At 35.6% G+C, this 57,671-nt stretch carries 57 protein-coding genes and 2 riboswitches (2 of these 59 cut by a window edge); of the genes, 7 read left to right on the top strand and 50 right to left on the bottom strand.

Annotated features, from left to right (window positions below; all coding sequences use genetic code 11):
- Positions 1-391, top strand: the 3' portion of a protein-coding gene (locus BR77_RS12770; protein ID WP_010053551.1) for a nucleoside deaminase. 59 nt of this gene lie to the left of the window's left edge; only the last 391 of its 450 coding nucleotides appear in the window; its start codon lies beyond the left edge, outside the window; the stop codon is at positions 389-391.
- 109 nt (positions 392-500) lie between these two features.
- Here the strand turns inward: BR77_RS12770 and BR77_RS12765 are convergent, their stop codons facing one another.
- From BR77_RS12765 to menB, 8 genes are all read right to left on the bottom strand, one after another.
- Complete coding sequence (locus BR77_RS12765) at positions 501-758, bottom strand: Veg family protein (RefSeq protein ID WP_010053550.1); 258 nt, start codon at positions 756-758, stop codon at positions 501-503.
- Between the two features lie 735 nt (positions 759-1,493).
- Entirely contained in the window at positions 1,494-2,387 is an 894-nt protein-coding gene (rsmA, locus tag BR77_RS12760; RefSeq protein WP_010053547.1) for a 16S rRNA (adenine(1518)-N(6)/adenine(1519)-N(6))-dimethyltransferase RsmA, read from the bottom strand.
- Positions 2,374-2,940 (bottom strand): ribonuclease M5, encoded by a 567-nt coding sequence (gene rnmV, locus BR77_RS12755; RefSeq protein WP_010053544.1) that lies wholly within the window; start codon positions 2,938-2,940, stop codon positions 2,374-2,376. The genes rsmA and rnmV overlap by 14 nt, the downstream gene beginning before the upstream one ends.
- Positions 2,940-3,707: a TatD family hydrolase gene (locus BR77_RS12750; RefSeq protein ID WP_010053542.1), complete on the bottom strand. Its 768-nt coding sequence runs from the start codon at positions 3,705-3,707 to the stop codon at positions 2,940-2,942. The genes rnmV and BR77_RS12750 overlap by 1 nt, the downstream gene beginning before the upstream one ends.
- 102 nt (positions 3,708-3,809) lie before the next feature.
- A complete protein-coding gene (metG, locus tag BR77_RS12745) occupies positions 3,810-5,825 on the bottom strand; it encodes a methionine--tRNA ligase (protein ID WP_035065276.1) in 2,016 nt (671 codons plus the stop codon).
- Positions 5,826-5,974: 149 nt separating this feature from the next.
- Positions 5,975-7,402, bottom strand: a complete 1,428-nt coding sequence (locus tag BR77_RS12740; protein ID WP_035065273.1) for a cryptochrome/photolyase family protein — start codon at positions 7,400-7,402, stop codon at positions 5,975-5,977.
- A 73-nt stretch (positions 7,403-7,475) separates the two neighbouring features.
- Entirely contained in the window at positions 7,476-8,918 is a 1,443-nt protein-coding gene (locus BR77_RS12735; protein ID WP_035065270.1) for an o-succinylbenzoate--CoA ligase, read from the bottom strand.
- 81 nt (positions 8,919-8,999) lie between these two features.
- Positions 9,000-9,818: a 1,4-dihydroxy-2-naphthoyl-CoA synthase gene (gene menB / locus BR77_RS12730; protein WP_010053538.1), complete on the bottom strand. Its 819-nt coding sequence runs from the start codon at positions 9,816-9,818 to the stop codon at positions 9,000-9,002.
- A gap of 144 nt (positions 9,819-9,962) precedes the next feature.
- On the opposite strand from menB, the gene BR77_RS12725 reads away from it, so the two are divergent.
- The gene (locus BR77_RS12725; protein WP_010053536.1) at positions 9,963-10,331 is read left to right on the top strand and encodes a PaaI family thioesterase; all 369 of its coding nucleotides are present in this window, start codon (positions 9,963-9,965) and stop codon (positions 10,329-10,331) included.
- A gap of 81 nt (positions 10,332-10,412) precedes the next feature.
- On the opposite strand, the gene BR77_RS12720 is transcribed toward BR77_RS12725, so the two are convergent.
- The 9 genes from BR77_RS12720 to BR77_RS12685 all read right to left on the bottom strand — a co-directional run bounded on the left by BR77_RS12720 (position 10,413) and on the right by BR77_RS12685 (position 19,564).
- On the bottom strand, positions 10,413-10,943 hold the full coding sequence (locus tag BR77_RS12720; protein WP_257613326.1) for a universal stress protein: 531 nt from the start codon (positions 10,941-10,943) through the stop codon (positions 10,413-10,415).
- Between the two features lie 144 nt (positions 10,944-11,087).
- On the bottom strand, positions 11,088-11,249 hold the full coding sequence (locus tag BR77_RS19145; RefSeq protein ID WP_307781485.1) for an RNHCP domain-containing protein: 162 nt from the start codon (positions 11,247-11,249) through the stop codon (positions 11,088-11,090).
- Between the two features lie 66 nt (positions 11,250-11,315).
- On the bottom strand, positions 11,316-11,843 hold the full coding sequence (locus BR77_RS12715) for a hypothetical protein (protein ID WP_035065269.1): 528 nt from the start codon (positions 11,841-11,843) through the stop codon (positions 11,316-11,318).
- Entirely contained in the window at positions 11,830-13,320 is a 1,491-nt protein-coding gene (locus BR77_RS12710) for an AcpB/EbpR/MafR family transcriptional regulator (RefSeq protein ID WP_015077630.1), read from the bottom strand. The genes BR77_RS12715 and BR77_RS12710 overlap by 14 nt, the downstream gene beginning before the upstream one ends.
- Positions 13,321-13,365: 45 nt before the next feature.
- Complete coding sequence (locus BR77_RS12705; protein ID WP_035065267.1) at positions 13,366-14,457, bottom strand: WxLIP family cell surface protein; 1,092 nt, start codon at positions 14,455-14,457, stop codon at positions 13,366-13,368.
- 93 nt (positions 14,458-14,550) lie between these two features.
- The gene (locus BR77_RS12700; protein WP_015077632.1) at positions 14,551-15,300 is read right to left on the bottom strand and encodes a WxL domain-containing protein; all 750 of its coding nucleotides are present in this window, start codon (positions 15,298-15,300) and stop codon (positions 14,551-14,553) included.
- Between the two features lie 177 nt (positions 15,301-15,477).
- Entirely contained in the window at positions 15,478-16,239 is a 762-nt protein-coding gene (locus BR77_RS12695; RefSeq protein ID WP_015077633.1) for a WxL domain-containing protein, read from the bottom strand.
- A gap of 42 nt (positions 16,240-16,281) precedes the next feature.
- Positions 16,282-16,623, bottom strand: coding sequence for an LPXTG cell wall anchor domain-containing protein (locus BR77_RS12690; protein WP_015077634.1), 342 nt, complete (start codon positions 16,621-16,623; stop codon positions 16,282-16,284).
- Positions 16,624-16,633: 10 nt separating this feature from the next.
- The gene (locus tag BR77_RS12685) at positions 16,634-19,564 is read right to left on the bottom strand and encodes a pectate lyase-like adhesive domain-containing protein (protein ID WP_015077635.1); all 2,931 of its coding nucleotides are present in this window, start codon (positions 19,562-19,564) and stop codon (positions 16,634-16,636) included.
- 394 nt (positions 19,565-19,958) lie between these two features.
- Between BR77_RS12685 and BR77_RS12680 the strand changes: the two genes are divergently transcribed.
- Positions 19,959-20,504, top strand: a complete 546-nt coding sequence (locus tag BR77_RS12680) for a biotin transporter BioY (RefSeq protein ID WP_015077636.1) — start codon at positions 19,959-19,961, stop codon at positions 20,502-20,504.
- A gap of 272 nt (positions 20,505-20,776) precedes the next feature.
- On the opposite strand, the gene BR77_RS12675 is transcribed toward BR77_RS12680, so the two are convergent.
- A complete protein-coding gene (locus BR77_RS12675; RefSeq protein WP_236700890.1) occupies positions 20,777-22,357 on the bottom strand; it encodes an AcpB/EbpR/MafR family transcriptional regulator in 1,581 nt (526 codons plus the stop codon).
- A 425-nt stretch (positions 22,358-22,782) separates the two neighbouring features.
- Positions 22,783-22,956: riboswitch (M-box (ykoK) riboswitch) on the top strand.
- Positions 22,957-23,177: 221 nt separating this feature from the next.
- Here BR77_RS12675 and BR77_RS12670 point away from each other — a divergent pair.
- On the top strand, positions 23,178-23,375 hold the full coding sequence (locus tag BR77_RS12670; protein ID WP_010053518.1) for a hypothetical protein: 198 nt from the start codon (positions 23,178-23,180) through the stop codon (positions 23,373-23,375).
- Positions 23,376-23,509: 134 nt separating this feature from the next.
- Positions 23,510-23,684: riboswitch (M-box (ykoK) riboswitch) on the top strand.
- A gap of 270 nt (positions 23,685-23,954) precedes the next feature.
- Positions 23,955-26,627, top strand: a complete 2,673-nt coding sequence (mgtA, locus tag BR77_RS12665) for a magnesium-translocating P-type ATPase (RefSeq protein ID WP_035065260.1) — start codon at positions 23,955-23,957, stop codon at positions 26,625-26,627.
- Between the two features lie 44 nt (positions 26,628-26,671).
- On the opposite strand, the gene BR77_RS12660 is transcribed toward mgtA, so the two are convergent.
- The 3 genes from BR77_RS12660 to BR77_RS12650 form a co-directional block, all read right to left on the bottom strand.
- Positions 26,672-27,505 (bottom strand): histidinol-phosphatase HisJ family protein, encoded by an 834-nt coding sequence (locus BR77_RS12660; protein WP_016356657.1) that lies wholly within the window; start codon positions 27,503-27,505, stop codon positions 26,672-26,674.
- 124 nt (positions 27,506-27,629) lie between these two features.
- Positions 27,630-28,925, bottom strand: coding sequence for a C40 family peptidase (locus BR77_RS12655; protein WP_035065257.1), 1,296 nt, complete (start codon positions 28,923-28,925; stop codon positions 27,630-27,632).
- Positions 28,926-29,108: 183 nt separating this feature from the next.
- Positions 29,109-29,306, bottom strand: a complete 198-nt coding sequence (locus tag BR77_RS12650; RefSeq protein WP_010053512.1) for a hypothetical protein — start codon at positions 29,304-29,306, stop codon at positions 29,109-29,111.
- Between the two features lie 116 nt (positions 29,307-29,422).
- Here BR77_RS12650 and BR77_RS12645 point away from each other — a divergent pair, with 116 nt between their 5' ends.
- Positions 29,423-30,241, top strand: a complete 819-nt coding sequence (locus tag BR77_RS12645; protein WP_015077642.1) for a Cof-type HAD-IIB family hydrolase — start codon at positions 29,423-29,425, stop codon at positions 30,239-30,241.
- A gap of 199 nt (positions 30,242-30,440) precedes the next feature.
- Here the strand turns inward: BR77_RS12645 and BR77_RS12640 are convergent, their stop codons facing one another.
- Both BR77_RS12640 and BR77_RS12635 read right to left on the bottom strand, forming a co-directional pair.
- Positions 30,441-32,141 carry an oleate hydratase gene (locus BR77_RS12640; protein ID WP_010053510.1) on the bottom strand — a complete coding sequence of 567 codons (1,701 nt, stop codon included), beginning with the start codon at positions 32,139-32,141 and terminating at the stop codon, positions 30,441-30,443.
- A gap of 136 nt (positions 32,142-32,277) precedes the next feature.
- Entirely contained in the window at positions 32,278-32,838 is a 561-nt protein-coding gene (locus BR77_RS12635; RefSeq protein ID WP_015077644.1) for a TetR/AcrR family transcriptional regulator, read from the bottom strand.
- Positions 32,839-33,044: 206 nt separating this feature from the next.
- On the opposite strand from BR77_RS12635, the gene BR77_RS12630 reads away from it, so the two are divergent.
- On the top strand, positions 33,045-33,764 hold the full coding sequence (locus BR77_RS12630; protein WP_010053508.1) for a YebC/PmpR family DNA-binding transcriptional regulator: 720 nt from the start codon (positions 33,045-33,047) through the stop codon (positions 33,762-33,764).
- 49 nt (positions 33,765-33,813) lie between these two features.
- On the opposite strand, the gene BR77_RS12625 is transcribed toward BR77_RS12630, so the two are convergent.
- The 27 genes from BR77_RS12625 to BR77_RS12505 form a co-directional block, all read right to left on the bottom strand.
- Positions 33,814-34,203, bottom strand: coding sequence for a DoxX family protein (locus BR77_RS12625; RefSeq protein WP_015077645.1), 390 nt, complete (start codon positions 34,201-34,203; stop codon positions 33,814-33,816).
- Between the two features lie 25 nt (positions 34,204-34,228).
- Positions 34,229-35,179 (bottom strand): MBL fold hydrolase, encoded by a 951-nt coding sequence (locus BR77_RS12620; RefSeq protein ID WP_015077646.1) that lies wholly within the window; start codon positions 35,177-35,179, stop codon positions 34,229-34,231.
- 213 nt (positions 35,180-35,392) lie between these two features.
- Positions 35,393-36,028: an NAD(P)-dependent oxidoreductase gene (locus BR77_RS12615; RefSeq protein ID WP_015077647.1), complete on the bottom strand. Its 636-nt coding sequence runs from the start codon at positions 36,026-36,028 to the stop codon at positions 35,393-35,395.
- A gap of 96 nt (positions 36,029-36,124) precedes the next feature.
- Positions 36,125-36,556 (bottom strand): Rrf2 family transcriptional regulator, encoded by a 432-nt coding sequence (locus BR77_RS12610; RefSeq protein ID WP_015077648.1) that lies wholly within the window; start codon positions 36,554-36,556, stop codon positions 36,125-36,127.
- Positions 36,557-36,667: 111 nt separating this feature from the next.
- Positions 36,668-37,102 (bottom strand): site-2 protease family protein, encoded by a 435-nt coding sequence (locus BR77_RS12605; protein ID WP_015077649.1) that lies wholly within the window; start codon positions 37,100-37,102, stop codon positions 36,668-36,670.
- A 176-nt stretch (positions 37,103-37,278) separates the two neighbouring features.
- Positions 37,279-39,213, bottom strand: coding sequence for a BglG family transcription antiterminator (locus tag BR77_RS12600; RefSeq protein ID WP_015077650.1), 1,935 nt, complete (start codon positions 39,211-39,213; stop codon positions 37,279-37,281).
- 66 nt (positions 39,214-39,279) lie between these two features.
- A complete protein-coding gene (locus BR77_RS12595; RefSeq protein WP_016356658.1) occupies positions 39,280-40,713 on the bottom strand; it encodes a glycoside hydrolase family 1 protein in 1,434 nt (477 codons plus the stop codon).
- Positions 40,714-40,732: 19 nt separating this feature from the next.
- A complete protein-coding gene (locus tag BR77_RS12590; protein WP_035065252.1) occupies positions 40,733-41,068 on the bottom strand; it encodes a PTS lactose/cellobiose transporter subunit IIA in 336 nt (111 codons plus the stop codon).
- Positions 41,068-42,324: a PTS sugar transporter subunit IIC gene (locus tag BR77_RS12585; RefSeq protein ID WP_015077652.1), complete on the bottom strand. Its 1,257-nt coding sequence runs from the start codon at positions 42,322-42,324 to the stop codon at positions 41,068-41,070. Before BR77_RS12585 ends, BR77_RS12590 begins: the two co-directional genes overlap by 1 nt.
- Positions 42,325-42,579: 255 nt before the next feature.
- A complete protein-coding gene (locus BR77_RS12580) occupies positions 42,580-42,885 on the bottom strand; it encodes a PTS sugar transporter subunit IIB (protein WP_010053491.1) in 306 nt (101 codons plus the stop codon).
- 581 nt (positions 42,886-43,466) lie between these two features.
- Positions 43,467-43,664 (bottom strand): hypothetical protein, encoded by a 198-nt coding sequence (locus BR77_RS12575; RefSeq protein WP_015077653.1) that lies wholly within the window; start codon positions 43,662-43,664, stop codon positions 43,467-43,469.
- 332 nt (positions 43,665-43,996) lie between these two features.
- On the bottom strand, positions 43,997-45,046 hold the full coding sequence (locus BR77_RS18345) for a peptidoglycan recognition protein family protein (RefSeq protein ID WP_051926734.1): 1,050 nt from the start codon (positions 45,044-45,046) through the stop codon (positions 43,997-43,999).
- 54 nt (positions 45,047-45,100) lie between these two features.
- Positions 45,101-45,352 (bottom strand): phage holin, encoded by a 252-nt coding sequence (locus BR77_RS12565; RefSeq protein WP_035065249.1) that lies wholly within the window; start codon positions 45,350-45,352, stop codon positions 45,101-45,103.
- Positions 45,339-45,650: a hypothetical protein gene (locus BR77_RS12560; protein WP_201784003.1), complete on the bottom strand. Its 312-nt coding sequence runs from the start codon at positions 45,648-45,650 to the stop codon at positions 45,339-45,341. The genes BR77_RS12565 and BR77_RS12560 overlap by 14 nt, the downstream gene beginning before the upstream one ends.
- A 36-nt stretch (positions 45,651-45,686) precedes the next feature.
- Positions 45,687-45,845, bottom strand: a complete 159-nt coding sequence (locus tag BR77_RS18760) for an XkdX family protein (protein WP_080732555.1) — start codon at positions 45,843-45,845, stop codon at positions 45,687-45,689.
- A 1-nt stretch (position 45,846) separates the two neighbouring features.
- Positions 45,847-46,200, bottom strand: a complete 354-nt coding sequence (locus tag BR77_RS18340; protein WP_051926732.1) for a hypothetical protein — start codon at positions 46,198-46,200, stop codon at positions 45,847-45,849.
- 21 nt (positions 46,201-46,221) lie between these two features.
- Positions 46,222-46,878: a hypothetical protein gene (locus BR77_RS12550; protein WP_035065247.1), complete on the bottom strand. Its 657-nt coding sequence runs from the start codon at positions 46,876-46,878 to the stop codon at positions 46,222-46,224.
- A 3-nt stretch (positions 46,879-46,881) separates the two neighbouring features.
- Positions 46,882-47,376 carry a hypothetical protein gene (locus BR77_RS12545; RefSeq protein ID WP_035065244.1) on the bottom strand — a complete coding sequence of 165 codons (495 nt, stop codon included), beginning with the start codon at positions 47,374-47,376 and terminating at the stop codon, positions 46,882-46,884.
- A gap of 10 nt (positions 47,377-47,386) precedes the next feature.
- Positions 47,387-47,773 carry a collagen-like triple helix repeat-containing protein gene (locus tag BR77_RS19665; RefSeq protein WP_035065241.1) on the bottom strand — a complete coding sequence of 129 codons (387 nt, stop codon included), beginning with the start codon at positions 47,771-47,773 and terminating at the stop codon, positions 47,387-47,389.
- Positions 47,766-48,938: a prophage endopeptidase tail family protein gene (locus BR77_RS12535; protein ID WP_035065239.1), complete on the bottom strand. Its 1,173-nt coding sequence runs from the start codon at positions 48,936-48,938 to the stop codon at positions 47,766-47,768. The genes BR77_RS19665 and BR77_RS12535 overlap by 8 nt, the downstream gene beginning before the upstream one ends.
- Positions 48,939-48,947: 9 nt before the next feature.
- Positions 48,948-49,769 carry a phage tail domain-containing protein gene (locus BR77_RS12530; protein WP_035065237.1) on the bottom strand — a complete coding sequence of 274 codons (822 nt, stop codon included), beginning with the start codon at positions 49,767-49,769 and terminating at the stop codon, positions 48,948-48,950.
- Between the two features lie 3 nt (positions 49,770-49,772).
- On the bottom strand, positions 49,773-55,694 hold the full coding sequence (locus BR77_RS18335; protein WP_051926730.1) for a phage tail tape measure protein: 5,922 nt from the start codon (positions 55,692-55,694) through the stop codon (positions 49,773-49,775).
- Between the two features lie 55 nt (positions 55,695-55,749).
- Entirely contained in the window at positions 55,750-55,896 is a 147-nt protein-coding gene (locus tag BR77_RS19140) for a hypothetical protein (RefSeq protein WP_185751414.1), read from the bottom strand.
- 44 nt (positions 55,897-55,940) lie between these two features.
- Positions 55,941-56,270 (bottom strand): phage tail assembly chaperone G, encoded by a 330-nt coding sequence (gene gpG, locus BR77_RS12520; RefSeq protein ID WP_035065234.1) that lies wholly within the window; start codon positions 56,268-56,270, stop codon positions 55,941-55,943.
- A gap of 107 nt (positions 56,271-56,377) precedes the next feature.
- Positions 56,378-56,968: a major tail protein gene (locus BR77_RS12515; protein WP_035065232.1), complete on the bottom strand. Its 591-nt coding sequence runs from the start codon at positions 56,966-56,968 to the stop codon at positions 56,378-56,380.
- 57 nt (positions 56,969-57,025) lie between these two features.
- On the bottom strand, positions 57,026-57,415 hold the full coding sequence (locus BR77_RS12510) for a hypothetical protein (RefSeq protein ID WP_035065230.1): 390 nt from the start codon (positions 57,413-57,415) through the stop codon (positions 57,026-57,028).
- Positions 57,412-57,671 carry the 3' portion of an HK97-gp10 family putative phage morphogenesis protein gene (locus BR77_RS12505; RefSeq protein ID WP_035065228.1) on the bottom strand. The gene runs 175 nt beyond the window's last position, so 260 of the gene's 435 nt are visible here — the last part of the coding sequence; its start codon lies off the right edge, out of view — the gene reads right to left on this strand; the stop codon is at positions 57,412-57,414. The genes BR77_RS12510 and BR77_RS12505 overlap by 4 nt, the downstream gene beginning before the upstream one ends.

Raw genomic sequence — 57,671 nt, 5'->3', positions numbered from 1 at the left:
ATCTGGAAATGAACCATTTGGAGCTATTTTGGTAAAAGATGGAAAAATAGTCTTTGAGACACAAAATTCTATCCACAAGTCTAGCGATCCAACAGCCCATGCTGAAATGAGCTTGATTAGAGAATTTTGTCATACCAACCAAATTAGCGATTTATCCGATTATACTTTATATACTAGTTGTGAACCTTGTTGTATGTGTTCAGGCGCCATGGTTTGGTCTAAATTAGGTAAATTAGTTTATTCTGCTAGCCATAGTCAATTACAAGAAATTGCTGGATTTAATATCATGATAAGTAGCGAAGAAGTTTTTGAAAAAAGCCCTTTTAGACCAACCACACATGGTTTGATTTTAAATAACGAAGGGACCAAAATTTTAGCGGATTATTTTTGATATGCTAAACAAACAGAGAATCTATTATTGTTAGAGTAATTCCTAACAATAATAGATTCTCTGTTTTTATGTAAAAAAAAACGAGCTTCATCAGCTCGTGGTCTTACTATTAAGCATATTGGCGACTGTTTTCGTCAAAAAATTGAATTTCAACGGATTGAGTCAAAACATCTGTATAACTATAAGAAACACGTTCAAATGCATTTTCATCTTGATCTAAATCTACAACGAAAACAGACGGGTAAGTTTCTCTCAAAACGCCCTTTCGTTCGGTCTTTCTTTTGCGACCCGTTTGCGCGGTCAACATAATCTTTCTACCTAACTGACAATCCAAGTTCTTTTTGATACTTGCTAATGTATTTGGCATTAGATTCACCTCACTGAGGTAAAGTATACCATATTCTGACAAATTTAACAAGTATACCACATGAAATAGCTAGATGCAACTACTTATTCTTTAAATTAGAAAAAATTAAAAAAACTAAGATTTTTTCGCAAAAGACTGCTATATATGGCTTAAAACCACTTAAAAAAACAATTTTTTGGTATATCATTATGACCCATAAGATAATAATATGAAAAATAAATCTACTAATACTAAGTACTAATTTATATCTTCACAGTTATTATTTTGGTCATTAAACTAAAATTGAACAAACTAGTAGTCTCTAAAAAAATAGGTAACTAAATCAAATTATTTTTCCCTAGTTACCTCTATATCCTTTTCAATTTCGCTGATTTATTAGGTAATTTATTCATTTCCTGCGTTTTAAAGATAGAAAATAGAAAAACCTTAGTTCTTTCACTCTGGTATACTTAATTACTCACCTATCTCACAGGAACAATCCCAATATGTGAGGAGGTGCTTCATTTGATTCTTTTTTAACAACGTTTATCTTACCTTTGTTGATTGCATTACTGGCAGAGTTTTTCGGTTATTGGCTTAACCGCAAAGATAAATAAGAGGTGTCTAGGTCAGCATCTGTTTACTTAGATTAAACAAAACCCCCATACTCACAACAGTATGGGGGTTCGGTGTTTCATTTGATTTTTTTCTACCTTGAGTATAACATGTATTTTTTATTTTTTCAAGTTTCTCTATCTAATTATTTTCTGGAAAGAATTCAACAATTGCATCTGATAATCGACCAAATTCAGCTAAACTTAGCGTTTCACCTCGACGTTTTGGATCTATATCCGCTAGTTCTAAAGCTTTAACTAACTTCTCTTTGATCTCTTCTTCTTTTCCGTAACGGACTAGAAGATTATTCCATAATGTTTTACGACGTTGAACAAAAGCAGCTCGTGCTACTTGGAAAAATATTTTTTCATTTTTAACAATGACACTAGGTTGCTCACGTCTAGTTAATTTAATAATCGCAGAATCAACATTTGGTTGTGGAACAAAAACTGTTTTAGGCACAATAAAAGCAATTTCTGCTTCCATATAATATTGAATCGCAATCGATAAGGAACCATAGGCTTTTGTTCCTGGAGCAGCAGTAATCCGATCCCCAACTTCTTTCTGGGTCATAATTACTAGACCATCAATTCGGACTTCTGATTCTAGAAAATGCATAATAATTGGCGTTGTAATGTAATAAGGTAAATTAGCAACTACCATTAGGCGTTCTTCTAAATTAAGGCGCGGGGTTAATATCTCTGCCAAATTAGCCTTCAATACATCAGTATGGACAATTTCAACATTGTCATATGGACTTAATGTATCCGCTAAAACAGGAAGTAAGCGATCATCTATTTCAAAAGCTACTACTTCTTTACTGGCTCTGGCTAAATGTTCTGTCAATGCACCTATTCCAGGCCCAACCTCAACAACATTAGTATCTTTATCTAAACCTGCAGCCGCAACAATATTCACAAGGATATTAGGATCGACAATAAAATTTTGTCCAAGACTTTTCTTAACTGAAAAACCATGTTTTGCTAAGATTTCTTTAGTTCTGCTAGGTGTTGCAATATCTTTACGCTGGGTCATTTTCATCCTCCAAGATTCGTTGCATGGCCTCAATTACTTGTTCTGGGGTAATTTGAAACATCTGCAATCTTTTTTCAAGCTGTTTGCCGTTAGTATACCCGATATTTAATGATTCGCCTAATTTTTCACGCCTTTTTTTAGCAAACGGGCCTGCTAATAGACCGGCATCAATTAACAGCTCCCGTGAAATTAGTGATTCTTTCGAAATAGTTTCTGTATAAGCTTTTCCTAAAGCTTCACGAATCGCCTCTGGTGTCGCATGCTCAATCCCAAGGCTACCTTTGCCTTTAGGCTTGGCATCTGCAACTTTTAAAAAAGCATGTTTGACACCTGGAACAGCACGAGAAATTGTTTTTCTGATTTTCTCACCTGGAAAATCTGGATCTGTAAAAACGATAACACCTCGTGTTTCTTGAGCTTTTGCAATTAAAGCAAGAATTGAGTTATCGATAGCAGAACCCCGTGTTTCCAATGTGTCCGCTACGACTGCCTCTTTGATACGTCTTGTATCGTCACGACCTTCGACTACAATAATTTCTTTAATTTTATCCATTAGCGTAACCTAAATAGTTTTTCAGCATTTTCCGTTGTTTGATTCGCAACTTCTTGGTAACTGCACTCTCTCAATTCAGCAATTTTTTCAGCCACATATTTTACATAAGCTGGTTCATTCCGTTTGCCTCTAAAAGGTACCGGAGCAAGATAAGGAGCATCTGTTTCAACCAATAATTTATCAAAGGGAACCTGTTTAGCCACTTCATGAACTTCAAAAGCTTTTTTAAAGGTTACAACACCACTCATAGAAATATGCATCCCTAAATCTAAAAAGCGTTCCATCCAATCTACATCGCCACTAAAGCTATGCATAATTCCACCAATATCTTCTACATGCTCTTCTTTCAAGATTTGATACGTATCTTCAATCGCATCACGCATATGAATACTAATTGGTAGTTTCAACACTTTAGCAATTCGCATTTGACGGCGGAAAACATCTTTTTGAACATTTTTAGGTGATGTGTCCCAATGATAATCCAAGCCCATTTCACCCATTGCGACTATTTTAGGCAATTGTAATTGTTCAACTAACTTTTCTTCAATTTTATCTGTATATAGGTAGGCTTCTGTTGGATGCCAGCCAATAATACTATATAATCCATCATAATTTCGACTTAATTCTAGTGATTTTTCAATTGTTTTTTCATCGAATCCGACAATTGCCATTTTTGTGACATCATTTTCTTTGGCACGAGCGATTGCTTCTGGAATTTCTGTAGCAAAAGCTTCATCGTTTAAATGTGTATGTGTATCAAATAACATCATTTCAATCCTTTCTTATTGAGATAACTTTAGGTATTATAGTATGAGCAACAGCAACCCTGCTAATAATTTTACTTTAGCAGGGTTGCTGACTCAATATAATTACGCGATTTCAGAACCATTTGGTGCTGAAATTGGTGCTTCGATAACTTGTAAAACACCGTCTTTTTCTGCGGATATAATCATGCCCTGACTAACTTCACCGCGCATTTTACGAGGTTTCAAATTAGCAACAATCACGACTTTTTTACCGATTAAAGCCTCTGGCTCTGGGTACCATTGAGCAATTCCAGAAAGGATTTGACGGTGATCCTTGTCTCCAGCATCTAAGCGGAATTTCAAGAGCTTATCTGCACCTTCAACTTTACGGCAATCAATTACTTCTGCTACCTTTAATTCAACTTTATCGAAATCTTCGTATTTAATTTCTTTTTCTTTTAGTGAAACTAACTCTGTTTCTTCTGGATTCCACACGCCAGCTTCCTCCTCTGTTGTTTCTGGTTTACCAGCAGCCATCTGCTCTTTGATATAATTTGCTTCAACTTCTAAGTCTAAACGTGGGAAGATAGGTGTGCCTTTTTCAACAACTTTAACGTCAGTCGGGAATTGACCAAAATCAACAGTTTTAAATTCACCTGCTTCTTTTCCTGTTACGCCTAATTGAGCAAAAATCTCTTTTGGAGCATGCGTCAAGAATGGTTGTAAAAGAATCGCTGAAACACGTAAACTTTCTGCTAAATGAACCATCACGCTATCTAACTCAGCTTTTTTATCCTCTTCTTTAATTAATTTCCATGGTTCTGTCTCGTCAATATATTTATTTGCACGGGAAATTAAACGCCAAACTTCAGCTAGGGCTGTACTGAATTGCATTTGATCCATTTCAGTTTGGTAGTTTTTAACGACTTCATCTGCAACAGCTTTTAATGGTGCATCAAAGGCAGTCACGTCACCTACATAGGTTGGCACAACTCCACCGCAGTATTTATTAATCATAGCAACTGTACGATTCAATAAGTTTCCTAAATCATTGGCTAAATCATAATTCACGCGAGAAACGAAATCTTCTGGCGTAAAGACACCATCACTACCAAATGATACCTCACGCATCAAGTAATAACGTAATGCATCCAAACCAAAATGTTCAACTAGCATTTCTGGATAAACAACATTACCTTTAGATTTAGACATTTTACCGTCTTTCATTAATAACCAACCATGACCGAAGATTTTTTTCGGTAATGGCAAATCAAGTGCCATTAACATAATTGGCCAATAAATTGTATGGAAACGGACAATTTCTTTTCCAACCATATGCACATCTGCTGGCCAGTAGCGATCAAATAATGTTGTATCGTCAGTTCCGTATCCTAATGCTGTGATGTAGTTAGCCAATGCATCAATCCAAACATAAATAACATGCTCCGGATTGCTTGGTACTTTGACACCCCAACTAAATGTTGTTCTTGAAACAGCTAAGTCCTCTAAACCAGGCTTAATAAAGTTGTTAATCATTTCATTTTTACGTGACTCTGGTTGGATAAATTCAGGATGCGCATTATAGTAATCTAATAAACGATCCGCATATTTACTCATTTTAAAGAAATAAGACTCTTCTTTAACAAGCTCCACTTCATGTCCGCTTGGCGCTTTACCACCAATGACATTGCCTTCTGCATCACGATAAACTTCTTCCAATTGTGTTTCTGTAAAAAATTCTTCATCAGAAACTGAATACCAACCTGTATATTCGCCTAAATAAATATCTCCTTGCGCTAACAAACGCTCAAAAATATCTCCAACAACTTTTTCATGAACTGGATCAGTTGTTCGAATAAACTTATCATTACTAATTTCTAGTAAACGCCAAGTTTCTTGCATGTGATCAGCCATTGTATCCACATATTCTTTAGGCGTTATTCCCAACTCATCTGCTTTGTTTTCAATTTTTTGACCATGCTCATCTGTTCCAGTTAAATAGAATACATCAAAATCCTGCATTCTTTTATAACGTGCCATTACATCACAGGCAATTGTTGTGTATGAATTCCCAATATGTAGCTTACCACTTGGGTAGTATATCGGGGTCGTAATATAAAAGGGTTTTTTTTCGGTCATCTAAAGTGCCTCCTTGAGTATTTTAAATTTATAGACAATTTTCCATTCTTGAATAGTATAACATAAAATCCACTTCTATTGCGCGATAAGTTATGAAAAAGCCACTTGCATCAAGGGAATTTACTAAAGCTTCTTCTCCTATAATTTTTTCACTGATCAATTCCTTTAAATAATTCCAAGGCTTTTTTTCTCATCAATTTATGCTGAACAATCGGCTGTGGATAATCCTCACCAATGACAATCTGCTTTTCTTGTTGGATATTTAGTGGCATCTTACTTGGTTCATGAAGATAAGCATGTGGAATCCCTTTTAACTCTGGTACATACTTATAAATAAAATCTCCCGCTTCATCAAAACGTTGGCTTTGAGTTGTTGGATTAAAAATCCGGAAATAAGGAACTGCATCAGTTCCTGTTGAAGCCGCCCACTGCCAGCCACCAATGTTCGAAGCCGCATCATAATCAATTAATTTTTCTGCAAAATAGGCTTCTCCTAAACGCCAGTCCATTAATAAATCTTTAACTAAAAAAGAAGCCGCAATCATCCGTAAACGATTATGCATCCAACCTGTTTGATTTAATTGGCGCATGGCTGCATCTACTAAAGGATAACCTGTTTGGCCGGTTTTCCAAGCCTGCAAAAGTTGCTCATCACTGTTCCACTGTAAGTTACGATACTGTTCTTTTATTTCCAATACTTGCTGTTGTGGATTTTCAAAATAAATCATATTATAAAAATCACGCCAACATAACTCCTTTAGATACGTTTCTTTCCCTATACTATCTGGGGCCTCGGCCTTAATTCGATGATACACTTCGCGAATGGACAATTCCCCCGTTCTTAAAAACTGAGATAACCGACTCGTTCCTTTTTGGGCTGGAAAATCACGTGTTTGATCATACTGCTCGATCCCACTTGAAATAAATTGACGTAATCTCTTTCTCGCTTTTAACGCCCCAACTTCACTCGCCCATTTTTCATCAACCGATTGCATTAACTGAGTAAATTCAGCCTGTCCTTCACTAAATAGCTCTTGTTTGTCTAAAGCAAATTCTTTTAATTTTTGACTATCAATTTTTTGAAAGTTGGGTTTTCTAAGTTTTTCCCAACTTTTATAGTAAGGAGTAAAAACTTTAAACGCCGTCTGATCTTGTTTTCGATTCTCTGTTGCTCCATGCAGATGACTATCTTGAAAATGATGGCATTCAATCCCTTTTTCTGCAAAAAATGACTCCATTTTCCGATCTCGCTCTGCACCAAACCCTCGTTCATCTCGATTAAAGTAAATCTGGTTTAAAGTCGGAATTTTTTGAGTTAGTTCCTCAAAAGCTGCTTCTATCTCTCCATATAAAAAATGAATTGGCAAGCCAGCTGCTTTAGCTACTTCAACAAAATGCGCGACCGCAGTAAAAAAATAATCATGATTAAAACTCGTTACTTTAAATTGAAGCGGATTTAGATGGAAAATCCCAACTAGTTTGTCATTTTTTAATTGAGCCTCTTTCAGTGCTGCAATTAGTGCTGTATTGTCTGTTAACCTTAAATCTTTACGAAACCACATTCCTATCACACTCATTAAAATCTTCCCCCTATCTTCTATGTAAACATACAAAGTGCCGTTTTTTCGGCACTCTATATACTAAAAAAATTTAGACTAAATTTCTGCGTAAAACTTTACCACTAGCATTACGTGGCAATTGACTAACAACTTTATATTCTTTCGGTATTTTATATTGAGCTAATTGACTTTGACAAAAATGAATTAAGCCAGGGATATCTAACTCCTTATCTTGCTCTAAGACTAAAAAGGCAATTGGGACTTGCTCCCACTGAGTATCTTTTTTTCCAACGATTACCACATCATTAATACTAGGATGTGCCATTAAAACTTGTTCTACCTCTGAAGGATAAATATTTTCCCCACCAGAAATAATTAAATCAGCTAAACGACTAACAATATAGAGATAGCCATCATTATCAAGATAACCGATATCTCCTGTGTAAAACCATTCAGTTTCAGAGCGCCGCGGCTGATTCAAGTACCCAACTGTCACGTTAGGTGCTTTGATTCGGACTTCACCATGCTGATAAGGAAGACAGACCTCATGACTTGGCATAACTACTTCTAATTGAACTGGAAATAAAGGCAAACCTGCCGAACCGCTTTTTTTGACAGCCATATCATTACTTAAAGCCACAACTTGCGAAGCTGTTTCAGTCATGCCATAGGATTGGATGACTGGAATTCCAAGTTTCTGACAATTCGTTAATGTTCCACTATCAATTGGTCCTCCACCTAATAGCATACAACGAAATTGTGGTGGATAGTGGCGATTTCCTAAATCAACTAGCAAACGTTTAAGCATTACAGAAACTACGGATATAATTGATCCTGCTCCTGACAACAGAGTTTGATTAATTTCTTTTTCATCAAATTTTTCAAATAAATAAACAGGCATTCCATAAATTAGACTGCGCATCATAATTGAAAAACCACTAATATGAAATAACGGAACTGGACACAACCAACTATCCTCATCTGTTAAACCTAAATTGAGTACGGAGCCAATTGCACTCCACCAATGATTATCAAACGTTTGTTGAACCCCTTTAGCTTGTCCCGTTGTCCCAGACGTATACATAATAGTCGTCACTTTTTTTAAATCAAAATCTGGAACTGGTTTAAAGTTCGTTTGTTCCTTTAATTCAGTCACCTGTTGAAAACTATGGCTACATTCTTGTAAATGAATAGAAAGCTGTTTAATTTTCCCAACAAAAGAAGCTTGATATAATACTCCAGCAACAGTAGCATCAATAAGTTGTTGCTCCATCTCATAACTCGTTAATCTGTGGTTCAAAAATACGATTGTGTGACCCATTTGTTGTAGCGCTAAAATAGTAAAATAAAGTTCAGGTGAGTTGCTCCCTAAGACGCCAATTCGGCTTTCCTCAGGATAAGAAAGAGTCAATAATCGCTTAGCTCGTTGATTGACTTCTACTTGCAATTCAGCAAAACTCCATTTTTTCTGTTTAAATACTAAAGCTGTTTTTTCAGGAGTTAAATGAATACGTTTTGTTAACCAATTCTCCATTTATTACACAAACTCCTTTCATTAATTAGAAAAAACTGAGCACCTTGATCCTTCCAAGGCCAACTCAGTTTCGCTTATTCTTTATGGAAATTTTGGAAATTGATTAAAGTCTGGATCACGACGTTCATTAAATGCATCGCGTCCCTCTTTCGCTTCATCAGAAGTGTAATATAACAATGTTGCATCACCAGCAAATTGTTGCAAGCCTGCTAAACCATCTGTATCAGCATTCATTGCCGCTTTAATAAAGCGCAATGCAGTCGGGCTTTTCTTCAACATTTCACGAGCCCAGTCCATTGTTTCTTTTTCAACATCAGCAACTGGAACAACGGTATTAATCCAACCCATTTCCAAAGCTTCAGCAGCTGTGTACTGACGACACATAAACCAAACTTCTTTGGCTTTCTTATGGCCGATGACACGTGCTAAATAACCAGAACCATAGCCGGCATCAAAGCTCCCAACATTAGGACCTGTTTGGCCAAACTTAGCATTATCGCCTGCAATCGTTAAATCGCAAACCAATTGTAATACATTTCCGCCACCAATTGACCAACCTTTTACCATTGCAATAATTGGTTTTGGAATCACGCGAATTAAGCGTTGTAAATCTAATACATTCAAACGCGGAATATTATCTTCTCCAACATATCCACCATTTCCCCGTACACGTTGATCGCCACCAGAACAGAACGCATTGTCTCCTGCTCCAGTTAAAATAATTACGCCAATATCAGCGTCATCACGACTTAGTGTAAAAGCATCAATCATTTCAGAAACAGTCAATGGTGTAAATGCGTTGTGCACCTCTGGACGATTAATCGTAATTTTTGCTATATGATCAGTCTTTTCAAATAAAATTTCACGGTATTCTTTAATTGTTTCCCAATTTTCAGTCATCATTTAAGTCTCCTTTTTTATAAATTCACATTACTAGTTTAACCCATTTTAACAAAAATTACTTGCTTTCTGCCCCTATTTTCTTCAAATTATGTTAAATTTAAGGTACAAACTAAAAAATAACCCAAAAAAGGAGTTTTCTAAATGACATTAATGGACCATCTGGGGATTCACTACAAGAATATTTCCAAAGATTCTGTTGAACTAGAGCTCACGATTGAAGAACAACACAAACAACCATATGGTATTATGCACGGTGGAATATCCGCTGTTTTAGCTGAAACTGCGGCTAGTTTAGGAGCAAATGCACAACTAGATACAACGAAAGAAGTTGCAGTTGGGTTAGAATTAAACTTAAACCATTTACGAGCTGTACCAAATGGGACAATTATAGCTGTCGCAACGCCCTTACACATTGGTAAAAAGACCCAAGTTTGGGAGATTAAAATAACAAACGAACAAAAAAAATTAGTTAGCGCTGGACGTTGCACTTTATTTATTCAAGAACTTTAAGCTACTGAATAAACATTCTTATATAGATCTCCAAAAAAATGGAGCTTCATTAAAAATGAAACTCCATCTTATCTATTTTTATTACTCTTTCACAACTAGCACATTACATGGTGCATGTTGGACAACATAACTGGTTGTTGTTCCTAAAATAGCACTTTTAATTCTGCCTTTACCTGTCGCTCCAATGATGAGTAAATCAATCTTTTTTTCTGTCGGAATCGTATGGGCAATTGCATGTTTATGATTTCCTGTAGTCACGACTGCCACGGCATTTAGAACACCTTTTCTTTTTGCTTCCTCCACAAGTTCATGAACTTCATTTTCAACCCATTCCACCTCTTTTTGAACAACTTCTTGAAACATCTCAACAGCTTCTGGTGAATACGTTTGTGTTTGACTATTCAGCATTGGCGGTGCCACAAAATGTGTTTGATTATCCACTACTTCTAAAACATATAATGTCGCTTTTTCTTGTTCTAGAGCAATTTCCACAGCCTGTTGAAAAGCCAATTGAGCATTTTTCGATCCGTCTACTGCAACTAAAATATTTTTATACCGTGATAACATATACATCCCCCTCTTTCGATTTAAAAACGCTTCCATTTTATTCATCACATATAATTTAAATAATGACTAACTTATAATTTTATCTTAATTGTTTTTTTAATCTTTTGCAAATTTAACCACTCTTTAGTTACAAAAAAAACTTCAGATAGATCGATTATATTTAAAAACCTATCTGAAGACATTTTCGATTTAATTGAATAACATACCTTTGATAAAGTTTATAAATTGATCTTCAGCAATCGTATCTTCTGCTACTTTATTCCACTGTATCTTGCCACACCTCAAACAACAATGTTCAATTTGACATCCCTTTTTTAATTTATATCGATAACTAATCGGTTTCATTTTTATTGTACAAACAAAACACTTAGACTTTCATTTTCTATCTTTTTACTTTCTAAATTAACTATTTTTCATTTACTGATTAGGAGCCGTACCAAATAACATGATTCCTGAAAGATTCGAAAAAACCTCTTCTAAATAAGATGGTTCCTCCGAGTCGTCATCGTTCCCACCAGAAAAATTATTAAAAGGATCTAACGTGATCACTTCCGGGTTAGACATTCCGTGTGAGAATGGAAAGTGTTCCTTTTCGTCATCCTCTTGATTTGTTGAGCTTTTTTCTGAAGAATCCTCAATTAAGATTTTTTGACTGCCATCTGGTAAATCCAAATCGTCCTCAACAACAAGTGCATTTATTTCACCTGTATCCTGACTATTACTTGGTTTTGTGTCTTCCATTGTAGGAGGAACTGGCGTAGCCTCAACTCCTGGATTCAATGGATCCACTGGATGAACGACTAAGAAATGTGTTTGATTATCACTAGCTTGAATTTGATTTTGTTCAGCTCCTAATACCTCATTTACACTCCCTAAGGTTACTAAGATGCTACTAAACACTAATACATCTTTTAATAAACCTAGTTCATGTTTATGTTGTCTCATCCAAATTCACCTCAGCTTCTCTATTTCTTTTTATTTTTGTCAAATGTGCACCTAGATTTGCCCAGTCAGCTGGAGTTGGAAGTACATTCCAAACTAAATAGTCGCAATTTTTTCTTTTATCCGCAAAATAATAATCTGACAAGACCAAATCTGCACCTTGATTCATTTCATCTATCACTTCTATATTTAAAAAGCTAAATGTTTTAACATTCGCAGAAACCATGCTATTGTAATGCTTTCCTAGCGAAAAATCAATATAAATCTTGATTGATTTCATAAAAAAATCAGGTGGGAACACTTCTATTATTAAAAATAAATAGTGTCGAAATAAAAAGTCACTATTTTTATTAATTGATTTAAATTTCTTATTTCCACCTCCTGTTTTTATAAATTGTTGACAAAAAAGAAAAGCATCTAAATAATTTTCTTTAATGAAGTTAGAACTCATAGCATCTTCAAAAATTCCACCTATTTTTTCAAAATAAAGAACTTTAAAATGCAAAATCATTAACTCACTTTTCAGGTGATTCAAATAGTTTTTTTCAACTTTATTTTCAAAAAATGTACTGAATTCTTCTAAAAAAAAGTCGGTTAGCTGCTCATTTTTTATTAAAGGTTCTAGCCGTTTTTGGTTCAAAGAAAGCATATTCTCACTAATTAAGAATGCTAAAATAAATTTTGATTCGCTAATCAAATGATTTTGGTTTAGTAGATGAACTTGTTCCATTAAAAATCCTTGAATTTTTTCGTAAATCGGCAAAAATAGTTGGACATTTATTTTTTTACGTTCCACAGTGCTACTATGCAAATCTGTTCCTTGCTGAATTCGATTTAAATTAACTGCAAGAAAAAAATCTAATTTTGCTTTATCTACTTCTGAAAAAGAATGCTGTAGTTGTTCTTCTAACTGCTGAATAAAAAGCATGTTTACTTCTTTCTTTTTAGGCTCAAATGGAAACTCAATTCGATTAAAACGTTCATAGTACACTTGATAAAAATACATTCTAATTTTCATTTCATCGCCAATCAGTTTAAATCTTGAAGATAGTTCAATTTCATAACTACGTAAAATTTTCTTTAACTCCTGAATACGATTATAAACACTTGTATAGCTGACAAAGTTACTTTCTGAATAGCTCGCTATATTTGTAAATGTACCTCGATAAATTTCATCTAAAATTTTAAAAGAATGGGATTTTTTTAAATAAAGCCAAGCTAACACCTGTACTGATGCTTTTCCTGATTTTTTTAGAATAATATGTTTTTCTGTTTTTTCCAGTTTAAAACAATCAGTTAATTGGTTTGCCTCAATATCTCTTGTTAATTCATCAACTGTATTCAATAAAATAAAGTCGGAGATATTTAGATTTTCTGATATATCACTAAATGTTGCTCGTTGTTGGTAACTGGCTTCCAAAAATTTAAATAATCCAATTTTACGTATATCTTGTTTTTCTAAAAATACAGTCAACTCCATTCTTCCTCCATTTCATGCTGATTTTATCTATTTACTAATTAAAGTTTACTTTTTTTCAGTTTTTACACTTTTTTTCTTTTTGCGCTTTCTAGCAGCTAGTTCTTTTTTACGTGCTTCTTCTTCTTTTTTCTTCTTACGTTTCCATAAAATAAACCATAAAATCAAAGCGACTAAAATTAAACTCACTCCGATTAAAATATAAATCCAATTCGAATTGTTCTCAATTGTTACATCAGTTTTGTTTAATTTGTTGGCTGTCTCACCATCAATTGTGAAGTTTTCTTTCCAGTGCCATGTTTTCCCTTTTGACTCTGCTGTCATTTCTAGTGTGTATTTTCCTGCTTCTAATTTAGCTCCATCTAAAGAAATCGGATAGTTAAAGTTTGAATTAGGTGCCATTTGCATACCTTCACTAGTGGATTTATAGAGAACTTCACTTTGACCTTGACGCGTGATTTTTGCATTTACAGACAATTGATTTACATACATAGCTGTGATATTTTGCAAATTCGCATTGATCACATTTCGGGCATTTACTTGTGCTGCTGCAATTTCATTCAATTCTAATTCAGGCACAATTTCGTTGTCATTTTCATTTAATACCAACGCAACTACATACGCATAACGATTTTGAATAGATAATCCTTGCTCACCTTTCTTGTTCGTATCAGTATCTGTTTGTTTTTCTTGAAGCGTAATCCCACCTGCTAAGATTCCATCAAATTCTTCTTTTGGCATATCAATCGTCAGAGGGAGACGGACATGACTTTCAGCTGGCACAATCACTTCATCTACAACAGTCACAATATCATTTAAATTATGAATCAATGTACTATCTTGTTTTTCAGGCAACTCGCCATATTCAACAACGCCTTTGATATTGGTAAGTGCGCTATTCACACGAGGCTGAATAATCACATCATTTTTTGTGTCATTTCTCAGATTGATTTCAATCGTTTGGCTTGCGCCTGCTTCCATTTTCAAATCAAAATATGTCTTCTTTTGATCTCGTTGATTTGCAGGAATAATAGGTTCTACTGAAAAATTCAACTCTGAAGCATTCACCTTAGGTATAAAAAATGTGCTAGTTGTTAATAGTGCCACCATAAAAATAATCAGTTTTGTATATTTTTTCATTATCACGATCTCCTTTTCATCAGATTGAAAGCACCGACAAATTTACTTATCGATGCTTCCAGAATATAATATGTCTTAATTAGTTAGTTGTTTTTAGATTTCGTTTGCTGGAACATCTGTTAGAGTCCAAGTTAATGTTGTTGCATAAGTTTCTGCTAATTTTGTTGTTGTTCCTGGTACAGATAAACTAACACTGTTAGCTTTTGTTGCATCTGTTCCAAAGCGGTAAACAAAAGTTCCTGCTCCTTCACCATCTTTAGCTGAGACGATATTTTCTGCAACTCCAGTACCGGCAACAGTTAAATCAAAGCTTGGTTTTGTAAATGATGGGGTAGCAGAAGTAGAGATTGTATCAAGTTGACCATTTGTAAAGCTAATCATTGCTCCGACTAATTCACGATTAGATTCTGACATAAATTGACCATCTTGTTTTACTTGTAATGACCAACCAGCTTCTGTTCCACGGTTATCTGTCACCTGAACATAGTTGGGACGATCTGATCCATCTTTTAATTTTTGAGCTACTGCATAGTAAACCTCGTCTTTTGAAGTAATCTTATTCTCACCAAAGTAAAATGCTGATGCATAATCTAAACTTAGTGGTCCAGCAGTTCCAGGCTCAATTTCTTTATCTGGATCAGTTGGGTCAACTGGTTCAATTACTTCTCCTGGATTTGTTGGATCGACAGGATTTGTGATGTCTTCACTTGGTGCAAATTTAACGATTGTATCTGACTTATAATTTTGAGTAATATCTCCGGGTGCTGCAGACGCGATGCTTCCTCCAAGAATAACTGCACTGATAAGAACTGCCCCTGTAGTAATAAATTTAGTCGTTTTCATAATTTTTTTGTTCTCCCCTATTGTTTTATTTTTTGTCTGATTTTTTTAAATTCTGTAGCGCTGGTCTACACTTATAATTCTACATACTTTTTCAACCACTCACATCGTCAATTTGACTACGTTAGATGGAAAAAATGCGTATGTTCATTAGGCAATAAAGCCTCACTAAAATAGAAATTATTCGTTGATTGGTGTATCTGTTAGTGTCCACGTTAATTGAGTTGAATATTTAACTGCATCTTTTGGCGTGCTTCCTGGAACTTCTAGTGAAATAGCTTTATTTTTTTGAACAGTTTCGCCTTCAACTTCTTCAGCAGTTACTGTTCCAAAACGATCAACCCAAGTACCTGAACCCGTCTCATTTGCAGCAGTCATAACATTTGAAGCTGCTCCTGATGCATCTAATTCAATACTTGGACTTAGCGGAGCCGTAACATCTATTTGATTACTAGCAGCTACTCCATTTGATAATTTAATGACTGATCCAGTTAGGACTTTATGCTGTGTTGTTTTATTCTCAAATTGACCTTCTTGTTTCACAGTTAAAGCCCAACCTGTATTAGTTCCACGGTTATCAGATACTTGAACATAATTTGGTACAAATTTTCCATTCGTTAATTCTTGGGCATTTGCATAATAAACTTCGTCTTTATTTGTTATTTTATTTTTACCAAAATCCAAACTTGAAGCATAATCAATACTCAACGGGCCATTTGTTCCTGGTTCTGGTCCTTCTGGGTCAGTTGGATCAATTGGAACAACAGGATTTGTTGGGTCTGGATCAGTTGGATCAACCGGTAATGTTGGATCTGTACTTGGAATAAATTCTACAATCCCATTTGAAGTATATGTTTTATCTTCGGCAGCCAATGCTGGAGCCACGTTCACTAATGTTGTTAATACAATTGTTGATAATGCGATAAATTTTGTTGTTTTCATTTCTTTTCCCCCTATTTTATGCTGTTAATTTCACTATTTTCGTTAAATTTTTTGTTTCCTAACTATATAGGCTAGTCCTAATAGAACAAAACCAGTTATCATCATATTGATGGGCAACTGTTCACCTGTTTGTGGCAATGTATACTTTTGATTTACAGTACCTTGGTTTAGTGGTGCATATATAATTTTATCTTTGGTTGTTTGTGGAAGTTCTTTATTAGCTTCTTTTTCTTCTTCTGTTAAAGGAATGTACTCCCCATAAAAACTAATATCTCCATTACTCTTGTATTCATTATCTTGGCCTTCTGCATTCGAATAGATTGGAGTAGCCAAGCAAAAAACAAAAATAATAAACGCAGCAATAACTGGTTGCTTTCTTTTCACTTTGACACCCCTATTCTCCATCCGGTGTATTTTGTAAGGTCCATAAAATGGTTCCTTCGTAACTTTCACTACGAGCAGCTCCTGCAGGTACAGTTAAGGATAAACCGTCGCCTTCTGGAGTCCATGTATCAGAAACAGAAAATGGTGCTTCATCTGTATTCGTATGTTGATAAATTTTTGTGCTAACATCACTTAATACTGTTGTGTTTCCACCTAAACTATGACGTATTGCATTTGGCAAGGTATGCCCTGTTCCACTTGTCAAAACCTTGTCAACTTTAGCTGTTAATGTCCACGAACCTTTAACTGCTCGGGTATCTTGAACTTTCAGTTGACCTTCTAAATTTTCTAATGGATAGGTTTGTTCTTTAGCACTCACTTTCAACTCTTCTCCAAAAGAAAGTTTTGTCGGAGCTGATAGAAAGGCCAATTCACCATCTGCTACAGTTACTTTTGTTGCAGCCTTAAACGTTGCATCATGAAAAACTGTGTCAACTAATGGATTTGCATTGCCTCCAGTATCTGTCAAAATAAATTGCAGTACATTTCCAAGAACAAGTTTCGTTTCTGGTGCTGGAATTTCCCATGTTCCATCTTCTTTTACTACTGTGCTGCCTGGTACAGTTGTACCATTCAATGTGTAATAAAGAGTTGCACCTGGTTCTCCATTTATCCCAGTAAAAACAGTTGTAAATGGAGAAATACGACTTGTCACTTCAGCTGGAGTAGGCGGTGTTTTATCAATGACCGTCGTTTCAGCTAATTCTTCACTCTCATAAGGTCCTCGAATAGCTGTTGCTGTTAATTTTGTGCCTGCTTGATAAAAATCAGGCACTGTATAGCGCACATAACCATTTGCATCCGTAGGTAAATTAGCATAACTTAGCCCATTCGCTGGATCTGTAATTGTCACAGTTGCTTGCCCTGCTGAAGCATATACAGGTACATAATTAACGTGACCTGTTTCATCTGCCCCATTATTATCCGGAACCATTCCTATTTTCACACGGGCTTTAACCGTTAAATCAGCATCTGTTACTTCTGTAAACTCAACTTCTGGTAGTTGATTCATACCGGCAATCCGGCGGAACAAATTTGTTTTGAAATTGGCTTTCAAATCTGCATCAGTTGAAGCAACAACCTGACTATTGGGTGCTCCAGAAGCCGTTAAGCTACCGACTTTAGCGTAGGTTAATGAGGATGGACCTGCGACATCTACACCCATTTTCCATAAATCAATGTCTGAGTCTGTAATAGACATTTTATTTGTTGCATAATTGATTCCAACTGCATATGAAGATGCGGATGTTGCTAAATTTCGAATATCGTATTGAGCTGGTTGTTGAATATCTAGTGAATTATTTGATCCACTACTGATGTTAATCAACGCTGTATTACTTTTACCAATTGTATAAAAGTAAGCCCCTGGTTCTGTCTTAAAGGTACTATTTGTTGTATTGTAAGAAACAACAGCACCCGAGTCTCGTTTACTTGTTAAATTGACAATCGAACCTTTTTTAGCAGTAAAACTAGAGTTTGGTGCATCAAAACGCACAGCATTTCCAGGCATTGCCACATTAAAGACTGCATTTTCTCCAATCGTCATCGCTTGATAATATTGATACACGGCAGGATAAGAGACACCCGATGTTTGTGTTTGACTCATACGCACTTTCGAATCTGCTCCAACTGTAAATTCTCTTGACTGACCTGTATCTCCAGCTCTAGCAGCTAAATTGTACCAAACTACTGAGAAGTCATAATAATTTACATTACCCTTGTAATTAGTGCCAGGTTCCATAATAAAACTACCTGTGTAAAAGTTTTCTGCCCGAGTGTTTAAATCCATATTTCCATAGATAGTTACTTGAGCATAGGTAGCACGAGCTAATCGTTGTACACTGGCTTCTGTTGTTACATTTCCAAACCGATAGTTCCATTTCCCTGTATAACCTCCAACTAAACGTGACCCGACAATGTCCTCGGAGTAGCCTCCTGCGTATCTTTGAGCGAGTACAATGTCATGCATATGAAAAGTAGGTCTAGCAGTTCCTGTTTCTCCTAACCAAATAGAAGTTCCTTGAAAATCAATTCGAAATCCATTTCCATTAATTTCAATATCTCTAGTAATTTGCGTTGTTGCTAAATTATTGGGATCACCCTCACCAGCTGTTCTGGTATTTGCAAAACTAGCCGTTAAGTTAATTTTTGAAATACTTGTATCCTTCATTGCATTCGCAAAACTATCCCAACTATTTACATCAATTTCACCAACAGCTCTTGCCACCCCACGATTTTCTGGCATAGCTGACTGTTCTATTGAAGAATCTGAAACTGGTTGATCTGTTGATAACGCTTCTTCTGAATTTAGTTCTTCTGGTGACTCTAATTCAGCTTTAGTTTCTTCTTCCAAATTAGCTACTTGGACTTCTAACATTAATGTGTTTGATCCAAAATCTTGCCCTTGATACGTAGATTGCGCCTTTATTTCATAACTTCCAGCAACTGAGCCACTTAAGCTTAAAGGTACAGAATCTATTTTTTCAGCTTCATTTTCCGAATTTAGAATTGTTATTTCAATTTGTTGCGCATCCTGATTAAAATTCACTGTAATATATGGATTTTCTGCGTTTAACCATTCTGTTTCATCTTGATTAAAAACCAAACCTTCTGGTAAAGCCATTGTAATAACTGTTTCTAAAACTTCTGTATTTTCTTCAAGTTTAGTTGTTGGCAAGCCTTTTAAGTTAATTTGAATAGGTGTATCTTTTAATATAGTTGACTCTACTACTTGTAACGACATACTTTCATCTGCTTGAACTCCTCCTTTTTGAAAGAAGACCCCTATGTCCATACTATTGATTTGAAAAACCGTCACGCTCAGTAATGCCACCATTAATCCAATGATGATACCTTTTTTATTCCTATAAGTTTTGTTCAAATTCTCACCTCCCTCCAATTATATTTCTACTCATGAAGCAAATAATATCATGAAGCTTTCGTCGTAACTGTTTTATTTTTTTCAAAAACTTACTAATTTTCTGAAAAAATAGTTGATTCATAGTAGCCTCCATACCTTTTTATTTATAATGTGCAAGAAATTTATTTCTTATTTTTAACCTATCTCTACTATACTTTCTTACGCAATACTCCACATCTCAAAAATGACTACGTTAAGAAGTCATTTTAGCTATCTAGATATCAATGACTGTTTGACCATAATTTTTCCTAGTATACATGTAGTTCTCCATTAAATTCTTATTTTCTGTTGCATTATCCCTGAATTTCTGTTAACCTTTAAAAACAAACAAGTTAACAGAAAAGAGGATGCTCTCATGCAAACAACGAAATTAAAACAAATGATTCTGAATGCACAATTCGCCGTAATCATTGCCATTATTGCTCAAATTACCATTCCATTAGGTCCTATCCCTTTAACAGGGCAAACTTTTGCCGTTGGTTTAGCTGCTACTATTCTAGGTGGATGGAACAGTATGATTGCTGTCTGTATTTATCTATTGATGGGATTAATTGGAGTTCCTGTTTTTGCTGGTTTTTCCGCAGGGATTAGCGCCTTGCTAGGACCAACTGGTGGTTTTTTGATTGGATTTATTTTTAATGCTTTAGCTACAGGATGGATTTTAGAAAAAACGAAGTTTAATTTACCCTGGGGAATACTTGCTAACTTAGCGGGAGCACTTATTACACTACTTTTTGGAACAATTTGGTTAAAATACGGAACTGGCCTCGACTGGCAAGCAGCTTTTACAGGTGGTTTTATACCTTTTATTATTCCTGGTATTCTTAAAGCTCTACTAGCAGCATTTTGTGGAATTGCTATTCGTAGAAGACTGGCTAAAGGCTCCTACTTAACAGATTAACAGTCAGTCAACACTTTCCTGTTCCCTTATTGCTTTACAAATACTAGTATAGTATGGAATTTTAAACCTGTGTTTTCAATTTTTACCGGAGGTCTAGAAATTTTTTTATCTACGTAATATGAAAAATTTCTTACTACCAAAAATTAAAAATAGAACTCCTCTTCCTTCACTACTAACACAAAAGGCAGCCAAAGAGTTTCCTCCTTAGCTGCCTTTTGCTATTTTCTTTATTTACTCTAACACAATCTTCAAATTCGTTTATATTGATACGTTTAAGCTAATCTTTGATTAAATTCTTCTTTAGTAATCTCTTCAATCAAAGATTTAATATGCTTTAAATCATTCAAACTTGGATTACGATCAATACGTATAGAAGGAACACCATGAGAATCATATTCTGAAATTGTCGTTACCAACAATTGACTTTTTTCAATTTCACTTTGCTGATTTTTAGTTTGTTTATTAAAGATATAAGCGATATCAAGTTTTTGTCCCAGTTGATGCTCAATCAATGCAGCTAAATAGTTCGCAAATTCTATTGAACCATCTACTAGTAAGCTGACTTTTACTTTTGCATGATAATTATTTAAATGAGTCAAAAGACCTTTCCATTCAATCACTGTAGAAAAAATTAATTGGTTTATTAAAGATTCTTCGAATTCATTATCATATTTTTCACCAAAGCTGTTAATTGATTGCTTTAAATACTGAATAAATGCAGGATAATTACGCTCTAATCTAGAAACAAATAACTTATTGCGATCATGTAAAACAAAAAGCGGACCAACATAAATTGCCAAATCTACTGCTACTCGTTTAAGAATATCTTCTATATTATATAATGGAATTTGTAAATCTTTCGATATTTGAATAATTCGCTCTCCGATATTTGCCCCAAGACCTTGAAAAAATGCTTTTTCATCAAATTTCGGACCTCGATTTGGTAAAGAAAATTGATATGTCGTAAAAACATAGGTAATTTCTTCCAATAAGGATTGATTTAATTCTATTTTAAACACGTGGAAAAATTCACGTTTTAAAAAAGAGTCCTCTAGTATCCCTACAAAGGACAATGAATAACGGATTGCTACATTCTTTCTTCGTATATCCTCTGTGAGTAAATTCCTTCCAGCCAAAACTCTTCTTAAAGAAATGATCAGATAATTTTCCATCTCTTTTCTTGCATCCATTCCATAACTTCTATTATACTCTTTTTCAAAATAATCCATTATTTTCCCGACTACTTGACGTTCAGTAGAGCTAAATGGTGCATCCTCATAATACATTTTCTCAAAAAAATAATAGACTAAAAAATTACGAACCTGTGCTTCTTCACCTACTAGGTTGCAGTGGCTATCTATAATCTCAATATTAAAACCTGATTCCTCTGTTTGTCTAGATAATGCTTTGATTTTTCTTCTCAAACCTGGCTCACTAGTATAGAGAATTTCCGATAATTCTGTAATAGTAATTCCCGGATTTAAAAACAAATGTTCTATAATTTGATATTCTATACTAGTTCTTAACGTTTTACTGTAAATATATTCAATATTGATAGTGTGAGGATATTCTAATAGCACACCATTTGGTGAAGAAATAATCATAAATGGACTAAAATCAATATTTATTTTCTTAATGTCACTGCGTAATATTTTATCCGAACAGTCCAACTCTTCTGCAATCTTAGAAAGGGTGATCCAATCATCCTGTCGATGGAGTATTTCAATAAACTTCAACTTTCTATTCGCTTCATTATTTAAAAAATTATACACATACCCCATCCCCTTTTTATATAAAAATAACAAATAAAAACATTTACACTCCCATTTTTGAATTCGCCCCCATTTTAACATTCCGCCTCTATTAAAACAAGCAAATTCGACTGGTAAACACTCTAATTAACAATAGATATAAGCTTATAACTAACCTACCTAGCGACTGATTTAATTTATTAAAACACTGCCTTAAATTCGTTAGATTCACGTTTAAAATAACGCATTAAAATTTTATTTTTCACAATTAATGAATCTTTAAAAAACCAACTTGTTTAATTCTAACAGTATAAATGTCAGTTCTTATCTCTAGAATTAAGTCCCACTCTATTCTTGTTTTAAAATTAATTTTCTATTAAGGAAATAAATGCTGATTTAATCATCTTTTCAGCTTTAAAACGATTTGTTATTCAACTTTCCAGACAGTTCACTTAATTTTTAGGGGTTGTCATTTTCTGAATAGGGTGCTACAATGAACCCGTTGATACATCAGAACGATTAATTAAAGTGTTACCAGTTAGGTGAGGCTCCTATGCAAATATAGGCCATTGCCCAAAAACATCGAAAGATGCCAATGGGTAGAACAGGGATTGTCGGATTAAGGCTTTCCATAAGATGGCTAAAAGTAGAATGATACTTTTTACGTTGCATAGTGCTAAAACTCGACGAGTGGTAGATTTATTTTTGTTGCCCTCGTCTACCCTAGATGAGGGCTTTTTTATGCCCAGCTAGCTTCATACACAATTCGATAAGATAATTTAAGTCAACAGATTGGTGGAGGTAAACAATTGGATCGACAACAAAATAAAGATGGCACTAGTGCGAATCAAGTTGGGATAACCTCCCAATTTTTGACTATCAATAAAACTAACTAAGTGCCATTAGTTAGGACGTGAAAGATATGGATTACACACAAGAAATTGTGCGCTTTGTTCGTTTTTATGGAATTAAAAATATCAAAAGCTACGAAACTTCTAAATGTAAATATTTTATTTATGTAGCCGATAACGGACAAAAGCAACTGTACTACTATGATAAACAAACAAAAAACTTTTATTTTAAAACAGCTAAAAAACAAGAGAAGTTATCTTGGCTATGAGCTTTTAATTTATTAGGCTAGCCTCATGCTATTTAGTCCTCGCTTTCTAGCATGATAGACTAGTCAATAAATCAAGCAACATAATTAGTTGACCATTTTAAATCAATTAAACAATTATATATTTGCCGATTTAAAATCGGTACTGTTAGGTGAGGCTCCTATATAAACATAGGCTACTGCCCAAAAATATCGAAAGATGCCAATGGGTAGAACAGGGATTGTCGAATTAAGGCTTTCCATAAGGTAGCTAAAAACGATGTGTTCGTTTTTTACGTTATATAGTGCTAAAGCTCAACGAAGGTAACTCTTATTTAACGAGCCTTTTGTTGCGCCTTCATGCAACAAAAGGCTTTTTCTATTGCTTAAATTCCATTCAAATTGCTCTATTCCCTAAGGAAAGTTGGTTGAAATTATGGAAACCATTTTTAGGATTTTGGGATTTTATCTAACCGCACTTATCACTTGGTATTTATTCATCAAACGAAAAGAAAAATAATCGTTGCTCATTTAAGTTGCGATTCATTCTTGATGAGACAACGGACAATTTGTTTCATCGTCTATAAAAAGGAGGCTATTTCAATGGCTAAAAAGAAAACAATCAACTATAAAGTAACCGATCAAATTTATAAATTTGCAGCAACCTCTCATCGTAAAAAGGTGGTCGATCACTTTAGTTCATCACTAGATGGATTAAATACAAATGAGGTTCTAACAACGCGTAAAAAATATGGTAGCAATGAAATTCAGCATGAAAAACCTGAATCCATTCCAGCTAAACTTGTACGAGCTTTCATCAATCCTTTTACACTTGTTTTATTACTACTTGCTGCCATCTCATTTGTTACGGATTATTGGATTGCTGCTCCAGCAGATAAAGATTTAACAGGAGTAATCATCATCGTTACAATGGTGACAATCAGTGGTTTATTAACTTTTGTTCAATCCGTTCGTTCAACCAATGCAGCTGAAAAGCTAAGAACCATGGTTAAAGTGACTGCGACAGTAACTAGACGCACTAGCGGGAAAACTGAAATTCCAATGGAAGAATTAGTTTGCGGGGATATCGTTCACCTATCAGCTGGAGATATGATACCAGCTGATATCCGAATTTTGAAATCAAAAGACTTATTTATTAGCCAAGCTGCCATGACAGGTGAAAGTAATCCTGTTGAAAAATATGAAATTGATTTAGCTCCGAACACAAAAAATTCCAACGTGATGGACTATGAAAATTTAGCTTTTATGGGCAGCAATGTTGTGAGTGGTTCAGCAATGGGCATCGTTATTGCAGTCGGCCCTTATACGCAATTTGGCCGTATTGCCCATGATGTTTCAAGAAAAAAAGGTGATACTAGTTTTGAAAAAGGGATTAATTCTGTTTCTTGGTTATTGATTCGTTTTATGGCGCTAATGGCACCAGCTGTCTTTATTATTAACGGTTTAACAAAAGGCGATTGGTTAGAAGCTTTCTTATTTGGTTTATCAGTCGCAGTAGGCTTAACACCTGAAATGTTGCCCATGATTGTGACAACAAACTTAGTCAAAGGAACTCTTTCTATGGCTAAAGAAGGAACTATCATAAAAAATATCAATTCTATTCAAAATTTTGGTGCAATTGATGTGCTTTGTACCGATAAAACAGGGACATTAACACAAGACAAAATTGTCTTAGAGTACCATTTAGATGTCTTAGGTAAAGAAAATGATCGTTTTCTAAAACATGCTTTCTTCAACAGCTATTACCAAACAGGTCTTAAAAATTTAATGGATTTAGCGATTATCGAAGCAAGTCAAAATGAATTAAACATTCCCATTAATGAATACGAAAAAATAGATGAAATTCCTTTTGATTTTAATCGCAGACGGATGAGTGTCGTGATTCGAAACCAAGACGGGAAAACACAAATGATTACTAAAGGTGCCGTTGAAGAAATGTTGAGTATTTCTTCTCATGTAGAATATATGGGCGAAGTCACCGTTTTGACTGAGACTCTAAAAAATAAAATATTGAAAACTGTTGATGATCTAAATGAGGATGGTTTACGCGTTATCGCTATCTCTCAAAAAACGAATCCAGCAGCAATTGGTGAATTTTCAGTTAAAGATGAGTCAGATATGGTACTGATGGGCTATCTAGCTTTCCTTGATCCACCAAAAGAAACAACAAAACCCGCACTTGAAGCCTTAGCTAAAAATGGAGTAGCTGTAAAAATTCTGACAGGTGATAACGAAAAAATCACCCGAACTGTTTGTAAACAAGTTGGGATTAAAGTAAAAAATGTTATTTTTGGTACTGATATCGATTCGCTTGATGATGCCCAGCTAACTGCGGTAGTTGAAGAAAACAATATTTTTGTGAAACTATCTCCGCAACAAAAAACACGGATTGTAAAAACATTGCGTAATAATGACCATACAGTTGGTTTCATGGGTGATGGAATTAACGATGCTTCTGCAATGAAAGAAGCTGACGTTGGAATCTCTGTTGATACAGCTGTAGATATTGCTAAAGAATCAGCAGATGTTATTCTTTTAGAAAAAGATTTATTAATTCTAGAAAAAGGGCTAATTTCTGGTCGTAAAATATTTGGAAATATCATTAAATATATTAAAATGACAGCTAGCTCTAATTTTGGTAACATGTTCTCTGTTTTAGTCGGAAGTGCTTTTCTACCATTCTTACCAATCTTACCGATTCAAGTTCTCTTTTTAAATTTAATTTATGATATTTCATGTATCTCAATTCCTTGGGATAATGTCGACAAAGAATATTTAGAAAAACCTAGAAAATGGGATTCTTCTTCAATTGGATCTTTCATGAAATGGATTGGTCCAACAAGTTCAGTTTTTGATATTACAACATATCTGTTAATGTTCTTTGTCATTTGTCCACAAGTTTTAGGCGGAAGCTATAGCTCTCTTCCACCTGAAAAACAATTAATTTTTGCTGCTTTGTTTAATGCTGGTTGGTTTGTAGAATCCCTTTGGTCTCAAACATTAGTCATTCATGCATTACGGACTCCAAAAGTTCCGTTCCTACAAAGTCGGGCATCTTTCATTGTTACCACTGTTACAGGTTTAGGAATTGCTGTTGGAACAGTGTTGCCTTATACAAATTTAGGAGCTCACTTGGGCATGGTTCCACTCCCACTTAACTTCTTTGGTTGGTTAGCCTTGACGATTATCGCCTATCTAACCTTAGTAACCTTTATGAAAAAAATCTATATTAAACGCTTTGGTGAATTGCTTTAAGTCGTAAAAAAAAGCAGCTGAGAAAATTTCTCAGCTGCTTTTTATTATAAATCATGAAAAATAGGTTCCATCTTATCAAAGGTACAGAACTGTGTATAACCAATACTTTTCAACAATTCTTTCGATTCTTTGATTTTCCATGCTAAATGTTCAGGCTTATGGCTATCACTTCCGATTGTAATAATCTTGCCACCAAGTTCATGATACAGTTTTAGAATTTCAATAGAAGGAGTTAAACCATTGATTTCATAGCGCTCCGAAGAGGTATTTAGTTCAATTCCTTTATTATTGGCAATCACAATTTTAAGGATCTTTTCTATTTTAGCTTTACTGTAATGAAATAGATCAACTTCCTTGTCTAAATAACGTCTGACTAAATCCATATGAGCGAGTACGCTATAATCTTGATAAGCAGTCACTAGTTGCAACATTTCATTATAATAACAATCATAAACTTCCTCATGAGTACGTCCTTTTTGAAACTCTCCTAACCAAAATTCCTGATCTTCAATTTGATGGATTGATAGCAAAATAAAATCAAAAGAGTGGGAGTGGTAAAGCTTTTCAAATGGCTCAATTGTATGAACTTGCATACCAAATTCTAAGCCAGTCTTTATTCTTATTTGATCTGCATATTTTTTGGTCAACCTTTCTAATTCAGAAAAATATAAGTCATAGTGAACATTCTTAACCTCTTTATTCGCTCCTATTTGAAATATATCTTCTGGCTGCCAATCTGGTTTGACGCCATAATCTACATGATCAGTAAAACATATTTCTTCTAAACCAAGTTGAATGGCATCTTTTACAACATCTTCCATTAAATACCAAGAATCATCACTATAATCGCTATGAACATGGTAATCTGCATACACCATAAACATTTTCCCCCTCCAGTATCAAATAGAAATAGGGCTACTTCCCTTTGACTTGTCATCAGAAGTAAGTAGCCGTCTTTCGGTTAGTTCATTGATAGATTTATAACTTTAGCTAGAGCTTATCTTATCGAACACGGACACCAAAACTTGGTGGATTATAGGAAGAAACACTCGAAGTTTTCACTACGTCACCAGTTTCAGGTGCATGAATATACTGGTTCCCGCCCATATAAATCCCTACATGATGGGTCGATCCTCGACCACCCCAAAAGATTAAATCACCAGCTTGAAGCTGACTTAATTCTAAATAGGTTCCTTGATATTCTTGTTGATAGGTAGTTCGTGGCAAGCCAATTCCCAAACGCCCAAAGACATATTGAACAAAACTTGAACAATCAAAACCGACTGTATTGGCACCTTCCCCAAACCCTAAACTTGGACCATTTGTATTTCCACCACCCCAAGAATAAGGTGTTCCAATCCATTTCTGGGCCTCCGCTAATAACGCTGGTACATTATAACCAACCGTTGGAGGATCCGGTGTGGGTGCTGGTACTTGAGGTTGTGCAGGCGGAGTTACTTCCAAAGGTTTTTCTGGTTCTACGACACTAACAGGCGTCGGGTTAGATGCTTGAACTTTTTCATCCTCCGTTTTTTTGTTAGCTGCTGCAGCCAAAGCTTTTTCTTCAGCTAGTTTTTGCTCATCTGCAACTTTCTTCAAACGCTCATTCTCAGCTTGTTGTAATTGTGCCGCTTCTTTTTCGCCAATATATTTATTTTTTTGCTCTTCCTCTGTACTACGTCTTGCTGCTAAGTCACTTTGTAAAACAACTTGTTGCAATTGCTTATTTTGCAGCTCAGATTTCTTTTTCTCTGATGCTAAAATGGTTTCATTTAGTTTCTTAATGGTCATATCAATTTCAAATTGGCTCGCTTCTACCAATTTTTTGTCTTGCTCTTGTGTTTTAAGAATAGATGTATTTGCAGAAATTAGCGTCCAGACTGCATGAATTCTTCCTAAAACTTCAGATATTGAAGTAGCTTCTGTAATCATTCGCAAATAATTAGCTGGATCGCCATTAACTTGAGCTGCTCGAGCTTGATTAGCTATTTCAACTTCTCTTTGATCGATGATTGTCGTTAATTTTTCAATATTTTCATTTAACCGTTGCTTATCTTGATTTAACCCTTTTTCTTTTGTTGCTAATTCAATCGCCGTATTTTCTATTGTTGCCATATCTGTTTGGACCGATTTCAATTCTGCCTCTACTTTTTGTTCTTGTTGGGCAACCTCATTAATTTTTGTTTCTTTTGAAGTGATTTTATTATCCAGCTCATCTGCCCAAACACTTAAAGACATATTAAGCACGGAAGTAGACAATAAGCCAAGTACCACTAATTTCATTGCTTTTTTCTGCATTTTTTCCCCTCCTGATTTGTTTAATTATCTATGTACAACTACTTTATTAGTATAGCATATGTATTTTTTTATTGCTTCTGCAAAGGCTATTATCCACTAATCTTAAGAATTTAATTTGTACCTTTGTGTAGAAAAAATAAAAAAACTGCGGATAAATCCACAGTAAAAATGTACAATCTTATATTATTTATCCTTTTGATCTGGTTTATAAAAAATACTAAATGCCGTTGCTATGACAAAAGCGTAGACTACTGTCTGGATGATAGTAGGCTGACTTCCAAAAACTAAATCAGCTATGGCAACAATAAAAATAGCGGCAATAAAGTTACCAATAAAAAAAGTTAAACGATTTTTCCGAATAAATTTACGAAAAGCTTCCATAAATCCAACTCCTTTGTTTAAAATAAGTAGCTTGAGTATAACACAAATAAAACTTGACATGGTATCCATTACACAGCTTATGATAGAGAAAGAAACAAATTAGGAGGAATGCGTTTATGTATCAATTAATTGCTTGTGATTTAGATGAAACACTCATTGGTGAAGATAAACAAGTATCGAAAGAAAATAAATTAGCCATCCATCAAGCTCAACAAAAAGGTGTCAAATTCGTTATCGCAACAGGTCGTGGTTATCGAACGGTTCAAGATACCTTAGTCGAATTAGGGTTAGCAGATTTACCAGCAGAATATGTGATTTCATTTAATGGCGGAGTTATTACTGAAAATAAAAACAATCAAGTCTTAGAGTTCAATGGCATTACTTTTGAACAAGGCGAGCAACTTTTTAATTTTGGTCTAAATTATGATGTTTGTATGCATATCTATACAGAAGACGACGTCTATATTTACAATTTTCACGAAGAAGAAAAAGCGTATCTTAATGGTCGTATCAACAATTGCATTGAACTAATCGAACCCTCAATTGAGTTTTTACGTGATATTCCCTTGGTTAAAGTTTTGTATCAAAATCTAGATAAACATTATTTAGAACAAATCCACGCAGATATTACTCCTATTGTTCAAGATGCATTTGATATCAGCTATTCATCAAATCGATATATTGAATTTAATCATCAAGGAGTCAACAAAGGTTCTGCCTTATTACGCTTAGCAGATCGACTTGGAATTCCTCATAACCAAACGATTGCAATCGGAGACAATACAAATGATTTGACGATGATAAAAGCTGCCGAACTTGGAGTTAGTGTTCAAAATGGAACTCCTGATGTAAAAAAAGCTGCTAATTATATTGCATCTGAAACTTTTAGGGAACATGCGGTTGCGGCTGTAATTAATAAATTCGTATTGAAATAAACTAAAACCCAAGACAGCTCCTACTAATGGAGGCTGTCTTGGGTTTTCAGTTTTATTTAGACGAATCGTTTCCACACCTATCTTTATCTGGTTACAAAAGCTTGATTCTCGTAAACTTCAGAAAATCTCCTCAATCGAAAGTTCACGATTGACTGTATTTCCTTCCAGTTTAGACGAATCAGAGCAGCTTTTTCCACACCTATCTAAACATGGTTTGAGTTGCTTTAGCTAATACTTTAGGATCTTTATTATGAGGAGTCACCGGTATAATTTTTTTGTTAATATCAAATAGCGTATATACCGCAATTCGTGCAGCACGAACAGAATATTCTTCTGTAAAGACCATATCTTTTGGAATCTCTACAAATTGGCTAATCATCGCAAAATTCGTACTTCCTTCTGGTACAACTTGTGGACGATCACTCATTGCACGAGGTTGGAATTGTGCATCGATATAAGGCATGTAACATGGAATGACATTCACAACATCTGCTTTAATGTCTTCCCAGTCTTCTTCCCATTTCAAATGACAGATTAATTCATATAAAATTTCTTCCCCAGTACACTCTTTCATTGGTTTTTTTACATAATCCCCAATGCGATCTGGGTATAAACCATAACCCCAGAAAATAGTTGTATTCGCATCTTGAGCTTTAAAATGAGGTTGCGCTGCAACAACAATACTCATTAACCAATTAGAATCTTTAAACGTCATCAAAGCACCACTACCTGGAATATTTCCAGTAAAGCGTTCAATCCGTTTCAATAATTCATCCCCACGATTTGTCACCGTAAAACTTTGCCAATTCGTTTCAGACTCATGTGCAAAGAATGGCTCAGGATTGCCTAAATTAGCTTTCTTTTGAGCAATTTTATACCATAATTCTCCTGAAATTGGACGTTCTTCTGGCACTGGAGCAGGTGTATTAAAATCACCTTCTGTCGTACTATCTGTCATGCACGCATTCGTCATCATCACAACATCGCCAGCATTTAAGTCAATTGTTGATCCATCAGAAAAGTGGAGTGTTTCGGCAGTAATTCCTTCTCCATCTTTAAAATCAATATCTGTTACAGTTTTATTCATGCTGAAATCAACTTGATGTTTATCCAAGTAATCCTTTAATGGCAATATAAGACTTTCATATTGATTAAAACGAGTGCGTGTCACACCTTCAAGTGTATCGATTCGACTGAATTCTAACATCATTCGATTCATATAACGACGAAATTCAAACAAGCTACTCCATTTTTGGAATGCAAAGGTAGTTTGCCACATAAACCAGAAATTGGTTTCAAAGAAATGTGGTCCAAACCATTCTTCAATTGTTTTATTGTCTAATTTATCTTCTGGCATTGCTAATAATTTTGTCATTAATGCTCGGTCATTGTTGTCAAATCCCATTGAATGCGCATCTAAAATAGTCCGGTCTTTATCAATTAATCGAGCTTGAGCATGAGTTGGATGTAAATGATCAAAATTTAAAATTTCTTCTGTCACACTTTGATTTGGCATTTCTAAAGAAGGAATACTAGCAAATAACTCCCAGAAATTTTCATAGGTTTCTTCATTTAACATCCGGCCTCCACGACATAAAAAGCCATCCTTCATCGTTCCAGAACCGTCATTACTTCCACCTAGAATGTCCATACCTTCAATAATGTGAATATTTTTACCTGCAAAATTTGCATCACGAATCAAATACGCAGCCCCTGATAAACTACCAATTCCACCGCCAATAAAATAAACTTGCTTGTCGCCATAATAACGCGCTTTTATTTCTTCATCTACCTTTTTTTCATCTGCTTGAACTTTGCCTTCTTGCAATTTTTTTGTTCCATAGGCAGCACCTAAAACTGTTGCACCAGCTGCGATTAGTCCGATTGTTTTTTTACTCATCCTAAAATCCCTCCCGTTTTACTTAATAAAACGAGTATATCTTAAAAAGTCGGAACTGACTCTAGCCAATCTATAAGAACTGTCTTAAATTCAGACAAAACAAGACAATTGTCTAGTAATAAAATTGAGTTATTTGTTAACCTTCATGTAACCGTTGATAGGCTAACAGTTCAGTATCATTGGCTAAACGAACGAATTGAGTCGCAATCGTTTCAGGAGTTTCTTTCATCCCAACTTTAATCCAATCAACTAAAACACCGCAACACCCATAAGAAAAGAAGCGGGCATAAAAACACCTATCTGCCTGACTGACGTGATTCTCCAAATCTAAACGCTCAAATAATTCCATAAAGAGTGTACTTGTCACTTTAGAAAAACAAGCTGATAAAATTTCAGAATCACTGCTAACTGTATTTTGATAAAAATCAGCTTTCTCTTTGATTTCAATCAACATTTTTAAAACATGTTCTTCCCAATTTTCCAGTGTTACTCCTTCAGCTAAATAGCTAAAAGCACCTACTTGATACGTCCACTCCAACAAATCATACTTATCTGAAAAATGATAATAGAGTGTTTGACGATTTAATCTACATTTATCTGTAATATCCGCAATACTAATTTTATCAAAACGCTTATAATGGCACAGTTCGATTAACGCATCAGAAATAGCTTTTTTAGTAATGAATGAATCCTTCATAAGAGCACCTCTAGCCTTCATAGTTGATAGAATTTTTTTCACAAGTTCTCTAATAGTAGTTTACCACGAATCTCACTTTATATTCCAATTTCGACCTGATTGGATAATTATAAACCCACTCTAAAAAAAGACCTTAACAAATCCTACATTTAACAGTATAATGATACATGGTAAAGCGAATTTTAAATCAGAAGGTGAGTGAAAATATGGGTCGTAAATGGGCAAATATTAAAGACAAAAAAGCATCAAAAGATACGAATACCAGTCGTATCTATGCAAAATTCGGTATTGAAATCTATGTAGCTGCAAAGCAAGGTGATCCTGATCCTCATACTAATCAAAAATTACGATTCGTCATTGAGCGAGCAAAAACCTATAATGTACCTAAACATATTATTGATCGGGCAATTGAAAAAGCCAAAGGAAATGATGAAGACAATTATTCTGAGCTACGCTACGAAGGCTTTGGACCAAATGGTTCTATGATTATTGTGGATGCACTAACAAATAATGTCAATCGTACTGCCTCAGATGTCCGTGCTGCTTATGGTAAAAATGGCGGAAACATGGGTGTTAGTGGGGCTGTTGCTTACATGTTCGACAACACAGCTGTTTTTGGTGTCGAAGGAAAAGATGCAGATGAGCTATTAGAAATTCTAATGGAAGCAGATCTTGACGTACGAGATATTTTAGAAGAAGATGGTCAAGCGATTATTTATGCTGAGCCAGCTGATTTCCACGCCGTTCAAGAAGCACTAAAAGCGAGTGGCATTGAAGAATTCACAGTTGCTGAAACAGAAATGTTGCCACAAAACGAAGTCACTCTTGAAGGTGATGATTTAGTCAATTTCGAGAAATTAATTGATGCTTTAGAGGATTTAGATGACGTTCAAAAAGTTTATCACAACGTTGATTTAGGCGAATAATAATAAAAAGAGACAGAGTGTGCTCTGTCTCTTTTTATTGTAGTTTCTTTTATGCACTAGGAGGCATAAATTGAATGATTTTTTTATTCAGATGTGCATATCCACTTGCAATGCTCATAACAATCAATAAAAGCTCTAATTCATACCCATTAACAAAACCACTTGTTGATTTCAACATAAAGATAGCTGTTCCCAATATTGCAATGAAACCTAATGAAACTAACGGAACCAACAAACCAATAATCATAAAAATACCACCGACAACTTCAATTAAGGCAATAATTATCGGCATAAAACTTGGCAAGCCTAAGCTTACAAAGAAATCTGTTGTGTCTGATAAATTCATAAATTTTTGAATTCCATGTAATGCCATCGCAATTCCTAACATAATTCTAATCAACAATAGACTAATACTTACTTTATTTTTATTTTCTCCCATTCATCTATCACTCCCATTTAATTTTTTAATCCCAAGCCTGCTCTCCAGTTACTACTTTTGCGCTCATTTCCAAAGAACCTTCAGCTAAATCAGGATAAGCTGCTTTCATTTTTTGCATAATTTCTGCGCTTGTTTGACTTGATTGTTCAACTTCAATAAATTTTTGGATATAGTCTTTAGTAAATGTAATATTATCAGCAGTAAATTTATTCCCTTGACCAAAATGACCTGGGATAACTGTTTTAGCTTGCAATTCTTCCAAACCAGTTAGATCATTAATCCAATTTTCTTGGCTCTCAACCGTTTTAGTATCAGCCATAAATAAATGCCCATCTGTTGAAACTGGAATACCGCCCAAAATTAACTGATCTGTTGCATTATAAAGCACTGGTTTATCTGTCCCAGTAATTTGAAATTTTTCATTTCCTAATGCTACCTTGTTATCAATGGCTTCTGGAATAATCACCTCTTTAGGCGCTTTATCTTTTAATGTATCTGCCCAGACTGTTAATTTATTTTCATACGTACTCTTAATGCGGTCAATTGTCCCTTCAGTTGCTACAACTTTTGCAGTTGGAAAAGCCTCTTGAATAAAAGCTGTTCCAAAATAATAATCAGGATCGCTATAAGATACATAAATGGTTTCTAAATCAATTTTTTTCGACTTAATTAATTGAATCGTTTTATCTGCATCATCTTTAGAAAACTGAGTATCAACTAGTAAACCTTTGCCATCCTTTTCAATCAACACAGCTGTTGATCCAAAAACGGGATCTGGATTCATCACATAATAGGTGACATTTTCACCTGTAATTTTTTGATAATTCGTTTGTTTTTCCTCTTTTTTCTTTTGCTTGCTTTCTGTTTGATTTTTTTCATTCTTACTAGATTTATCCATTTTTGATGTCGTTCCACATGCAACTAAAAAAACTGCCATCACAGAAATACTTATATAAATAAGTGCTTTTTTTATCATCTTATCTTCTCCTTATAATAAAAGTTTGTTGAGCTACTTAGCTCCGGCAGAAAAATAGTGAATTTCAAGAAAACTGCTTTTTTACTTTTTTTGGAAATTCATCTTTTTTCCGAGGAGTTAACTCATAAAAACTAGCCGTATTGAACACAAACTAGGCGTATCTAAAAAAATTTCTGATTTTAGATACGCCTGCTTCGTTAGAAATTTTCACTCTTATTTAGAACCAACTGTAAAACGTTGATTGATGTGTTTACCAGCTTCAGCTTCATCAAGCAAAGCAATCGCATAATCTGCATAAGATATTTCACTTGCTCCAGCAGCATTGGCCAACAAGTTGTCTAAACCAACTGTATAGCTGCCAGTTCGTTCACCATCAGGTAAGAACATCGCTGATGGGCTTAAATACGTCCAAGTAATCTCATTATTTGCTTTCAATGCATCAAATGCTGTACCCATATTGCTTGCTGTTGGTAAAAAGGCATCTGGAAAATCTGGTGTGTCCATCACACGAATCGTTTTCGCTGGATCAACGTATAAACTACCTGCTCCACCCACTACAATCAAACGCGGTGTTTTATGTCCTGCTAAAATTTTTGTTAAATGAGCCAAAGTTGTTTGATGTAACTCTTCTTGACCATGTGGCGCATTAAATGCATCCACCAAAATATCAAACTCTTTTACATCTGCATAACTAATCTCTAAAATATCACGTTCTAAAACTGTCACTTGGCTATCTGTAATTTTTGCTGCATTTCTAACAATAGCCGTAACCTCATGGCCTCTTGAGATTGCTTCCTTCATAATCATCGTTCCTGCTTTACCACTTGCTGCAATAATTCCAATTTTCATCTTATTTTCCTCCTGTTTTTTTGTAACCATTCAAGTTACAATCGATTTAAAATAAAAAGGTGAACGTTTCTTGTTCAACCTTATACATCCTGTGAATCAAGTAGCTTGGTCAAGTTGTTGAATCTCTTCAATCGTATCTGCCAACGTCACCTGTTTTAACTCATTTTCTAACGCTTCTTCTGCCGTTTGCATCACGCCTTCTAATGAATGTTGAATGTTTTTCCCGACAATACAATTTGGATTTGTATCTTGATGTAAAGTAAATAAATCCTTACTTGTTGGGTTAACCGCCTCATAAATATCATAAAGGGTAATATCTGTTGGTTCCTTGATTAGCGAAATACCGCCAACACCTGGCGCAGAATCAACGAGTCCCGCTTTTTTTAAAAGACCAACAATTCTTCTAATCACAACTGGATTTGTATTAACACTAGCTGCAATAAAATCTGAATAAACCGTTGTTTGCCGATTTAAAGCAAGGACAGATAAAACATGAACCGCTACAGGAAACTTTGTTGAAATACTCATAACAACCCTTCCTCTCTATCTGTAACCATTATAGTTACAATGTAAAAATAAGTCAAGAGTTTTGGTGAAAAATAATAAAATAATCGCTCCTTTAACAATAGAATGGCTCTATTATCCCTTTCTATATAAATCTAACACTTGTTTGAAATCACTTGGATTTCCTCCAATCGGGTAATTTATTGGGAGTAATGCAGTAAAGCTTAGTAGATAGAAACAGAAATTAAACTCTTGAACAAATGAATTATCCCAAAATAAATTGATAATGAGCCAGATCACTGTGGAAAACAGTATTCCATTTAGAAAAGCAAACGATAATTCAAGTTTTGAATTAATTTTTCTATAGATAATACTTGTGTACCCAATAGCTACAAAAAAATACTTATTTATTCTAAATTTTTTAAAACTCCATAATTCAGGCCCATAGCCAATACTAACATACACAAGTTCAGCACCAATTAATTTATTTGCAATAACATGACCTAATTCATGTATAAGTAGTACAACATACCACATAATAACTAACTGAAAATTAATTTCTATTTCCATGATTACCTCCTATTTCTTTTTCACTCTCACTTATATGTATATAAGTCTTTATAATAACACGCAATATCCAATATGTTTTTATCAATTATAACAGACGGAATATAATAAGTCATTACATTATTAGAAAAATCAACTAAGCCTAACTTAATAACGTTAGGCTAGTTGATTTAATTCTTTCATTCAGACCCCATCAACTGGATTAAATTACTGGTAAAGTCCTCATAATTTTCAGATTCACTCAAACTTCGGACATTATCTCCTTCTGATAAAACACGAATAAAATTTTCAAACATGGGACTAAAAATCGGGCGATTTTCTTTATTTACCGCAAAAATAGCGACAATATAAACTACTTTTCCATCCCAATCAATCGGTTCATCAAAAATCGCAACTGATACTGCTGTTTTAATTGCATTCATTTTTAATGCATGAGGAACAGCTACGCCATCACTAAATGCCGTTGATGATAGCTTTTCTCTAGCCAAGACTTTTTCTGTAAAACCTGACGACACATAACCAGCTTTAAATAATTGCTCTGTCATATAATAGATAGCTTTATTTTTGTGTTTAAATGACAACCCTCGATAAAAAAATTCAGGACGAAAAAATTCCTTTATATAGCCTGTCATTTTTATTTGCTTGCGATTTTGTTTCACCTTACTGATTGCATCTGAAATATTCTTATAATCTTTATCAGTTAAAAAAGGATGTACTAAAACAAAATGTGCAGATACCTCTTCTGAAAAAGGCGAGATTGAAATAATTAACTCAGGCTTCATTATTTGCCAATTGGAGCTCATATCCGTTACGATTTTTTGAATATTAATTTGTTCCCGATATGTTTCTTTTATTTTCTTCAAAAGTCCTTGATGGATATCATAGTATCTTGGACACAAAATAACACAACTAACAGCATCCGATTCCTTCGTGACAGATTCTAAGTAAGCCCCTAGATGCAAGGCAATATACGCAATTTCATCCTCGTTAACTTGAATCAACAGCCGTTTTTCTAATTCACTCGCAATCGAAACAGCCACATCATAAATCAGTGGATAGGTTCGTTTCATATCCTCTCGTAATGGATTTTTGGACAACTTACTTAAATTTGAACGACTGATTAAATTTCTGACATGAATCATAAATTTAGTCGTAAAAGCTTCATCACTAAGATGAATAAAGTACATTTGACCAATATCAGCTAATACCTCTTTCACAATATCTACAGTTTGATTTCCAATATACTCCTTCAAATGCTCTGGACTCAATGATTCATAGGTAGTCAATGTTGTATTTCCAATAAAAAGTAAAAATAAATTATAAATTTCAGCATTGGAAAAAACTATTCCAAACTGTTGTGCGATTTTTTGCGTGATGTCCTTCGTCATGCGATACTCAACTGAATCTAATTCTTTCTCCTCTACAGCTTCAATCGCCTTTTCTTCCCTCATGCGCTGCAGTGTTACAGCAAAATGAAGCAAAATATTATTCAAAGAATATTGATTAATAAAATAGTCGTACTGTTCAAGAGTGTCACTGATTATTTCTTGCAAAACCAACAGGTCAATATCCCCTAGTAATTGCTGAACCATTTTCCGTTGATCCATCGTTTTTTTAGACTCTTCAAAAATTAAATACGTCATTGCCTTGCGCTTTTGTGCTTCAGACCCTTTGATTTGATAATCTTCTTCTTTTGAAACTACCTGAATATCAAATTTAGTTAAACGTTTCTTAACACTTTTGATATCACGACGAATAGTCGCCTCCGAAACACATAACATTTCAGCTAAATCAAATAAATTCACCCCACCCTTAGCAGAAGAAAGAAAGGTGCGAATTAAAAAGAATTGCCGCTCTTTAACCGTTACAGGAATAGCATTAACTATTTCTTCTTGCTTTTTATTTTGGAGACGATAGGCATCTGCATCTATTTTGTATCCTTGACGGCTAGAAATAATGACCGGCTTAACTCTTTTTTGATTAATCCCATTAATTCTATTTCGTATAGTACGCTCAGTGAATTGAAAATGACTAGCAATGATTGATGCCTTTGTCCAGCCATTTTGACTGAATAAATAATGAATCAATTGATTTTCAGTAACTTTCTTCATCATTTAACTATCCCCCTTAATACACCTATAGGAAGTAGCTAGATAAGCTACCTCCTATAGACTAACCATTTACAGTATTTCACCATTAGATGCAATTACGGTTTTATACCAGTCAAAACTTTTCTTTTTCAAACGTTTCCCCGTACCTTTTCCAAAATTATCTAAGTCAACATAAATGAAACCATATCGTTTTTCCATTTCGGCTGAAGAACAACTAACAATATCAATCGGTCCCCAAGCACAATAGGCAATCACTTCAACCCCGTCTTTAATAGCTTCTTTTAATTGCGTCAAATGTTCACTTAGATAAGCTATGCGATAATCATCATTAATTTCGCCATTTTCTTCAACTTTATCGTACATTCCAAATCCATTTTCAGCAATCATCAAAGGGACTTGATAACGATCATAATATTGACTCAAACAATTATAAAAACCTTTTGCATCAATTGCCCAGCCCCAAGGATTTGCCTTTAAATGTGGGTTTTCCATCACATCAGTTGGATCCATTCCATTTTCCTTAGCCGAAACCGTTTGCGAGTAATAATAAGAGATAGCTAAATAATCCATTGTATTTTCACGAAGCAAGATCTCATCTGCTGGCTCCTCTTGCAAATCAAGCTGGTTTTCAGCAAAGTAGCGACGCATATAAACTGGATATGCGCCTCTAAATTGCACATCTGTAAAGAAATACTGCATTCGATTTCGCTTCATTGCTAGCATGACATCATCTGGTGCACATGAAAAAGGTGAAGCCGTACAATCTGCTAACATCGTCCCCATTTGAAATGTTGGATTGATTTCACGAGCTTTTTTGACAATCAATGCTGATGCCACAAGTTGGTTATGAATCGCCTGGTATTTAGCCTCTTCATTATTTTCAACTTGATCCTCGCAAATTGCAATCGAATTAAAAGACTCTAAATGAACTAAATTAATCTGGTTAATCACAATCCAATACTTAACCTTATCTTTGTAACGTTTTAGTAAAACTTCGCCATATTTTGCGAATAACTCAATCACTTCACGGTTGTTCCAACCACCATAATTCAAGGTAATTGCTAAAGGTGTTTCATAATGAAGCATTGTAATAATTGGCTCCATTCCCAACGCTAAACATTCGTTGATTAAACGATCATAAAATTGTAACCCTAATTCATTTGGTTCCGCATCATCCCCATTTGGAAAAATTCGCGACCAATCAATCGAAGTTCTAAACGTTGTAAAACCCATTTCAGCTAATAATTTTAAATCCTCTTTATAGGTATGATAAAAATCAATCCCATGTCGTTTTGGGTAATAACCTTCTTCATCCAACATCGCTCGTTTGACTTCCGCCAATGTCATTTCAGATTCTTGACTCGCAGTTTTAATATCTAGCTCTGGATTATATAAATGGACATCTGCCACACTCAATCCCTTGCCATCTAATCCAAATCCACCTTCAATCTGATTTGCAGCAACTGCTCCGCCCCATAAAAAACCTTTTGGAAAACCTGTCATTGTCATCGCTCCATTCCTTTTATTTTTTTGTCAGCTTTTCTACCAGTGAAACCATTTTATTCGCAATATTCCATTCTGAACTAATCGTCATCAACGTATCTTGAGCATGTGCAAATAATAATGAAAAATCATGATGGATGCCACTTGCTTCTGCCTGAATGGTTTCAGTCTGGGCTTTATGAGCTAATACTATTTCTTTCTTGGCTTCCTTTAATAACTCTTTAGCGTGGTCAAAATGTTCATCTCCAATTTCATCAAAAACCTCAAAAATAACTTGTCTTGCATTTCCAGCATGTAAAATAATTTGCATCGCGACTTGATTCATTTCGTCATTCATATTTTTTGTTCCCTTCATTAATTAATTACAGCTAATTCTTCTTCCAATTCATTTTTTACTTCTGCATTATCATAGGCTTTAAAGAATGGATACCAAATGCATAAAGATACTCCTGCTAATAGTGCAAAAAGGAAGATTCCTTTGATATCACCCGAGACTAAATACGTTGAAATCGGATACGGCAGATACCATAATTGGAATGCTTTTGCCGGAATCGAAATCCATCCTGTGCTTAATACAAGATACGTAATCGCCGGAATAATTGCGCCATTTAACCAAAAAGGAATCATCAACATTGGATTAAAAACAATTGGTGCACCATAAACAAGTGGCTCATTTATATTAAAGATAGACGGTAAAATAGTGGCTTTACCAATAGCTCGTAAACGAGTTGATTTAGCGAGAAGTAACAATATTGCCAGTATCATTGTGTAACCGACCCCACCAAATGCACACCAACCTGAATAAAACGTTTCTTGCGTGTTGATATAAACAGCATCCATGCCTTTTTCGACTAGTGCGGCATTATCCGCAATTCCTTTTAACGCAATCGGCATAAATACTGGTGTTAATACCCATGTGCTGATTCCAAATGAATACAAGAACGCCATTAAGAAGCCCATTAAAACAAATCCCCAAAAGCTTTGTCCCAACATTTGCAAGGGTTCAAAAAGAATCGCAATTAAATCAAAGACATCGATTTGGAAAATAGAATAACATAACCAGCCACTGACGATAATCAAAGTAATAGGTAGTAAAGAATCAAACCAGACAATAATGAAATCTGGTAAGCTTGTTTCATCCTTATTAAAAAAAGACCATTTAGAAAATAAATTCATAATAATCGCAACAAATATTCCTACAACAATGGAGACGAACATACCAACTGCACCAAAACGTGCAAGTGTGAAAGTAATTGATCCCCCATCAGTACTCATCTCAGGGAAAATCAACAATAAGTATAAAGCTAACCCAGTTAAACCAGCTAATAGCTTCTTATCCCCTCTTTTTTTCTTTTCCATAATAAAATAAGGCAGTAGAAACGCCACAAACATCCCCGATAAACCAAATGTAAAGGTATTAATAATAGACAAATCTGGAATAATATCTGCAATTTCATTAATCAATGAAACCATTGTTACAATCGAACTCACTAGTATAAATGGTAAAATAGCCATAACTGAGTCCTGCAATGATGCAACCCAAACATTTTTAGTAATCTTATTTACTTTAGGTGCAAAACTATTTGTCATAAAATCAATTATTTTTTGCATATCCTCATCCTCCTCGATAAAATTTTGTTGATCCGGTTAGCTCTATCAAAAGCTTGTTGAGTTCGCACAGGCTCGACTGAAGAATAGGGAAATTTGATGTGACGTTTTTTGTCACCTCGAAATTTCATCTTTCTTCCGAGAGGCTAACTCATAAAAGCTGGCCTTGACAAAAAGATAGGAAAATACACACAAAGTATTTTTTTACTTTGAGGGGATTTTATCTTCTTTTCGAAAAGTTGGCTCATAAGAACTAGACTACTTACTATCTAATAATTCTAAGGCACCTACACCATCCATCATTCCATAGACTTTCTGAGGGATAACCTTAACAAGAATCTCTCTGCCTGAACTTGCTGCTTTTTCTTTTGCCTCTTCTTCCATATAAGCTAAATGCGGTCCAATTAACAATACATCAATGGTATCCAAATGCTCCTCTAACTCAGATTCACTTCTGGCTGAAATAGATACCTCTAAGCCTTTCTTTTTTGCTGCTTTCCGCATATTTGCTGCCATAAATCCACTAGAAGCTCCGCCACCACAAATTAATAAAATCGTTTTCATTTTTATTCACTCCTTTTTCTTTTCGATTTCTTACTCCTAGCATACAACCCTATGCAAAATCCTACCACTCAATAAATTTCCGCTATGTAGGAAAACGATTAGATAACAAAACAAGCTTATCACCTAATTATAGGGATAAACTTGTTTCAATTGTCTTCATTTTGTTTCATATACAACAATCATTCCAATATGACAACTAATTAAATAACTGTTTTCATTCAATAAAATGGTATGCTATACTTTTAGAGTCACCTATCTCACGAGGGACTAGTCTTAGTGAGAGGAGGTGTATGCAATGAATTTGTTTCTTGTAACGTTTATCTTGCCTTTGACTGTAGCAATACTTGCAGAGGTTTTCGGCTATTGGCTAAACCGTAAAGATAAATAAGAGGTGACAACTGTCAACACCCGTTATGTTTTTTTACTTAGTATAACAAAAACCCCCATATCGTGCGAGATATGGGGGTTTGGTGTATACAATGAATTTTTCTTATCTCAATCTTACCATGGTTAGCAATACTTTTCAAGTCAGTAACATCTTTAGAATTCTCTATCTACTGACTTCTTTATTTTCACTTTATTTAAAGTAATTCATTTGCATCTGTCAATTCAAACGTTGCTTCTGTATTCTCATTGATAAACATAAAAGCTGCCGGTTCATTTTTCAATTCAATCACAATCATAAAATTATCAGGATTGACCATATTAAAAGTAAATTTAGTTGTTTCTTTTTGACGTTGTAAAAATTCAATGATTTCATTAGCTGTCATTTGATTCATGGAAATCCCACCTTTCAATTAATAAAACGCTTCCTTTTATGCTCTTTAATATAGCATACTTTTCACTAAAAATCATAGTTTTTTGTTTGTTTCGTTACGAACAAATACATATAACGACAAATAAAGTTCTAGATTAATCCTAATCTAAAACTTTACTTAACTCAGCAGTATTAAATACTTACCTACGCTCACCATAAATCGATAAGGTTGAATTATAGCTATATATCAGTATTTTTACACATAAAAATATATTGTTCCCACAAAATACCCACATAAATTCGGACAGGACTTTTTTACTTATGTATGCCCACTAGATTATTAGTGGGATTTTTTTATTTAACTAACTGTATATTATCTCGATCGGTATAACCAACCGTCTTTCCGTTTTTCACTAATCGATAAGGCGCTTTTTTACCTCCATCTAGATACTGTGCGACCCAGTAGGTTTGGTATCCAGTAGATTCGTTAGGAGCTTCATCAACACTCTTAGATAGTTTGTTAACAAATACGTTAGAGCCATCTTTAATCACATTAGCTGGAAGTTTATTTACACGTTGAATGTAATCACGAGTTGTATATGCTACCACTTTTCCATCACGGGTCAATTCATAAGGTGATAATGCACCTTCGATGTAATTACTTACCCAGAATGCACTATTTGGGCTCCTTGAGCTGGTTAATGAAGGAACAGTCGCATATACGTTTGTTCCTACTCCGATACCCCCAGCAATAACAATAACTTCCACTTTTGGTTTTATTGGAGCAGTTGGCGTTGCTGCATTTTCTTCTGAAATACCTGTCCGCAAGTCATTAGCTAATTGCTCTTTTGTGATTCCAAACCGAGCTAAATATCCGTACGGGTCTGTGTGATCTCCCCAAATGTTCTGAGTTACCCAAAAATGCGACTTAATACCACTTGTATACATATTTCCAGAGTCTAAGGTTAAAGGAATTCCATACTTCAATGCGTAGTCACGAGCTAAATTAACATAAGCTGCATAGTCTTGCTTAAATTGTTCTGGATTAAAAGTACGAGCTAACTCGATTTGAACTGGTGAATTATCATTCGCATAAGACCCAGCACCCCAAGACACATAACCGTCCTCACCAACTTTATACACTTTCCCACCGTCACCAACAATAAATTGAGTATAGGCTTGGTTTGTTGACCAAGCTCGTTTCATATAAATCGCATTATTTATAGCGCTTGATTCAGTCCCCACTTCGTGTAAAATAACGAACTTATTTGCAGCTCTTCGGTTATCCCCTTCATTCAGTGTCAACTGATACGTAGTATCAATTACGTACGCATTAGCCACCGAAGGAAACAGCAATACTAAAACCATTGTCACACTAAATAATACTTTGTTCATCTTTTTCATTTTACACTCTCCATTTCTTTTTTAAATAAAAAAATAGCCCTCATTTTAAAAGGGCTACTTTTCTAGTGTTCGATTGCTATCTGAAATACCTGGTACGGTTGGATCATTTACAACCCCTAAAATTGTTAACAATAAAAATAAGGACTCCACAAACTTAGCCGCTTCGACTCCAATCACATCTGCAGCTAGATTGTACCCAAACCATTTAAAAACAATTTGGATCACTAACAACATTGCCGGAATCATTGACAACCAGAACGCCTTCGACTTAAACCGTACTTTCCAATTAATCTTATTCGATTTCACCACCCCCTTTCAGTATCTTCAACTCATCAATACGTTTATGAGCTTGTTTCGTGGATTCTTCAACCTTGACAAGTCGATGTGAGTTTTCTTTCAATTCATCTTTTACACTCTTCATTTCCGACTTAATTTCTGTCACACCTGTTCCGATATTTTCAAGTTTTACAAGCAACGTTGTTAATAACGTTGCTTCCTCACGATCTTCATTTTTCTGCGAACGTCTTAAATTTGATAATCCGAAATAAATAGCCGCACATACTGAAACGACTGAAATCAAAACAGTTAACTCAATTGACAACATTTTCTCACCTACCTTATAAAAAAAATAAAAAAACTACTAAATAGCAGTTTCAATTTCTTTCTCTTCTTTTGCTTTTAAAATCTTTTTATACTCAGCTTCCGTAATTTGGTTCAATTTCACTAAACGCTGCAGCTGGTCATCGGTACAAAAATTTTTCATGTAGCGATCAAACCATTTTTCATAGTTCTTACTCATTTTATTCACCTTCACTTTCCATTAGCTGAATTTCTAAATCTGTAACTTGTTGCCCTAGTTGTTCAATTAGCACCTCTTTTTCCAAATCTTTAATTTCCAAATCTGACACTGTTTGAACTAACTTTTCAAATTCTGTCAGCTCAGCAACGGACTCGGCCATCTCTTCATCCGTAGCAGTTTCCGTCCACTTATCTGATCTAAAATTAAATCTTGGTTTCCAATTTGGCTCTGGTGGCGGAATTAAAGTAAATGGTTCCTCAACAATCGGTTGATTTCCTCCTTCACAAGGTAACCATTTAGATTTATTCATGTCCCAACTTCCATCTGGATTAATATAAAAAGCTTCTTGCTTCATTTAAACTCCTCCTATTTTAATTTAATCTTTAGTCAAATAACTAATTCCGTCTAATGAAAAATATTGGGATGAGGTGTTGCTGAGATAACAATAGATTATTCCATCGACATCAATCACGATTTTCGCAAACAAATCGGTTTGTTTTCCCGCGATAGGAACCTCAAAAAATTGCTGTTGCTGAGGGAAATAAGCTGCTGGCACACTCGCAATTTGAATTTGATTCTGAGATACAACTGGCAAACGCAAACGCCCACTGAAAGAAATAAGTCGCCCTATTTTTTGATAACTCACTCTAAATTGTTGATGTCCTGCAGCACCATTACCTAAAGCCGGATAAATGAGTTCCGTATCTTTTGCATTTGCAGAATTCACCCATGAACCCCATACTCCATTGACCAACACTCTTGATAATGTGCTCCCGATAATAGCTAATTGCCCATTTTTTGAATCTGTAAAACTTGCTAAAATGTATCCTGTTGTCGGGATTCCAACAGGCAGATTTGTCGTTGCTGCGGAGTATTGATAGTACCCACTTACTGTAATTGCTTGTGTATTTGTCATTAATACGGCTTTTTGTGCCATAGCATTGATAACTGACTGTTGATGTGCGACCGGGTAAAATGGCGCTAGTGTCCCATCTGCTTTTTTTGCATTCATTTGAAAAATATCTACTGCCATAGTTTAAACACTCCCTACTTTAATTAATATAAACGGATCATCCGACCCTTCTTGACCTAAATTCCCAATGATAATGCTATTATCCAATTCATCAATGTTCCCAATTGGTTTTAAATAAAGATCTCCGGTATTCATTTCTGAAATATCCGGAATAGCTGAACCTGTAAAAATTCTTGATTTAGCAGCCGCAACTTTCTGGTCAGCATTTAATCGGTCCCCTAACAAATCATAAATTTTCCCATAAATATCTGTCCTAGCAAGTCGCACTTCAACACTACTATCTTCTCCCCCTCCTTCAATAACAATCTGAGAAATTAGACCTAACAACTCATTTCTTAAATTGTTCAATTCTTTTTTTAATGTGTCATCATCAAGTTGCTCCTGTACATTGCCTAATAAATAATCAATCTTTTTCCAATTGTCATTGGTTGCATTTCTTAAATCTCTGCCTTGTAAAAGCTGTTCCCAAAGCTCTAAATAAATATTTTGCGTTTGCATATCCTTCCTCCTATTCCACTGACCCTATTTTAGTTAGAAATATTGGATCACCTCCCACTGTAGGCCCAGGATCTCCTTTTTCACCTTTCACTCCCTGTATACCTTGTATTCCTTGTAAACCGCGAGCACCTGTTTCACCTTTTACACCTTGGATTCCTTGCAATCCTTGCTCTCCTCTATCTCCTTTTTCGCCTTTCTCTCCCTTATCCCCTTTTTCTCCTTTTTCACCATTTATGACTCCTAGTCGCGTTTTTATATCTTGAATTTCTGCATCACTAAAATGAAGACCGTCTGGATAGATTACAATTGATTCAGCTATTCCATCGGCACTTCGTATAATGCCTTTGCTCGTTTGAATTACATATCCACCCGGCAAAATGGTTTCTCGTTCATTCATAGTAATCTTTCACATCCTGTTCACTCCACTTACTTTTCAGTCCGCTTTCTAAAAATTCAATTGCCTGGTTTGATTTGTTGACGTCCATCGAGGCTTTTTTTATTGTCTCCGGTATATTGTCACTAACAAACTTGTACGAGTTATTTAAAATAAATGAACTATTAGCGCTCGCCTTTTCCATTGCGAGTTGAATCCGCAACATGTCTTTTTTACTATTGCTTAAAATGACCTCTTGAAATTGACTGCTACTATAGGAATAGCTGCGTATTCCACTCACCACAACATCATCTAAAAAGTTCATTTTTTTATGATTTAATATCCAGACTTCCCCAGGCTTAACGGGTTCTTTCCCTTTGTATTGAACTGACAACGTAACAGCTGGTTGATCTTGTAAACTCGCTTTTGCTTTTTCCTTCATAGCAGCTGCATCTGTAAACCGTTCATCACTTACAGCTGGACCTGGCTTTTCTCCCCATCGTTCAATACTTGCCTCTGAACGATAAATAAACGGTGCGAAATAATCGCTACCGTCTTCTTTTTTCTTGCCAAAACATTTCGTAATGTTGTAAATATCCGTACTTGTTGACGTGAGCTGAATATCGTCCGTATTGTAGTAATAAACAAATTCGTGATCTGTCATAATTTTCCACAATTCTTCATCGATTAACCGAATGTGTTTATTATTCATTTCAACAACACAATTAAATTTCTCGATACACATATCCACGCATTCTTTCCCACTGCCATTTCCTAAATTATCCACCTCAACTTTTGGAAATTCTCCAATGACTTCCCAGGAATACCCCTTTGCATTTCCATCAAAATAAAAATGTAAAATGTCTTGAATACTGTATGTTTTCACTCCCTCTTTAACGTCATACTGATACACATACTTACAATCATAATAGATGTGCATTGCAGTAATGGCTTTAACGGACTTGCTTCCATTTGTTTTAGGATTACAATTTTTAATAAGGTATTCTTGATCGTTAAAAATGATACTTTCATCATCACTTAATAGAAAATAGCCGAATTTATTCCATTCTGTTTCCACAATTGAAAAGCTAATTTGATTCACTTCATTTTTTTGCCATTCATATTGGAAATCTTGAAAGTCTATCAGAATTTCTTCATGCTCCTTGGTTTTTACAATCAATGGTTTCATATCATCCACCTAAAAATAAAGGAATGAAAAATCAAATGTGATCGTAAGATTCGAGCATCTAGTGACTTCAATTTCATTCCACCCTTTCGCTAAGGTTATAACGCCATGATTCGTGTTACGTCCGCAAGGTTTATCGTTTAAGAAACGAGAAACTTTGGTTAATAACAACACATCGGATTTAGATAAATTTTGATTGTATTCAAAATAATCATTTGTTGTTTTATTTGTAATTGCCGGATTCCCTTCACAAGTCAGAACTATATCTAACTCATGGTGTTGAAAAGGACTAATTACAGTATCACTAGGGTTGTAAATTAGAAAGCGGTTCGTTGAATGCGTGTAAGTGAGATCATCTGCAGTCAACAAGTTCATTCCAAATTGCCAGGCTTCTTCTTTAAAAAGTTTCGGGTTCGTGGACGTTAACAACGACTCCCTAAACCCTTTAAACAGATCAAACTCAATTGTAAATTTCATATCCATCAGATTTAATCTTGAAAATTCAAAAGGCTTTGGACGTACAAACATTTTCATACCTGGATTGATTGAATCAACAATGTAATAAGGTTCTTTATCAAAAAAAGCACGCCAAACTTCATGGCATGCTAATTCGTAATCGAAACCGTCCATCGTTTCAAAGTAATAATTTGCTGTAACGGTTCGGGGTCCATATCGCGCCCCATTATCTTGATCACCGTCTACTCCTTGAAAAACTTCATATTCTGCTATCAGATTAGGCGCTGAAATCACACAATCCAAAAAATGAAGACCAGATAATTCTGTTTGGTCTGTTTCACGTCCATGTTTCAAGATTTTTAATGTTCTGTCTTTCATGGATTACCCTCCTATCTGATATTTTAAATTTCCGTATTCTGTAGCACTTTCTTGATTTAATAATCGCAACAAGTCTGAAATAGTTCCGCTTTGTTCCGGATTTTTAGAAAGCAACTGAATAATCATTTGTAAATAAGAGTTTTGCTGCTGACTTAACAAGTTCTGTTTCTGCAGCTCTTCAATTATTCCGGATTGATCATGTTCAACAATAACTTGTGAGCCTGTTTCAAAACCAACCACTCGGCTAGCAGTCGCTAATATCCGCATCGCCCTGGTGCGTTTAATTGGATCAAGCGGGACAATCGCTTCTGGTCTATTTCCCTCTGCAATTTGTGCGATTTGGTGCTGTGATACAATACCACCATTCGCATATCCATGACCATGACCGATAACGCCCAACATTTCAGCAGGACCATAGCGATTTTTAGCATAATTCATCGCGGCCAACATATTATCAAAGCCGTTAAAAATATCGCCATGCCCTGGGTGCTTGTACGCATTAAACGTGGCTGAAATTGTTTGTAGCAATCCTTTTGCCAAATCTCCGCTTAATGTGTTCACATCGGTATAACCACCTTGGACCGCTTTCTCATTTCCGCCCGACTCTGATTGGATTTGACTTAACCAGGCATTTGTATAAGCTGGTGTCACTGGTAAACCGTTTAAGGCTAATGATTTCATCACTAACGGCTGCCAACGCTGTGCCCCTAAACCTGCCGGAGCTACTGAAAAGCTAGAAAATAAATTTTTAATCCAGTCGCTTTGCTTATCCGCGTATATTTTAGCGCCCCCACCAATATTCTTCCCAGCGGGTCCTGCAAAACTGGATTCATCAAAAGAATTGCTAATAATCTTATTCCATAACTCTAAAGGCTTACTAATAAAATTGAAAATTCCTTCAATTTTCCCGCCAAACCAATCAAGGATATTCGCGCCAGTCCCTTTCTCAAACTTTGGAATATTGACAAACCCTTTCATCATTCCAAGCATTTGTTTTGTCTGACCCCCATTAAAGACTTGTGCCCCAGCTGGTAAATGCGTAAGCGTATCTTTATTTGGGGATAAAGCCATTTTTCCATCCGGATAGGAGATTAACTCATGTTCCCCACCGTCTCCAACAATCGCAGCCGTTGATTGGCGTAAAGCTCCTTGCGTTCCCATTTTAAACTTAGGAATTCCAATAAACGGCAGCTTAGCAGTCCCACCTAAATTCTCCGTTAAGGAGTTACTAGCTGATACAACATTATTAAACTGAGCGCCAACTCCTTGTACAATCTGATTCGCATTTTTCTGAGGTTCATTCACGTAATCGGTTAACCCTTGTGCTAAATTGTTAACCGCAACTTGTCCTTTTACGCGGGAGGTATCAGCCATGTCAAATTGTGTTTGAACTGTTTGAAAGACATCAGTCGCTTTCTGCTTCGGTTGCGGTGTATAATCCACAATACCTTGCGCCAGGTTATTAACAGCAATTTTTCCTTTTTCATAGGATATTGGGCCCATTTCTAACTCTTTTTGAACACCTTGGAAAACATCACTCGCTTTGTGAGTAGTATATGATTTTGCTTGTTCCATACCATTCCCAAATTGATCAATGGTAAATTTCCCATTCGCATTTAAATCAAGTTTTGATTGATCATCCATGAATTGGCGGTATCCTGTCATAAATTCATCAACGGATATCTTACCAGTTCGATACCCTTCTACCAGGGTAGACATACTCATTTTTCCTTTATCGCCGAGATCAATCGTAGCGGAATCTTTTACTAATTTAGAAATTTGATCCAGCTTTTCTTTTGTTCCAGGCACACCCAGCTCGAAACCAACCTTCAACGTTTCCATTGAATCTTGAGATAGGTTTGCCAAATCAGCACTAAAATAATTTTTAAGTTGGTCGGCATAGGTGGCTTTCAAATCGTCCGGGCTATACAAGCCAATTTCAAGCCCTTTTTTCAGTGTGACGATTTCCTCTTGTCCTAAATCGGTTAAATTCTTTTCGAATAAATTCGTGTATTGTTCTGCGTAACGATCCTTCAACGCTTGGGTATCGATTTTTCCGCTTTCTAGTCCTTTTTTCAGCGACTCCACTTCTAGCTCGCCAATCGCACTTAAATCATTGGGAAATAAATTAATCACACTAGCTCCGAATTTTTCAGCTAGTTCATCAAAGGTTAACGCTCCACTTAAAAGTCCTTGACGGAATGTCGCAATATTTTCTTCGCCAATTTTAGCAAGATCAACTTCGGTGATACTTTCTATTTTTGTTTTGAAATAAATTCTTGCCTCTGCCGCACCAACCTCACTGCCGCTTTTAAAATCATCAAAAAATTGTTGGGCAGTTTTTTGACCATACTTACCGAAATCAATCAGCTCTTCATTTGCTAAATCAAGTCCCCAACTTTTAGCTACCTCTGCCAGTTGCCCTTCATCTGCAGTCTTTAATCCTTCCACATAATCAGCATGAATTTTTTTAGCAACTGCAGACATTTGACTGCCTGTTTTTGTTAATTCCAGTTCAATTTTGTCTCGGTCTTCTTTCGCTCGTTTAGCTGCCTCACTCGGTAACAATCCAATCGTTTCATAGATTTCTCTTTGTGATTTCTCAAAACCATTTAGATTTTTAACGGTAGCATTAGATAGCTCTTTCGTATTTTTTAGATACTCGTCATTGTGCTTTTTAGTAGCTTTTATCCAGGCACTTTCTGAGTCATAGATTTTTTTCGTATGATCATCAAACCATTTATACCCCAAACCTTGAATGTTCATTTTAGCCTCTTCGGCCGTTTGCATTGTTTCAATGTTAAATTTACCAGTGTTCTCAATTTTCTTAGAAAGAGCCATGTCGGTTTGAGCGTATGCAGCGTTCGCTTTGGCTTGCTGTTTGTTTCGTTGAACGTTTAACGCATTTAGTAAGCCGTCATAATCTTCTCGGCTCTTTATCGCACCAGAATCATACGCTTTAGTTAAAGCAGCAGAACCTTTTTTGTAATCCTCTTCTGCTGCTTTTAATGCTTTATCTCGCATTTTTTTCGAGCTAGTTTGTTCTTTTTCATAATTCTTTTCGGATAGCGTATCTTTCCGTTCATTCCAGGCATTTAAAAGCCGCTCTTGATCTTTATACGAATCGGCAAAAACTCCTGTATTTTCATCCACATAAGCTTTTAAGTTATCAAATTCTTGTTTTTGTGCGGCATTTAGATTTTGCAAATTACCGCCGACCTCTTGTAACAACTCGTTAATTCTATTTTTTGCTTTTTCAATCTGGTTGACATCATCATCAAAACTAGAGGTCGCTTCATTCATTATTTTAGCTAGCCACTCATCACCAGCAACCCCAACATCAAGCTGAATCTCGTTTAAAGCGCCGACCGTTTCTTCTCGTGTTTTCGTAATTGCTTTGACAACTTCTTCTGCCATACCCGAATAATTTTTTACAATCTGCTCGGATATTTTCTTTCCATTTTCATCTGTAGCAGTTTCTAATAAGGTCAGTTGCGTTTTGGCTTCATCGCGCATTGTAACAAAACTATCGGCGGCTTTAGCTGTCGCATCCGATACGTTCGCACCAAACTGTTCCACCTTTTTAGCTGTTTCATCTTGTTCTTTCTTGAATTCTCGGTACTTTTTAACTCCTACATAAACAGCTGCACCAAGTGCCACAGTACCAGCAACAACCCCAGCAATTGGCAATAACATTGCGCCCATGCTAGCAGTCGCACCTACTGCACCTGCACCCATGCTTCCTAATCCTGTTGTCGCACCAGCTACTCCATTCGTCAAACTCAAAGCGGAAGCTGTTGACAATCCAGCACTCCGACTAAATAACCCTAAAAAGGTAACAACTCCGCCACCGCTCCTAGTAACTAGTTTCAGCCCTAATGCTAATTTACTAACGCCTAAAATGACTGGTCCAATCCCCATCGCAACTAAACCAGTGCTGACAATCAGTTTTTTTGTTCCATCATCTAATGAGTTAAAACCTTTTAATAATCCAGTCAAGCTTTTAACGAAATCGCGAATAGAAGGCAATAACAAATTCCCCATTTGGATTCCAAACTCAACTAATGTATTTTTCATTAAATTGATTTTACTCTCCGTTGTGTTATATCGTGTTTCTGCTTCTTTGGTTAACGCATTATTTTCATCCCAAGCTTTGTTTGATCTGGCTACTGCACCGGTAAAGAGTTCATTCGCATTCCCAGCACGTAGTAACGCATCACGTAAACGAATCTCGCGGATTCCCATTTCGTCTAGCAGTTCAATTGCCGAGGTCCCTTTTTCTTCTGCAGTTCCTAATCCGTTCACAAAACTACCAATTGCACCAACTGCATCTTTTTCAAAAGCTTGCTTAAATTGTTCCGCTGTCATGCCTGCAATTGCACCAAAGTTTTCTAAATCTTTTCCGGCTTTCATGACGTTTTTCATTTCTGTTGTTGTTACGCCTAAATCAATTGCTAGCGCCTTAAAGCTCTCGCCATCATGATTGGCTAATAGTTCCAGTTCTCTTCGTGTCATACCTGTTTGAGCTTCTAGCTCTCTCATAGGCTCTAATCCAAGCTTACTTGCCACTTTCATGTTTACCATGACTTTCGAGATAGCCGAGCCACCCATTTCAGCCTCTATCCCTACACTGGCTAAACTTGCGCCAAGCCCCATAATATCAGCTTGCGACATGCCTATTTGCGCCCCTGCACCAGATAGCCTTGTACCCATCGCAACAATATTCGACTCGGTAGCAGCGTAGTTGTTCCCCAGGTCAACAATAGATGAACCCAAACGATCAAAATCTTTTTGGTTCATTTGTGTAACGTTGGCAAACTTCGCTAGTTGCATGGCCGCCTCTTCGGATGCCAAGTTTGTGGCTTGCCCCATATCGACCATTGATCTGGTAAAGCCTAAAATATTTGGCGTTTCAATCCCTAACTGACCAGCTGCTTCTGCAACTGCACTGATTTCTGTTGTACTTGCTGGGATTTCAAGCGCCATGTTCCGAATCCCTTTCGAAATCCCTTCAAGCTCTTCCGTTGTTCCTTCTACTGTTTTCTTTACACCAGTGAAAGCGGACTCAAACCCGATACTTGCTTTTGCAGCTGCCGCAAATCCTCCGGCAATCGGCAAACTAACTTTCGTTGTTAAGCTTTTTCCAACTGCCGCGCTTTTTTCGGCGAATTCATCCAGCCTAGCTTCTACACTTTGAATGTTGTCTTTAAAATCTGCTGTTGCTGCAGACATATTGCCGTAATTCTTACTTAAATCTTTAACCGACTCACCAAGTTTTGCGTGTTTACTGACTGCTTCGTCAATCACAACCATTTGGGCTTTTGTTTCGCTACTATCTCGCCCTTTTGCTGCAATCAAATCTGTTAACTTGGCTTTCTCGTCAGTAATCACCTTCGCTTGCAATTGTTGCTGTTGCTTTAGACCCGCTAATTCTGTAACATTTGCTTTATAGGCTTTCCCTTGCGCTTTTAACGTTTGAACTTGTGCATTTGTGCTGCGTTCAGACAATTCAATTTCTTTTTTTAACTCTTGTGTGCCACGTTTATACTCATTAAGTTTGACCTCGGCTTCTTTCAATTCTTTTCCATAAGCCGATTGACGTCTCACAAGGTTATTAATTTGATTGGCATATTTTTGAGCTTCTTTTGAATTTTCTCCATAGGTCGTGGAAGCCTCTCTGTGTTTTTTCTGCAGTACAGAAAGTTCAGCTTCTTGCGCCTTCATTACTTTATTTAAGCCTTGTATTTTTGATTCTGTTTTTCCATACTGATCCCCAGCATTTCCAAGAACGGCTAAATTGGCTTTCATTTCACTTGTTGCCATCTTGGTAACTCGCTTAACCTCGTCAAGCGTTTTTGCCATTTGCGTGCCTTCCATTGATAAGCCAATTACCAAATTGCCTAGCGGTTTGCCATTCATCACCATGTCTTTTTCTCCTTTCCCTTATCAAATAAAAAAAGAGCTAGCAGTGTGCTAACTCTTATATACTGTTGAAAAAAGCTTCCATTTCCGCTTTTCGATTCTTTTCTTTCTCTTTTTCGCGGCGATTTATCAATGATAAAAAGTGAGAAATATCCATATTATCAATGTCAGTCAACGTCCATTTTTCCATTAACACTTCGTACATTGAATCAATTTGATCTATGGCTTTCTCAACCGTAAAACTTTCATCTATTCCTTTTTTTCTTCTTCCTCACTTGGTGCTCCCATAATTTCCGCAGCCATAGTATTGAATGTTTCCCAAAATTTTGCAGACGGTAAACCTAATAAAATATTTTCTGTTGTCACTTCTGGATTTTCAAAAATTTCAACCATGACATCGATTGCTTCATCAATACTTTCAATCGAGTTCCCTAAAACAACCTTTTCTCCTTCTTCTTTTCCAGAGGGATTCATTTTCTTTACATATTCCAAATAGGTTCGCATGTCTCGTGTTGTCGCAAACTTCTTCGTGATTGTTTTCGCTTCGCCTTCTTGCTGATCCAATACAATTTTTAACATTCTTTTCCGACCTCCAATTTTTCAGTAGAATTGCCCCGATTCCCTAATCCCAAGCCAAAGATATACTCTTATCATCTTTGGCTGTCGTTCTTAGGTTTTGGGGCGCATTAGGGCGTAGTAGGTGCTTCATATCCGATAAAAATTTCTTTTTCAAACTCTGCATACTCAAATTCTGAATCGTCTCCCCCACGACCTTTTGCATAAACCAACCCGTCTTGACGAGAAATAAATTCACCATTTAATGAATCTGTTACCGGGTCTTTTCCTTTTTGTTCCCCCGTTTTTAGCTCTTCACTATCACGAGAAAACTTCCCTTTTGCTAAAGCAATATGAATAGGGTCACCGTTCAAACCTTCTGACTCTAAAATAACCGCGCAATAAGGCGCTTTAGTCTTATCTGTAATTTTCATTACACCTTTTTCAATTGTTGCTCCAAGAATAGCTGCAGCATTTACCTCACCTAAATCCGCAATTCCTAAATCTAGTTTTGTATCTCCTGACCCCGAACTTGAAACATAAAATGCTGTATCACTTGCAAATAACTTGGTCGCTTCTGGTGCTAATCCGGCAATTTTCGCTTCAATTGCCCCACCGTCTTTCTTGTCAATTGTGATCACTTTGATAATTTTTTCAGCTTGCCCGCTTTCTTCTTTCGCGTAAATACCAATTTTTATGCTGCTAAATCCTAAAGTTGCCATTTTTTACTTCACTCCATTTCTAATTTTTTGTATAAAAAAAGCACCTGGTAAAAAGCGCTAATCAATTGTGATTATTTTGGTTGTCTGATAAACACGAGCCAACATCATGAATTCGGTCATATCTGGATCTTGACCAATCGGATAGTTCCTGGCCATTATCCAACCGTTCTCCAACATGACTTTATCTAATCGCTGTTGTACAGCAATTAGCATGCTTGTTTCTGGTGACCAGGCACTTATTTGAACTGCCCAGGTCATAGAACACGGAATATTACTAGCAAACGAGCTAGGAACCTCACCAACTTCATTCAATCGTACAATTGGTGATTTCTCGACTTTTTTATCATCTTCCGGAATAAAAAAAGAGAAAATCATTTTTTCATTTACCAAAGCTAAAAGCGGTTCATCATTCATTAAAATGGAATACACCTCATCAGTTGGAATCATAATCCTAGCTCCTTTTTAAATACTTCGGCCATAATCGAAATGACTTCTTCTTTTATTTCTAATTCTGTGCGTTGCATAAAATGCTGACCCGATTGATTTATTGTTCCAGTCTCAACAAAGTGCGCCCGCCAATACGTGTCCTCGCCATAACCGATTTTAATTTCGCCCATTGAAGAAACACCACTAACCTGGACGTCATCTTTTAAGTGAGGGAACTTTTTATTAGTCCCACTCGCTTTTTCAAATTGACGTTGCG

The organism is Carnobacterium maltaromaticum DSM 20342 (genome assembly GCF_000744945.1).
GTDB classification, from domain to species: domain Bacteria; phylum Bacillota; class Bacilli; order Lactobacillales; family Carnobacteriaceae; genus Carnobacterium; species Carnobacterium maltaromaticum.
This window is presented reverse-complemented; position numbering and strand designations above follow the sequence as displayed.

What these genes read in the sequence shown, in the direction of transcription:
- BR77_RS12620 (WP_015077646.1), bottom strand. Translation starts at nt 35,179, where the DNA reads ATGATAAAAAAAGCACTTATTTATATAAGTATTTCTGTGATGGCAGTT.
- BR77_RS12605 (WP_015077649.1), bottom strand. Translation starts at nt 37,102, where the DNA reads ATGGAAATAGAAATTAATTTTCAGTTAGTTATTATGTGGTATGTTGTA.
- BR77_RS18345 (WP_051926734.1), bottom strand. Translation starts at nt 45,046, where the DNA reads ATGAAAAAGATGAACAAAGTATTATTTAGTGTGACAATGGTTTTAGTA.
- BR77_RS12735 (WP_035065270.1), bottom strand. Translation starts at nt 8,918, where the DNA reads ATGGAGAATTGGTTAACAAAACGTATTCATTTAACTCCTGAAAAAACA.
- BR77_RS12700 (WP_015077632.1), bottom strand. Translation starts at nt 15,300, where the DNA reads ATGAAAACGACTAAATTTATTACTACAGGGGCAGTTCTTATCAGTGCA.
- BR77_RS12630 (WP_010053508.1), top strand. Translation starts at nt 33,045, where the DNA reads ATGGGTCGTAAATGGGCAAATATTAAAGACAAAAAAGCATCAAAAGAT.
- BR77_RS12560 (WP_201784003.1), bottom strand. Translation starts at nt 45,650, where the DNA reads ATGTTGTCAATTGAGTTAACTGTTTTGATTTCAGTCGTTTCAGTATGT.
- BR77_RS12765 (WP_010053550.1), bottom strand. Translation starts at nt 758, where the DNA reads ATGCCAAATACATTAGCAAGTATCAAAAAGAACTTGGATTGTCAGTTA.
- BR77_RS12725 (WP_010053536.1), top strand. Translation starts at nt 9,963, where the DNA reads ATGACATTAATGGACCATCTGGGGATTCACTACAAGAATATTTCCAAA.
- BR77_RS12515 (WP_035065232.1), bottom strand. Translation starts at nt 56,968, where the DNA reads ATGGCAACTTTAGGATTTAGCAGCATAAAAATTGGTATTTACGCGAAA.
- mgtA (WP_035065260.1), top strand. Translation starts at nt 23,955, where the DNA reads ATGGCTAAAAAGAAAACAATCAACTATAAAGTAACCGATCAAATTTAT.
- BR77_RS18340 (WP_051926732.1), bottom strand. Translation starts at nt 46,200, where the DNA reads ATGAAGCAAGAAGCTTTTTATATTAATCCAGATGGAAGTTGGGACATG.
- BR77_RS12580 (WP_010053491.1), bottom strand. Translation starts at nt 42,885, where the DNA reads ATGAAAACGATTTTATTAATTTGTGGTGGCGGAGCTTCTAGTGGATTT.
- BR77_RS12530 (WP_035065237.1), bottom strand. Translation starts at nt 49,769, where the DNA reads ATGAAAGACAGAACATTAAAAATCTTGAAACATGGACGTGAAACAGAC.
- BR77_RS12705 (WP_035065267.1), bottom strand. Translation starts at nt 14,457, where the DNA reads ATGAAAAAATATACAAAACTGATTATTTTTATGGTGGCACTATTAACA.
- BR77_RS12695 (WP_015077633.1), bottom strand. Translation starts at nt 16,239, where the DNA reads ATGAAAACAACAAAATTTATCGCATTATCAACAATTGTATTAACAACA.
- BR77_RS12670 (WP_010053518.1), top strand. Translation starts at nt 23,178, where the DNA reads ATGGATTACACACAAGAAATTGTGCGCTTTGTTCGTTTTTATGGAATT.
- BR77_RS18760 (WP_080732555.1), bottom strand. Translation starts at nt 45,845, where the DNA reads ATGAGTAAGAACTATGAAAAATGGTTTGATCGCTACATGAAAAATTTT.
- BR77_RS12590 (WP_035065252.1), bottom strand. Translation starts at nt 41,068, where the DNA reads ATGAAGGGAACAAAAAATATGAATGACGAAATGAATCAAGTCGCGATG.
- BR77_RS12680 (WP_015077636.1), top strand. Translation starts at nt 19,959, where the DNA reads ATGCAAACAACGAAATTAAAACAAATGATTCTGAATGCACAATTCGCC.
- rnmV (WP_010053544.1), bottom strand. Translation starts at nt 2,940, where the DNA reads ATGGATAAAATTAAAGAAATTATTGTAGTCGAAGGTCGTGACGATACA.
- BR77_RS12640 (WP_010053510.1), bottom strand. Translation starts at nt 32,141, where the DNA reads ATGAGTAAAAAAACAATCGGACTAATCGCAGCTGGTGCAACAGTTTTA.
- BR77_RS12610 (WP_015077648.1), bottom strand. Translation starts at nt 36,556, where the DNA reads ATGAGTATTTCAACAAAGTTTCCTGTAGCGGTTCATGTTTTATCTGTC.
- BR77_RS12575 (WP_015077653.1), bottom strand. Translation starts at nt 43,664, where the DNA reads ATGAATCAAATGACAGCTAATGAAATCATTGAATTTTTACAACGTCAA.
- BR77_RS12750 (WP_010053542.1), bottom strand. Translation starts at nt 3,707, where the DNA reads ATGTTATTTGATACACATACACATTTAAACGATGAAGCTTTTGCTACA.
- BR77_RS12710 (WP_015077630.1), bottom strand. Translation starts at nt 13,320, where the DNA reads ATGGAGTTGACTGTATTTTTAGAAAAACAAGATATACGTAAAATTGGA.
- BR77_RS12720 (WP_257613326.1), bottom strand. Translation starts at nt 10,943, where the DNA reads ATGAATAAAATGGAAGCGTTTTTAAATCGAAAGAGGGGGATGTATATG.
- BR77_RS18335 (WP_051926730.1), bottom strand. Translation starts at nt 55,694, where the DNA reads ATGGTGATGAATGGCAAACCGCTAGGCAATTTGGTAATTGGCTTATCA.
- BR77_RS12615 (WP_015077647.1), bottom strand. Translation starts at nt 36,028, where the DNA reads ATGAAAATTGGAATTATTGCAGCAAGTGGTAAAGCAGGAACGATGATT.
- BR77_RS12545 (WP_035065244.1), bottom strand. Translation starts at nt 47,376, where the DNA reads ATGCAAACGCAAAATATTTATTTAGAGCTTTGGGAACAGCTTTTACAA.
- BR77_RS12650 (WP_010053512.1), bottom strand. Translation starts at nt 29,306, where the DNA reads ATGGAAGCTTTTCGTAAATTTATTCGGAAAAATCGTTTAACTTTTTTT.
- BR77_RS19665 (WP_035065241.1), bottom strand. Translation starts at nt 47,773, where the DNA reads ATGAATGAACGAGAAACCATTTTGCCGGGTGGATATGTAATTCAAACG.
- BR77_RS12510 (WP_035065230.1), bottom strand. Translation starts at nt 57,415, where the DNA reads ATGATTCCAACTGATGAGGTGTATTCCATTTTAATGAATGATGAACCG.
- BR77_RS12585 (WP_015077652.1), bottom strand. Translation starts at nt 42,324, where the DNA reads ATGCAAAAAATAATTGATTTTATGACAAATAGTTTTGCACCTAAAGTA.
- BR77_RS12740 (WP_035065273.1), bottom strand. Translation starts at nt 7,402, where the DNA reads ATGAGTGTGATAGGAATGTGGTTTCGTAAAGATTTAAGGTTAACAGAC.
- BR77_RS12675 (WP_236700890.1), bottom strand. Translation starts at nt 22,357, where the DNA reads ATGTTAAAATGGGGGCGAATTCAAAAATGGGAGTGTAAATGTTTTTAT.
- rsmA (WP_010053547.1), bottom strand. Translation starts at nt 2,387, where the DNA reads ATGACCCAGCGTAAAGATATTGCAACACCTAGCAGAACTAAAGAAATC.
- BR77_RS12600 (WP_015077650.1), bottom strand. Translation starts at nt 39,213, where the DNA reads ATGATGAAGAAAGTTACTGAAAATCAATTGATTCATTATTTATTCAGT.
- BR77_RS12715 (WP_035065269.1), bottom strand. Translation starts at nt 11,843, where the DNA reads ATGAGACAACATAAACATGAACTAGGTTTATTAAAAGATGTATTAGTG.
- BR77_RS19140 (WP_185751414.1), bottom strand. Translation starts at nt 55,896, where the DNA reads ATGTACGAAGTGTTAATGGAAAAATGGACGTTGACTGACATTGATAAT.
- metG (WP_035065276.1), bottom strand. Translation starts at nt 5,825, where the DNA reads ATGACCGAAAAAAAACCCTTTTATATTACGACCCCGATATACTACCCA.
- BR77_RS12655 (WP_035065257.1), bottom strand. Translation starts at nt 28,925, where the DNA reads ATGCAGAAAAAAGCAATGAAATTAGTGGTACTTGGCTTATTGTCTACT.
- BR77_RS12660 (WP_016356657.1), bottom strand. Translation starts at nt 27,505, where the DNA reads ATGGTGTATGCAGATTACCATGTTCATAGCGATTATAGTGATGATTCT.
- BR77_RS12645 (WP_015077642.1), top strand. Translation starts at nt 29,423, where the DNA reads ATGTATCAATTAATTGCTTGTGATTTAGATGAAACACTCATTGGTGAA.
- BR77_RS12535 (WP_035065239.1), bottom strand. Translation starts at nt 48,938, where the DNA reads ATGAAACCATTGATTGTAAAAACCAAGGAGCATGAAGAAATTCTGATA.
- BR77_RS12625 (WP_015077645.1), bottom strand. Translation starts at nt 34,203, where the DNA reads ATGGGAGAAAATAAAAATAAAGTAAGTATTAGTCTATTGTTGATTAGA.
- BR77_RS12595 (WP_016356658.1), bottom strand. Translation starts at nt 40,713, where the DNA reads ATGACAGGTTTTCCAAAAGGTTTTTTATGGGGCGGAGCAGTTGCTGCA.
- gpG (WP_035065234.1), bottom strand. Translation starts at nt 56,270, where the DNA reads ATGTTAAAAATTGTATTGGATCAGCAAGAAGGCGAAGCGAAAACAATC.
- BR77_RS12550 (WP_035065247.1), bottom strand. Translation starts at nt 46,878, where the DNA reads ATGGCAGTAGATATTTTTCAAATGAATGCAAAAAAAGCAGATGGGACA.
- BR77_RS12635 (WP_015077644.1), bottom strand. Translation starts at nt 32,838, where the DNA reads ATGAAGGATTCATTCATTACTAAAAAAGCTATTTCTGATGCGTTAATC.
- menB (WP_010053538.1), bottom strand. Translation starts at nt 9,818, where the DNA reads ATGACTGAAAATTGGGAAACAATTAAAGAATACCGTGAAATTTTATTT.